Consider the following 55,865-nt stretch of genomic DNA (forward strand, 5'->3'; position numbering starts at 1 on the left):
AAAAAAAAAACCTCAAACAAGGCCTCTCATACCTTCAAAAAAACCGCCTTTTTCTATCAAAGCGGGTGCAAATATAGAAAGCTTTTTTACGTTTGACAAAAAAGTTGCGAAAAATCGACAAATAATTTTTAACAATTTGAATTTCAATTGTTTACAACTTCACTTTATTCAGAAAATGTTGTCAACGCTCTCAGAGTCAATGTTTGAGCCATTTTTTACCCTTATTCGAAAAATGCCGCAATCCTTTGCCCCCCTACTTCAAGCGTCTATCTTTGCGCCCATAATATAGATGGAGTACCTATGATACAGATTACCCTTCCCGATGGAGCCATAAAGGAGATGCCCGAAGGCACTACTCCTTTTCAAGTGGCACAAGACATCAGCGAAGGCTTGGCGAGACAAGTCATTTCAGCAAGCTACAACGGAACAACTGTCGAAACCCACACTCCATTGACCACGGATGGTCAGCTCACTTTATATACGTGGAAGAACGACGAAGGAAAAAAAGCCTTTTGGCACTCTTCTTCTCACGTGTTGGCCCAGGCCTTGGAAGAACTATACCCTGGGATCAACCTGACCATTGGTCCAGCCATTGACAACGGCTTCTATTACGATGTTGATTTTGGAGAGCACACCGTTACCGATAAGGACTTTAAAACCATCGAGCATAGGGCCCTCGATATCGCTCGCGGCAAACACGATTTTAAAATGCGCTCTGTTTCGAAAGCGGACGCTCTTTCCTATTATAAAGAACAAGGCAACCCATTCAAGGTTGAATTGATCGAGAATCTCGAAGACGGAGACATCACCTTCTGCGATCACAGCTCTTTTACAGACCTGTGTAGAGGAGGTCACATACCCAACACCGGTATCATAAAGGCCTTCAAGGTGCTCAGTGTTGCTGGTGCCTACTGGAGAGGAGACGAGAATAAACCACAATTGACCCGGGTCTATGGAATCTCTTTCCCCAAACAAAAAGAATTAACCGAATACCTCACTCTGCTGGAGGAGGCCAAAAAGCGCGATCACCGCAAATTGGGGAAAGAGCTACAACTCTTTACCTTTTCTCAAAAAGTAGGTCAAGGGCTTCCTCTTTGGTTGCCGAAAGGTGCTGCCTTGCGCGAACGCTTGGAACAATTCCTCAAGAAAGCACAGCGCAAAGCCGGTTACGAAATGGTGGTGACTCCCCATATCGGTCAGAAAGAGCTTTACGTGACTTCAGGGCACTATGCGAAATACGGGGAAGATAGCTTTCAGCCCATCCAAACCCCGAAAGAAGATGAGGAGTTCCTACTCAAACCTATGAACTGCCCTCACCACTGTGAGATTTACAACACCAGTCCTTTCAGCTACAAGGACCTACCGAAACGCTATGCAGAATTCGGAACGGTCTACCGCTACGAACAGAGTGGTGAACTCCATGGACTTACCCGTGTACGAGGTTTTACTCAAGACGACGCCCATATTTTCTGTACGTCGGACCAACTCTTGGACGAGTTCAAAGGAGTTATCGACCTCACCTTATATGTATTGGGATCTCTTGGGTTCGAAAACTTTACTGCTCAAGTCTCGGTTCGCGATCCAGAAAATCCAGATAAATATATCGGAGAGGTTGCCAACTGGGAAAAAGCGGAATCAGCCATCATTCAGGCCGCAGAAGAAAAAGGTCTTCCTTTTGTCATAGAAGAAGGAGAAGCGGCTTTCTATGGTCCAAAACTGGACTTTATGATTAAAGATGCGCTGGGACGCAGCTGGCAATTGGGTACCATTCAGGTCGACTACAACCTACCAGAGCGTTTTGACCTCACCTATAAAGGGAGTGACAACGAACTGCACCGTCCGGTTATGATTCATCGCGCTCCTTTTGGAAGTCTCGAGCGTTTTGTGGCTTTGTTGCTGGAACACACCGGAGGAAACTTCCCCTTGTGGCTGATCCCCACACAGGCTATCATCTTGCCTATCAGTGAGAAACACGAAAAATACGCCGAAAAAGTTTTAAATTCTCTTGAAAATAACGAAATTCGCGCGCTCATTGACGCTCGGAACGAAACCGTCGGCAAGAAAATCAGGGAAGCAGAAATGCAAAAAATTCCTTTTATGATTATCGTCGGAGAGCAAGAGGAGTCGTCTAATACGCTTTCAGTCCGCAAACACGGTGGAGACGATTTGGGAACTTTAAGCGTTGAAGAATTTAGTGACTTGATCGAAAAAGAAATTAGTAGTATTTTAAAGACGTTCTGAGTCGAAAAATTAAGTGTAACTAAAACAGTAGTACCATAGCAATACGAAGAAGATTTAAACCTCAACCGCGGAGAGAGAATAAAAATCCGCACAACATCAACGACAAAATCACAGCTCGTGAAGTTCGATTGGTGGGAGATAATGTTGAGATGGGGGTGTACCCTATTGCCAAAGCAATGGCAAAAGCACGTGAACTGGAATTGGATCTGGTTGAAATTTCTCCAAAAGCTGATCCACCAGTGTGTAAGATTATTGATTACAAGAAATTCCTCTACGAGCAGAAGAAACGCGACAAAGCCATCAAGGCCAAAGCAAGCAAAGTGGTCGTTAAGGAGATTCGTTTCGGTCCACAAACCGATGACCACGATTACGACTTTAAAAAGCGTCATGCCGAAAAGTTCCTGAAAGACGGAGCAAAACTGAAAGCGTATGTTTTCTTTAAAGGTCGTTCGATCGTCTATAAAGACCAAGGAGAGATCTTGTTGCTCAAATTGGCCCAGGAACTAGAAGAATGGGGTAAAGTGGAACAGATGCCGAAACTCGAAGGGAAGCGTATGACCATGTTCATCGCTCCCAAAACAGTAAAGAAATAAACCGGCCTTAAAGCCGGCTTTGAAAATAACGCGGAGGTAATTTAAGAAAGCTAGACATGCCGAAAATGAAGACCAAATCCAGCGCCAAGAAACGTTTTACGATTACGGGTTCTGGTAAAATCAAAAGAAAGCACGCTTACAAGAGTCACATCTTGACCAAAAAGTCGAAAAAGCGTAAGCTTAAATTGACGCATTCCACCCTAGTCCATGACTCGGATGTGAACAGCATCAAAGAACAACTTCGGTTGAAATAAGAAAAACCGGTACATTATTAACCCTGGAGTCAGGCTTCAAAAGTGTTGTTTCAACCGCCTGCTACAAAAAAATGAAAACAAATGCCAAGATCAGTTAATGCAGTGGCCTCAAGGGCCAGAAGAAAAAAAGTAATGAAGCAGGCCAAAGGATACTTTGGTCGTCGTAAAAACGTGTGGACGGTAGCGAAAAACGCTGTTGAAAAAGCGATGCAATACGCTTACCGCGACCGCCGTAACAAAAAGAGAACCTTCCGTGCTCTTTGGATCACCCGTATCAACGCTGGTGCTCGTCTACACGGACTATCTTACTCTCAATTTATGGGTAAGGTGAAGGCAAACAATATCGAATTAAACCGTAAGGTTTTGGCTGATTTGGCCATGAACCACCCGGAAGCATTCAAGGCGATTGTCGAGAAAGTAAAATAAATTAGGAACCTTCCTTCGCAAAAATCCCGCCCTTTCGGCGGGATTTTTACTTTATCCCTAGTTCAACGATAGATTTTGGTCAATAACAGGACAAAATCGACCATTTATACAAATCAGGAAGTGGATTGGCTTTACTGCGTGTATTTTACACTAACCATTAAACTCATCCCACATGAAAAGCAAAGTTTCTGTAGAAGCCATTTCGGCCATAGCCTTGTTGTGCTATGTATCCTGCCTACTCCTATTGGCATTCATTACGAATTAAGCTTTTTTGCCCCAAGCAGTGAGGAGTAGTCGTCGACCACCACCGTGGTTGCGATGCTCACCCAAGTAAACCCCTTGCCATGTACCCAAATGCAATCGCCCATTCCGAATAGGCAGTTGCACATCATACCCTAATAGAGCTGCCTTTAAATGAGCAGGCATATCATCGCTACCCTCGTAGATGTGTGTAAAATAAGTCGCGTTTTCCGGTACGGTACGGTTAAAAAAAGATTCAAAATCTACCCGAACACTGGGATCAGCATTTTAGCTCAGACTCAGAGAGGCAGAGGTATGCTTGATAAATACTTGTAACTGACCACAAGCCCAATCTCGTATCTCCGGCACCTCTTCATTGAGAATCTCCGTAATCAAATGAAAACCTCTTGGGTATGGTCGAAGCTGAATTTCTTTCTGTATCCATTCCATAGCTCAAAACTAGCCATTATTTAACCTTGACTTCCCTCCTGCTCTTCCGAAATCCTCTACTTTCGCAGAAAACCTGCATATGCCTTCTTCTTCGATTAAAATGGTGGTCACCGATATGGACGGGACCCTGCTGAATTCTAATCACCAGGTGAGTGACCGCTTTTTTGAACTCTTCAGCGAACTGAATCAAAAAGGCATTCAATTTGTCGCCGCCAGTGGTCGGCAATACGGCAGTATGCTGAGCAAACTGCACAGTATTCAGAAAGACCTCATTATCATCGCAGAAAATGGGGCCTATGTGCGTCAACAAGAAGATGAACTCCTCCTGACCCCAATCGGGCAAGAGAATATCCATAAAATACTGGATCAAACCCTTCCGCTCTCCGGAGCCAACCCTGTGCTGTGCAGCAAGACCAATGCCTATGTTCAGTCGGACGACACCCATTTCATCAATCTTTTAAAGGAGTATTATTCGGGTTACGAACTGGTTCCCAGCGCTTATGAGGTCACGGACGAAATTCTCAAAGTAGCGGTGCATCACTTTGAAGATTCAGAAAAGCACATCTACCCGGCCGTTGAGCAGTTTGAACCAGGCATGAAGGTGAAGGTCTCCGGAAACCATTGGGTGGATATTTCGCATCCCGATGCCAATAAAGGCTACGCTTTGGATTTTGTGATCCGAAAAATGGGGATTCAACGAGAAGAACTGCTGATCTTCGGAGACTACAATAACGACCTGGAAATGCTGGAAATGGCGCACTACAGCTATGCCATGGCCAATGCCCACCCTAACGTAAAAAAGGTGGCTAATTTCGGTACTTTAAGCAATGATGAACAAGGGGTGGAAAAAGTACTGGAATCCCTCTTAGCCGAGCTTTCCTAAGGGAACTACACCTAAATCCCTTATCTTCCATAAAAATCTTCGAATGGCTTTTCCTTATGTAATCATGGCGGTGGTCTTCTTAGCCATGGCTCTAAGCAATATCATTGTGCCTGGAAGTGTTCTGGGAATGAGAAGAAACCAAGACCTTTTCAAAACAAATCCCTTGGCCAAAAAGTACCTGCAGCGGTGTAATCTACTGCTCCTGATTTCGTCAGGGCTCTATATTGCAACCTACGTCTTTTTTGTACAAAGGTTCAATTTTAAAACACTGACCGTCCCTCTTCTTTTTCTGGTACTGGTGGTGAGCGTTTCACCCATTCGAAAGTACAGTGCTCGTTTAAAGCAATTGGCCAGTGAACAAGAAGCTCGTTCTTAGGTCTTTTGCTTCTTTTTTCGTGCGGCCGGAAAGAGTACGTTATTCAGGATCAAACGGTAACCTGGTGATGTTGGATGTAAGTCCAATTCTGTCTTAGGGTCTCCAACACGATGCTGGTAGTCTTCTGGATCGTGCCCGCCATAAAACGTAAAAAATCCTTTTCCTTTAATTCCATGAATATAGCGAGCCTCTCCATTGCCCCTATTCTCACCCAATACAATAACCGTCGGTTTGATTTCACCTCGGACAAAAGCAGTGGTCTGCCCCATAAAACCCTTGACTAAGGCGGTGTGGTTTTGGGTTAGCATCGTTGGTACGGGATCCCACTTGGCGGAGAATTCCATCAAAGCAAAATAATCCGTGTCCTTAGGGACCCCTCTCTTGGACGTCATATCAATAGAAGAAAACTCATAACGCAATGGAGATCGCTCCAAGGTAAAATCCGTAAAGGCAAAGGTTCGGTCATAATCCAAGAGCGATTGGTAGTTGGCCTGAGAAGGGTCACCGTCGAACATGGGTTCACAAATATCCACACCATTGGCCGCCAAAGCGATATCAAAACTATCGGTGGCCGAGCACATGGCGAACATAAATCCACCTCCGATCACATAACGACGTATCTTTTCGGCTACCGCTCCCTTTTGCTCCGAAACCTTGTCATAGCCCAATTTGCGAGCACGCTGTTCAGCCAGTCGCTTGCCCTCAATATACCAGGGCGCTGCGCGATAAGCTCCATAAAACTTTCCGAATTGCCCGGTAAAATCTTCGTGGTGTAAATGTAACCAATCGTAAATGGCGAGGCCGTCAGAGAGTACCTCCTCGTCGTATATGGTGACATATGGGATCTCAGCATAAGTGAGCACCATGGTTACGGCGTCGTCCCAGGGCTGTTTGTCCTTTGGCGAATACACCGCAATCCGAGGAGCTTTTTCTAAAATAACCGCCTCCTGATTCTGAGATGGACTAGCGATGGCTTCTAACAAGCCCGCTGCTTCGCCATCCGACAGCACTTCAAAGGAAACACCGCGAATCTGGCATTCCTTGCGGGTTTCTTCCAAATCAGGCAATAGAAAAGCACCGCCACGGTAGTTCAATAACCACTGAACCTTCTGTTGCTTTTGAAGCACCCAATAGGTTATACCATAGGCCTTCAGATGGTTCTTCTGGCCTTCAAAATCCATGGGAATCAAAAGCTGAGAACCCAAAACACTCTGTAGGCTACCTAAGTAGAACAAAAAAAGTACTAAGCTACGGCCCAAAGGCTTAAAAAGGGACATCTCCGTCTGGGGACGGAAATGCCTGATCGGCAGAAGGGAAAGAATCTGGTGAAATGCGGTTCTCCTCATCATCATTCATTTTTGACTCAAATTGGTAAGGGAAGTCAAAGTCCTCTAAGTTATCGAATTTACCCAGCTGCCCGATGAACTTTAACCGTATATTATCAAGTCCACCATTTCTGTGCTTGGCCACGATAAACTCTGCCTGCCCTTCTGTAGGAGAACGTTCTTCATCGTCCCATTCGTCTATTTTGTAATATTCCGGACGGTAAATAAAGGAAACGATATCCGCATCCTGCTCAATAGCACCCGATTCCCTCAAATCCGAAAGGATTGGACGCTTGCTTCCCCCCCTGGTCTCTACGGCACGTGAGAGCTGTGATAGTGCAATAACCGGCACATTGAGTTCCTTTGCCAACGCTTTGAGGTTTCGAGAAATAGTCGAGATTTCCTGTTCCCTATTTCCTCCTTTTTGACTCGTTCCTGCGGTCATCAACTGCAAGTAATCGATGATGATCATTTTAATCTTGTGCTGAGAAGCCAATCGACGTGCTTTTGCCCGTAAATCGAAAATAGAAAGCGAGGGTGTATCATCGATGAACAAAGGAGCCTTCTCCAAGTCCTTTACCTTCACATTGAGTTGCTCCCACTCGTGCTTTTCGAGCTTTCCGGTTCTCAGTTTCTCAGAAGACAGACCAGTTTCTGAAGAAATTAGTCGGGTGATCAGCTGAACCGACGACATCTCTAGCGAAAAGAAAGCCACCGGAATGTTAGAGTTGACGGTCATATTACGGGCCATGGATAAGGTCAAAGCCGTTTTACCCATACCCGGACGTGCCGCAACAATGATTAAATCACTGGGCTGCCAACCCGAAGTCAACTTATCGAGTTTATCAAAACCTGTCGGAATTCCACTAAGTCCCTCCTGGTTGGAGATTTCTTCAATCTTTTTCTTGGCCTGAATCACCAAGTTCTGAGCCGTTTCTGCCGAGCGCTTGAGGTTTCCTTGGGTTACCTCGTACAATTTCGCTTCGGAGTGATCCAACAGATCAAAAACATCGGTGCCTTCATCATAGGCACGCTCAATAATGTCACTACTGATGTGTATAAGGCTTCTTTGAATGTACTTCTGAAGAATGATCCGAGCATGAAATTCAATGTGGGCTGAAGAACTGACCTTTTTGGTCAAATTAATCAGGTTGAAGTCCCCTCCTGCTGCTTCGAGTTTGCCCATTTTTTTGAGCTGGGCCGAAACCGTTAATAAGTCCACCGGTTCTGCCGATTCGAACAAAACGAAGATGGCTTCAAAAATGTGGCGGTGGGCTTCCAAGTAGAAAGCATCGGGATGCAAAATATCGATGACCTCATCGACTCCTTTGCGGTCAATCATCATCGCACCAAGCACAACCTCTTCTAAATCAGTAGCTTGAGGCGGTATTTTACCTTGCTCCAAGGGAACAACCACTGGTTTGCCTACGGTTCGGCTTGCTTTGGGGCGAATTTCGTTCATGAAGGCTAAAGTAAAAATTTAGTTTTGGGTTACACCATGCAAAGACGTACCCGATATCCACTTTCAGGAAAGTGAGTTGTGTATAAACCGGTGATAACCGGTTAATAAGTCAAGGTCAAAAATGGGCTATCCCGAATATACTCCCATTTGGGAATATTTCTCCATGCGTTGCTTAACCAATTCCTTTGGGGATAACTTATCCAAAGCCTCAAAGTGCTCCAAAATCTTGGCCTGAACACTGGCAAAAGTTTCTTCTCGGTCGGTATGAGCACCTCCAGCGGGCTCTTTGATGATCTCATCTACCAATCCGAGACCCTTCATGTCTTCAGCGGTCAATTTAAGCGCTGAAGCCGCCTGTTCTTTGTATTCCCAACTTCTCCATAAAATAGAGGAACAGGATTCTGGAGAGATCACAGAGTACCAGGTATTCTCCAACATAAGAACCTTGTCACCAACACCAATACCCAATGCCCCACCAGAAGCACCTTCTCCGATAATCAAAACGATTACGGGTACCTTCAAGCGGGTCATCTCCAAGATGTTTCGAGCAATGGCTTCACCTTGGCCACGCTCCTCTGCTTCAATACCAGGATAGGCTCCGGGAGTATCGACAAAAGAAACGACTGGAATACCAAATTTCTCCGCAGATTTCATCAAGCGCAAAGCCTTGCGATATCCCTCTGGGTTCGCCATACCAAAATTGCGGTACTGACGGGTCTTGGTATTGAAACCCTTCTGTTGTCCAACAAACATGAAGGTTTGATCCCCAATTTTTCCGAGTCCACCGATCATGGCCTTATCATCCTTTACCGTACGGTCTCCGTGTAATTCCAAAAAGGAATCCCCACAAAGGGCTCGGATGTAATCCAGGGTGTAAGGACGGTTGGGGTGACGGGACATTTGAACGCGCTGCCAAGCACTGAGGTTCCCATAAATTTCAGAACGGGTTTCCGCTAACTTTTTCTCGATCTGTAGACAGGTTTCGGTGACATCTACATCACTCTCTTCCCCGATCACACGGCACTTCTGCAGTTGCTCTTCCAGCTCCTTAATGGGCAATTCAAAATCCAGGTACTCCATACTTCAATTTTGGGGGGTTGGGTTTTTTGTAAAGGCAAATATAGAACTTTCTCTTACTCTGCGAGCCTATCTTTTGGCCTTCATCAACATAAAATATCCGAGGGTCCCAAACAGTACATTGGGAATGATCACAGCCAACAAAGGGTTAAACCCAGACTGCTCCGCCAAGGTACCGAATACCTTGTCAAAAAAGATGTAAATAAAGGCTACACCAATCCCGAAGGCGAGGTTGACTCCCATTCCCCCTCTGCGCTTAACAGAAGACACGGCGACCGCCGTAATCGTCAGAATAAAAGCGGCGATCGGCATGGCCCATCGTTTGTACTTCACCAAAACATAGGTATTGATATTGGACGCCCCTCGACGACGTTGATCAGCGATAAACTGATTGAGTTCAAAAAGGTTTTTGGTATCGGCTACATACGATACTTGGGTCAGGTCGTTGATCTCGAAGGCAAAGAGGGTATCGAGACGGCGCTGGGTCAACACGCGTTCCCGCCCTTCTCGTAGACTCCGCTTTGTGTAAGTGGTCAGACGGTAGAGTGAATCTTTCTCCATCCAGCGAATCGTCGCTGCAGAGATCTTGTATTCCAACTGTTTGTTTTCATCAAAATGCTCATAGGTGAAGTTGTATCCGATTTGCCTGTTCGGATCGAGTCGACTCACATAGATATAATCATTCTCGCTGAGCTGATTGAAAATATTCGTGGTTTGACGGTCTTGCCTACCCCGGTGAAAATAATTGTATTCAAACTGGCTGTACCCAACACTTGCTTTGGGAACAATGAACTGCCCCAAAACAAAAATCATGACTGCGACTAAAGAGGCACCGATCATGTAGGGACGCAAGAATCTCCAATAAGAAACACCCGAACTTAGAATCGCCACAATCTCCGTCTTACTGGCCATTCGGGAGGTAAAGAAAATAATGGATAGAAAAAGAAAAACAGGAAGGAGCAGATTTCCAATCACCAGCGTAAAGTTCCCGTAGTACTCGATCACCTCTTGTAAAGGCGCTTCATTATCGATGATTTTACCGATTTTCTCGGCCAGACTGGCCATGATCCCAATGGGGATAAAAAGCAGAATCATCCCTGTTAAGGTCAGGAGATAACGTTTTAAGATGTACCGATCGATAATGGTTAACATCAGCGTCTTCGGTTTAGTTTCTGAACGAGTTCATCTTTCCAATCATAGAAATCTCCTGCTAAAATACGGGCTCTCGCCGTCCTGACCAACCAGAGGTAAAAACCGAGGTTGTGCAAAGTGGCAATTTGCTTTCCTAAGAATTCATTGGCGGCAAATAAATGACGTAAATAGGCCTTGGTGTAAAGGGTATCCACATAACTGTAACCATTCTCATCCAGTGGAGAAAAATCGTTTTCCCACTTTTTATTCTTGATATTGATGGTGCCTTCCGCTGTGAACAACATCCCATTACGGGCATTCCGTGTCGGCATCACACAGTCGAACATGTCGATACCCCGCGCAATATTCTCGAGTAGATTGGCCGGAGTTCCCACCCCCATGAGGTAGCGAGGCTTCTCTTCCGGTAAAATGGCACAGACGACTTCGGTCATGGCATACATTTCTTCGGCAGGCTCTCCAACTGAAAGGCCTCCAATCGCATTACCAGGGGCATCTAGATCCGCGATAAATCGAGCGGACCGCTCTCGCAAATCAGGGTAAACCGATCCTTGAACGATCGGGAAGAAAGCTTGCTCGAAGCCGTATCGGACGGGGCTCTTTTCGAGTCCTTCAATACAGCGATGCGCCCAGCGATGGGTCATTTCCATGGATTTTTCGGCATAGTCCCAATCACAGGGATAAGGGGTACACTCATCAAATGCCATGATAATATCGGCTCCGATACGGCGCTGAATATCCATGACGGATTCCGGTGTAAAGAAGTGGGTTGACCCGTCTATATGAGATTTAAACTTGACTCCCTCCTCCGTAATCTTGCGGTTGTCGGCCAGGGAATACACCTGATAGCCTCCACTATCAGTGAGAATATTCGAAGACCAGCTCATGAACTGATGCAGACCACCCGCTTGTTCAAGAATTTCCATTCCTGGTCTCAAATAGAGGTGGTAGGTGTTCCCTAAAATGATAGGAGCCTTGGTATCTTCCTCGAGCTCAGATTGGTGAACTCCTTTGACGGAAGCCACCGTTCCAACAGGCATAAATATGGGTGTGGGTATACTGCCGTGGGCGGTTTGGATTTCACCGGCCCGGGCTTTTCCTTCTTTTCCCTCTATGGTAAATTTCAAGATACAGGCTTTAAGCCTTCAAAGATAAGAAGGTTAATCCGGAGGAAGAGGACTAAATCCTTGTTGGTAATTAAGACCGGAGCACCTTGCTTGCAGCAGCGGAAGGCCTTATTTTTACAAGACAAAATAGTACAATACCTATGGCCGATTTAACCGCTTTAGAGCAGCTAGTCCCACAAGTAAGAAGGGATATTCTGCGAATGGTACACCAAGTGAATTCCGGGCACCCAGGAGGATCGCTGGGGTGTACTGAGTTTTTTGCCGTTCTCTACAACCACATGATGGAGATCAATGAGGGTTTCAATATGGACGGTGTTGGAGAAGATCTTTTCTTCCTTTCGAACGGGCACATCTCTCCGGTATATTACAGCATTCTTGCCCGTAGAGGCTACTTTCCGGTAGAAGAATTGGCCACCTTCCGTAAAATCGACTCCCGATTGCAAGGTCACCCAACCACGCACGAAGAATTACCTGGAGTCCGAATCGCCTCAGGTTCCTTAGGTCAAGGGATGTCCGTTGCCATTGGAGCCGCCCTCGCTAAAAAACTCAACAAGGATTCTCACTTGATTTATAGCCTGCATGGAGATGGCGAACTACAAGAAGGCCAAAATTGGGAAGCCATCATGTACGCCGCCGGAAATAAAGTCGACAATTTAATCGCCACCATCGATTGGAATGGGCAGCAAATCGACGGAGCGACCGAAGACGTGCTCCCTTTAGGAGACATCGGAGAGAAATTCCGTGTGTTTGGCTGGGATACCGTAGAAATCAAAAACGGAAATGACCTGGCCTCTGTAGTGGGGGGATTGGAAGAAGCCAAAAGCCGAACAGGCAAAGGAAAACCTGTTGCCGTCATGCTAAAAACCGTCATGGGGAATGGTGTGGACTTTATGATGTATACCCACGCTTGGCACGGAAAAGCGCCAAATGATGAACAATTGGCCACGGCCCTCGAACAAAACCCAGCAACTTTAGGAGACTACTAAGATGATGAAATACACAGATCAAGGTAAACAAGATACCCGAAGCGGCTACGGAGCCGGAATGACAGAACTGGGCAGAACCAACCCTAAAGTAGTCGCCCTTTGTGCGGACCTGGTTGGCTCATTGAAAATCCAAACCTTTATTGACGAAAATCCCGAACGATTTTTTCAGGTGGGTATCGCTGAAGCCAATATGATGGGAATCGCTGCAGGCTTGACCATCGGTGGCTACATCCCCTTTACAGGAACTTTCGCCAACTTTTCTACAGGTCGGGTATACGATCAGATTCGACAATCCATCGCCTATTCCGACAAAAACGTGAAAATTTGCGCCTCCCACGCCGGAATTACCTTGGGAGAAGATGGTGCGACACACCAAATACTGGAAGACATCGGCTTGATGAAGATGTTGCCTGGGATGACCGTGATCAACCCTTGTGACTTCAACCAAACCAAGGCCGCTACCCTGGCCATTGCAGATTGGCACGGACCGGTATACTTGCGTTTCGGAAGACCAAAAGTGGCTAACTTTACCGCTCCTGATCAGATCTTTGAAATCGGTAAAGCCTTGACCATGCAAGATGGGACTGATGTGACTCTGGTAGCCACAGGACACCTGGTCTGGGAAGCACTAATTGCAGCTGAGAACCTGGCGAATCAAGGAATTTCGGCCGAAGTAATTAATATCCATACGATAAAACCTCTCGACGAGGAGGCTCTTGTTCGATCAGCTCGTAAGACAGGATGTGTTGTAAGTTGCGAAGAACACAACTTCTTAGGGGGTCTTGGAGAAAGTGTGTCTCGCACTTTAGCACAGCATTTGCCGACTCCTCAGGAGTTTGTCGCTACGAAGGATACCTTTGGTGAAAGTGGTACCCCCGCCCAACTGATGGAGAAATACGGCCTAAATAATAAATCTATTGAGGCTGCCGTTCTCAAGGTAATCAAGCGTAAAGCTCAATAATGTTCAACCGACCAACACGGTCACAAATAGAGAATCTATGTTACGAAAATCAATCTTATCGCTGGCCTTCGTGCTAGTGGCCTCATTTACCATGGCCCAATCCGGAACGGGATGGGGAATCAAGGGAGGTTTAAACTACAATGGAAATGGTAATTTCTTCTCGGACGCCACAGCGGCCGCTGAGGATCCTGATCGCGCTGTAGGGTATCACTTGGGTATTTATGGTAAATTGGGTAACCGCATTTACCTTCGCCCAGAGCTGGTGTATACCCGGATTAGCTCTACATACGATGAAGGAGATCTGAAGATTAGCAAACTGGATATTCCTGTTTTGTTAGGGATAAAAGTATTTGGCCCATTACACGCCTTTGCTGGACCTTCATTTCAATACATCATTAATGGTGAGATTCAGGACGTAAGCGTATCGGATGTCGAAAAGGACTTCACCGTAGGTGCTAACTTAGGCTTAGGTGTAAACCTTGGACGTTTAGGTTTGGAAGTGCGTTACGAAAGAGGATTCACAGAAAATGAAGTGAACTTTATCAATTCTAATATTCTGGATACCTCAGGACGTGTAGACACCCGACCTAATCAGGTCATTTTTAGTTTGTCTTACCGCTTGAAGCCAGGCAACTAAGACGTCCTATTTTGATATAAAAAAGCCCGCAATTGCGGGCTTTTTAGTTGGTGTCCGGATCGAGGTGATCAAAAACCCCGTCGCCATCGGTATCCCTAAACACGGGATTACCCTCCCCATCGAAGTCAATCTCATCACGTGTAGGAGTACCATCATTATCGTCATCGAAGTCGAGGAAATTCGAAATTCGCAGCGTATTCGTCTCTTCGTCTTCGTCTGTGTTATCGTCGTACAGAAAGCCATTACCATTCAGATCCTCCATAATCGATGGAATCCCGTCTCCGTCGTGATCGGTCTGGTTATAGGCGAATAGTTCTACTGTAAAGATAAGCGGCGCATACTGCGGGATCCCACCGAAAAAGCTATTGAATGAGCCCAAACCGGAAGGAAAGATGAACATCCCTACCCCATAATCCTCAACAGAAAAGGTACCATCAGGATTAATGATGGGTGCTCCTCCTGTTCTAAAGTGTTGCATCCCCACAGAGAATCCACGGAATCCCTCCAAAGGTGCCTGAATCTGGGCTAAATCAAACCATATCGCTGTTTCCGTAGCTCCATCAAAGACGCGCCTATCTAAGGTAATTCCTTGGTAGCGAACAAAAGTAGAATCTGCCTCAGAGGGATAAGCCCCTACTCCTTCGCGAGCCACTAAATAATAATAGGTGTGGGGAATATCCTCTTCCCCGTCTTCCAAAGCAAATTCAGTCGCTGAAACAGTAACCGTAGCGCTGCTAACTTGCTCTAAAAGGGGAATTTTATCACTGTTCTCCCCGGCAATGGTATCAATTACAATACGAAAGTCAAATCCAGCGGGGGGATTCTGAAATTCCTCGTAATTGTAAAAGTGGGTAGACAAAAATTCCTGAATTTCGTCATCGTTTTCGGGAGCAACCTCAGACAATAACCTTGGTGGTACTGTTACAATACCATTGTCGTCATTTCCGCAGGAAACAGCGATCAAAGCCAATCCGACTAGTATGAGCACTCTCTTTATTACCATAGTATCTGCAATCTATACAAGGGCGCAAGATACAATTTTAGCCTATTTTTGTGAGGTGTTTAACAAAGATTTGTAGCCCGTGCGCATTGATAAATTTTTGTGGTGTACCCGCTACTTCAAAACCCGAAATCAAGCGACAACCGCTTGTAAAAAAGGGCTCATCAAAGTGAATGAGCAAGTGGTCAAACCTTCGCGTGAAATTTTCCCGCAAGACAAGATTGAATTGCGGAAAGATCAGGTGGAAATGAGTTTGACGGTTTTGGAAATTCCAGCAAGTCGTGTTTCCGCAAAGCAAACCGGTCTCTACCGGCTGGACACCACCTCTGCTGAGGCCTTCCAGCACCGCGAAATTCAGTTGTTAGCCAGGGAACACTACCGAAAAAAAGGGATGGGACGTCCTACCAAAAAGGACCGCAGAGATATAGACGAATACCTGGAAGAAGGAGAACCAAATACCGAACGGGAGCACTAAGAACTACCTATGAAAAATCAAATACTACAGCACGCCGAAGTAGAGCATAAGATTCGACGCATAGCCTATCAAATTTATGAGGCCAACGTGAATGAGAAAGTACTTGTTATTGCTGGTATAACTGGAGGAGGTCAATTGTTCGCCAAGAAGCTTCAATATCTATTAGCAGAAATCACGGATGCCGAAATTCTGGCCTGTGAAGTGCTCATCAACAAAGAAAACCCCCTGGCTGCTCCGATAACGACTAGTCTATCGGCGGAACAAATCAAAGGGAAGTCAGTCGTGCTGGTCGATGATGTTTTGAATTCAGGAACCACCTTAATTTATGGGGTACTTCACTTTCTGCAAATTCCGGTAAAACAATTAAAAACAGCTGTGATGGTGAATCGCAACCACAAAAAATACCCGGTTAAGGCTGATTTCAAAGGCATCTCACTATCAACCTCACTACAAGAACACGTGCAAGTCGATCTAAAAGGAAAAAAGTTTGGCGTCTATTTAGAGTAAAGACATGCACGCGCAACACGCTCCACCGCCTGCTCCACGGTCAAACCATCCACATCCACCACATAGGACGCCTGGTTGTAATAAAACTGACGCTCAAAAAGGTGTTTGCGAATAAACTCTTCCAGTTGTTCTTCGGTCAAATGAGCGATCAAGGGCCGTTTTGCCCGCCCTCTTTTTAAGCGTTCCAACAGACTTACTAAGGACAACTTTAAATAAACGGTTTTCACTCCGGCCGCATGCAAGATATCGAGGTTTTGTCCGTAGCAAGGTGTTCCTCCACCTAAGGCCAGTACCTGTCCCTGCTCTCTTTGTACTTCTGTGGTCAATACTTGGGTTTCTAATTTGCGAAACGCAATTTCACCCCCTGAAGCAAACAGTTCTTTTATGCTGGTTCCCGCATGGGCTTCAATCTGGTCATCCAAATCCCGAAAAGGCAATTTCAGGCTGGTAGCCAAGGCTTTACCGAGGGTCGATTTTCCGGATCCCATATATCCCAAAAGGGCAATGATTTCTGACATTACACGGCTTTTATTTCAATTTTCAAATTTATTGCTTTACTCCCTTGATTAATCAATTTAAGGCTTTATATTTGCACCCTCTTAAAGGAGATTTGGTATTCTTAAAGGCCAAATTTTGACCTGATAGCTCAGTTGGTAGAGCATCTCCCTTTTAAGGAGAGGGTCCTGGGTTCGAGCCCCAGTCAGGTCACTTCAAGAATCATTGGTTAAAGTCTGTAAATCCTTTTACAGACTTTTTTGTTTGTATTGATTAAAGCTCTTTTTAAGATTCCTGAAAACGTATGGAGTTCTTCTTTTATCAATGCTTGCAAATTTTCAGTTATAACAATGACTCTTTTAATTCTGATCAAACCTGATCTGTAATTGTCCTGGTTAAGTCATAGAATGCCTTTAGCACCTTTCTCTTCTGCAAAGGCGATATAGTCCTTAACAACGAGATAATTCCTGTATTTAAAATCCAGTCCCTTGGATTTCGCCACTTCATAAGCCTTGGTCAGGGGTTGAAAACAATCCAATTTAACAACATTCCTTAGCCAGTATTTAAGACTGTCCTGCTCCCTTGGACTCCAATGACTCCCTAAAATCTTTTGGGTAGAATTTACCGCGGCATCAAAGTTGGAGGAGACATCCTTCAAGGTTAATTAGTCTTTGATCAAGTGTGCACTCAACTGTTCTAAAATTTCTTTTTTAAAGGCCTTATTTTTCTCGTACTCATTCCTCTTATTAATTTGAAGAGCGATCAATATGCCGATGACCACCAAAACAATCTCCCCTAAAGCATAAAGCAGGAATTTACTGAAATGGTTTTCACTCAGTAATTTTTGACGGATTCGTCGGAAAAATTTTAACATGCTCTAATTGGCTTGATTTTCCTAAAGTTAGGACTGTAGGAATCTTTATTTTCAGGCGGATCCCCTGCCTAGATTATTTGTGGAATTGATTCACTTTGTTTTATCTTCGCGGCTCCAAAAATCCGTTTGGTTTTATTTACACTACTAGAGTGTGGTTCCTCAAAAAATCAAAACGGTATTTAATGATCTTCAGGCCCACGTGGCGGAATTGGTAGACGCGCTACCTTGAGGGGGTAGTGTTCGCAAGGACGTGCTGGTTCGACTCCAGTCGTGGGCACTTAGATCATTCCACAAAACCCCATTGTAACACACAGATTTTCAACGAAAAAGCAAATTTTAACGCTTGTTTGGGACCCCTAACTGTTTTATATTGTAAATTTGTTTAACTCTTTGACGCAAAGAATGAACAATGTAAAGAAGAATTTCAGCATAAGAGACCTGGAAAACCTTTCAGGAATCAAGGCGCATACCATCCGTATTTGGGAGAAGCGCTACAATCTTCTTTCGCCTGAACGAACCAGTACCAACATTCGAACCTACAGCTTGCAGAGCTTACAGAAGCTGTTGAATGTTACCCTGCTTTACAACAACGGATACAAGATTTCCAAGATTGCCAAAATCCCGGAAAGCGAAATCCCGGTTATTGTTCACGAGATCATTTCGAAAAACAGCGAAAAGAACCACGCCATTAATGCCTTTAAACTGGCGATGGTCAATTTTGACTCCACCCAATTCTACAACACCTACAATAGCTTACTGGCAGAGCGGTCTTTCCGCGAAATTTTCACCGAAGTCTTTGTTCCCTTGCTGAATGAGCTCGGATTGCTTTGGCAAACCGACACTATCAGTCCATCCCACGAACACTTCATCACTCACCTGATCAAACAAAAAATATTTATCCATACCGAGAAGCTGCAAATGTTGGAGCCCTCCAAAAAGGATAGAGTATTTGCCCTCTACCTCCCTGAAAACGAGATTCACGAAATCGGTTTGCTCTTTGTAAACTACGAAATCGCTTTACGGGGATACAAGACCATTTATCTTGGACAATCCATGCCCATGGAAAGTCTAGTGGATCTTATGAAATACTACGACAATATCTGTTTTGTAAGCTACTTTACAGTGAGCCCAACCAAAGACGGTATTGTGGAATACATGCAGGACTTCAAAAAGTACTTCTTCTCTTCCGGCAATAGTGAATTGTGGATACTGGGGTACCAAATCCAGCATCTCGCTGGTCAATCCTTACCTGAAGAAATTCGAACCTTCAACTCCATCGAGCAGCTGGCCGATGCCTTGTAACTTTTATGGCACAAATTGGAATTATAGGATCAGGGTTTTCCTCGCTTTCGGCGGCTTGTCACTTAGCTAAAGCGGGGCATTCTGTTCAAGTTTTTGAGAAAAACCCAACCCTTGGAGGTCGAGCTCGTCAGTTCAAAAAAGAAGGATTCACATTCGACATGGGCCCCAGCTGGTACTGGATGCCAGACATTTTCGATAAGTTCTTCGGCCAATTTGGGAAGAAGGTTTCGGATTACTACATCTTAGACAAACTGGATCCGGCCTACAAGATCTTTTTCTCTGATGACACCATCACCATTGGTGATACCATGAACAAAATCGCCAAAGAATTTGATCGCATTGAACCGGGCAGTTCCATTCCTTTACGCAAATTCATTGCGAAGGCTCAAGAGAATTACGATATCGCCATCAACAAGGTGGTACTCAGACCGGGACTCTCTCCCTTGGAATTGGTAACTCCCGAAACGGTTGCCCGTGTTGACCAGTTTTTCAAGACCATTAGCGACGAAGTCCGCAAAAACTTCAAGAACCCTAAATTGATTTCGACCCTGGAGTTCCCAGTACTCTTCTTAGGGGCTAAACCCAACAAAACACCTTCCTTCTACAGCTTTATGAACTACGCCGATTTTGGCCTAGGTACCTGGCATCCGAGAGGGGGCATGTACGAAATCATTAAAGGCATGGTACGTTTGGCGGAAGAGTTAGGCGTGAGTTTTCATACCAGAGCCGGTGTAGAAGAAATTCTTGTAGATAAGGGCAGAACCAATGGGCTACGGTTAGAAGATCAGCGTGAGTTCACTTTCGATATTGTGATCAGCGGAGCTGATTACCAGCACTCCGAAAGTCTCTTGTCTGAAAACTACCGCCAGTACTCCCAAAAATACTGGGAGTCCAAAACCTATGCTCCATCATCCCTCCTGTTCTATGTGGGCTTCAACAAAAAATTCAAAGGTATTGAGCACCACAACCTGTTCTTTGATACCGATTTCGGAAAACATGCAGAAGAAATTTACGACCACCCCCAGTGGCCTTCTTCTCCTTTGTTTTACGTGAACTTTCCTTCTGTTACCGATAAGACCATGGCACCAGAAGGCAAGGAAGCTGGATTCTTCCTTATCCCGATTGCCCCTGGATTAGAGGATACTCCCGAGCTTAGAGCCCAGTACTTCGATATTATTATTGAACGGCTGGAGCGCATTACAGACCAATCGGTAAAAGAGCATATTCTTTTTCAGGAGAGCTTTTGTGTAAATGACTTCATTTCTGAATACAACTCTTTTAAGGGGAATGCTTACGGCATGGCCAACACCCTAAGACAAACCGCCTTCTTGCGTCCTAACCTGAAAAGCAGCAAAGTCAAAAACCTTTATTTCACCGGTCAGCTGACCGTACCGGGACCCGGCGTTCCTCCGTCACTTATTTCAGGAAAGCTGGTTTCGGATCTCATCCAAAAAAAATCAATTGTCCAATGAAATCTATCTTTGACACGGTCTCTTACCAATGCAGCAAGGTAGTGACCACTTCCTATAGCACTTCCTTTTCTATGGCGACCAGAATGCTTTCAGGCAGCATTCGCAGCCATATCTACAATATTTATGGCTTCGTGAGATTTGCTGACGAAATCGTCGATTCATTTCACGATTACGACAAACCAGATTTGTTTGATCGCTTCGAAAAAGAATTGCACATGGCCATCGAAAACAAAATCAGTCTCAACCCTATTCTAAATTCTTTTCAGCACACCTACCATACTTACGGAATTACTCCAGACTTGGTCGATGCTTTCATGAAAAGTATGCGCATGGACTTGAGCAAAAAAGATTACAAAACCCAAGAAGAGTATAAAGAATATATCTACGGTTCTGCCGATGTGGTGGGCCTCATGTGTCTGCGCGTTTTTGTCAAAGGAGACGATGCAGCTTATGAGCGTTTAAAAGACTCCGCCATGGCTCTTGGCTCTGCCTTTCAGAAGGTTAATTTTTTACGAGACCTCAAAGCGGATTTCGAGGTGCTTGAAAGGACATACTTCCCTGATACCAATCTCATGGAACTGGACGAGGCTTCCAAGGTGCGCATTATTGAAGAAATCAACGCCGACTTTGCAAAAGGGTACGAGGGCATCAAGGAGTTGCCTGTAGAATGTAAATTTGGAGTCTACACCGCTTACCGCTACTACAGCCGTTTACTTCAAAAATTGAAGAGCACACCTCCCATGGAAATCCAGCATACGAGAATTCGCGTTCCGGATTACGAAAAATTTGGGCTCTTGGCCAAGTCTTACGTAAATTACAAACTACAACTGTTTTAGACTCATGACCATATTTATCGGGATCCTCATCTTTTTGGCCACCTTCGCCGTTATGGAAGGGATGGCTTGGTTTACCCACAAGTACATTATGCACGGCTTTTTGTGGTCGCTGCATAAAGATCACCACCGAAAAGATCACGATTCTTGGTTTGAACGCAACGATGCCTTCTTCATTTTTTATGCCGTATTGAGTATGTCTTTGATCATGATCGCTGACAATACTTCCTTTTGGTACGGTTGGCCTTTAGGACTGGGTATTTTGGCCTATGGAATAGCGTACTTCTTTGTTCACGACATCTTTATTCACCAGCGATTCAAGATGTTCCGCAATGCGAACAATTGGTATGCCCGAGGGGTACGTCGCGCTCATAAAATGCACCACAAGCATTTAGGTAAAGAGGATGGTGAATGCTTTGGGATGCTTTGGGTTCCTTTAAAATACTTTAAGCGTTAATGCCACGGGCGGTGGTGATCGGCGCAGGTGTTGCTGGTCTGGCTACGGCTATCCGTTTACAAATTAAGGGCTATCAGGTTGACGTTTATGAAGCCAACGCCTATCCCGGAGGAAAACTACATCAGCAGACCCAAGACGGTTATCGCTTTGATTTAGGCCCTTCCCTTTTCACTTTACCTCATCTGGTTAACGAACTCTTTGAACTGGCCGGAGAATCTCCGGAAGATCATTTTCGGTACACCCAAAAAGAAACGGTATGCCATTATTTTTGGGAAGACGGTACGCGCTTTCAAGCTCCCGCTCAGGTCGATCAATTTGTTTTGGAAGCAAGCCATGCTTTCTCGGTAAAACCAGAAAATTTAAGGGCTTACCTAAAACGCAATAAATCCAAGTACGAGCTGACCAAGTCTCTGTTTTTGGAGAAGTCACTGCACAAATGGACTACCTACCTGAGCAGAAATACCCTGAAAGCCTTGGCCAACCTGGCGCAATTTGATTTGACCAAAACCTTGGACCAAAGCAACAGGGCTTATTGGAAATCCGAAAAGCTGAACCAACTCTTTAACCGTTACGCAACTTACAACGGATCCTCTCCCTACAAAACACCCGGTATCATGTCCCTAATTCCGTATCTGGAAATGGAATTGGGAACTATTCCCCGGTGGGAGGGATGCACTCTATAACCTATAGCCTTTGGAAATTGGCACAAAGACTCGGCGTTCTATTTCATTTTGAACAAAAAGCTGAACGCATCCTTGTAGAAAAGGGTATTGCCGTCGGAATCCAAGTAAACGGGATCAAGGTGGAAGCCGATAAAATAGTGTCCAATATGGATGTCTTTCCTTCTTATCGCCAACTGATGCCTGATCAAAAAGCACCAGAAAAAACACTGGCACAGGAACGTTCAAGTTCTGCCTTAATCTTTTACTGGGGCATAAAGAAGAGTTTTCAGGAATTGGACCTCCACAACATCCTCTTCAGTGATGATTATCCAGGCGAATTTAAAGCCCTATTTGAGGAGAAAACTCTGCATCCTGATCCAACGGTCTACATCAATATAACCTCCAAGGAAGAGGCCTCTGATGCACCACTTGGGTGTGAAAATTGGTTCGTGATGATCAATGCTCCCGGAGATTACGGACAAAATTGGGAAGAGCTCAAGCAACAAGCCAGAAAAAATATTCTGGAAAAGCTTAGCCGTGTTTTGGGTTGCGATATTGAACCGCTCATACAAACAGAGTTTACCCTTGACCCACCGGGTATTCAAGACGCGACCTCCTCTTACCGCGGAGCACTCTATGGAGCAGCGAGCAACGACCGAATGGCGGCCTTCTTACGGCATCCGAACTTCAGCTCCAAAATCAGAAATCTGCATTTTTGTGGAGGCTCTGTCCATCCCGGCGGAGGAATTCCTCTGTGCTTACTATCAGCCAGAATCACCGCAGACCTCATCCCAACTCCCAATCCGATAAGCGCCTAATTGCCATGAGTACAACCTACACTGAAAAAACTTGGATCGGGATCGGAATCCTCTGGTTATTCCACCTCTCTGGTGTCATCGGAATAGGCTTGGGACATACCGATTGGTTTATCGAAAAGACACCTCTTAATCTAAGCGTAAGCCTGGCCGTATTTTTATGGCTATACCCTGTACAGAAAAAACAATCCATCCTGGTCTTTTTATTGATCGCTTGTCTAGGAATGGCTGCGGAATGGATGGGTGTTCACTGGGGATGGTTCTTTGGGGACTACAGCTACGGATCGAATTTTGGTCCAAAGTTTCAGGGCGTGCCCTATCTCATCGGTCTATATTGGGCCCTATTGACCTTGGCCACTTCGGCCATGGCAAAACCATGGTTAAAAAGCAACTGGGCACAATGGGCTTTGGGAGCGGCACTTATGGTGGTCTTGGATTTTCTGCTGGAACAGTGGGCACCCCTCTTTGATTTCTGGACCTTCGACCCTCACCCACCAGCAAAGAATTATATCAGTTGGTTCGTACTCGGTTTCGGTTTGCAAGTGCTATGGGATAAAGCGGGCAACAGAGGATCTTACCCCATCTCCTTACACCTCTATTTGGCACAGGTCTTCTTTTTCGGAACCTTATTCCTGGTTTATTAATGCTTTCAACTCGAGGGTTTCTGGCCAATTGCCTTCCGTATCGTAAGGCTGAAAACGACTAAACAGTTCCTCTTTATACCAATTGAGTTCTCGCGTCAGCTTTATCGCAGACACGTGATTCTTCTGTTGGTAAGCGAAAGCGTTAAGTCCATCAACGGACTCCCAAACAGAAAAGGTGGCCATTTGGGTAAAGGGAATCTCTCCTATCCCCTTGGTGTACCTCAGCTCTTTGTACTGATCCATTCCCTCCTGCGAATAGGGAACATGTTTCCAAAAACGCCGCAGTAAACTGAGCTTGATGGTGGCACGGGTGATGACCGTCAAAAGCGGATTGTTCTCGTCAAGGCTGGAGCTCTTCTCAAAAGGATTCTTCTTATCCCAAAGGCCTCGACTGATTACATTCTTCATATACAAAGTCCAGGTGCCATCGCATTTGCGGATATAGCGATTGGCGATCTCCGCCTGGGCATGAAAACGTCGGGCATCCTCATCGGAGTCCCAAACCTGTAATAAGGCGTAAGTGGTATAATCCGGCCAGGGATTAAAGGCTTGTTTACCGCTGCCCATGAGTTTATAGAACTGTTGACCTTGTACTTTTTTTAAGGGGCGGTGCGCGAATTGCATCATCCCAAAAGCCCACCACTTGGCCCAGCCAGAAAAGCGAAAAAAACGGAGTGTTGTAACCTGCTTACTCACCAGAAGTCGTTGCCAACAGAGTATCGATATCCTTAAAAAAAGCATCAGAATTCCACTTGGCGATGCCTTCGGTGTGCACTACGATTTCTCCCTCAGGACTGATGAGATAAGAAGAAGGAACTTTTGCCTCCCCCTCCTCAATCGGTCGAGGATCCCCTATAATCAGATAGGTTACCGGAAAATCGTATTCGTGCCGCTCCATGAATTCCTCAACAGGCGGCCGCTCTTCGTTGGTTATGATATAGAAGTCAATCTGGGAGCCATACTTTTCGTAGAACTCCGCAATACCATTCATTTCGGCTTCCGAGGGCAACTTCCAGCTTGCCCAGAAGTTGATGAAAATCCACTTCCCTTCAGAACGCTGAAAGCTGAATATATCCCAGGACTCGTCTTTTAATCGCCAGTTATAATCTGCTATCTTCTCTCTGCTATTGGCCTGGATAATCTCCGGGCTGGAAGCAAAGGCTCTATTGGCCATGATCTTAAAAAAGTAGCCCACTCCGAGTTGAGGAATAAAGAATACCGCGATCAGGAGGATCAACAGCAGATTAAGTAGCGTCTTTTTACGCATTTTCCTTCTTGATCACATTCAAGGCTGACCCTTCTTTGAACCAATTGATCTGCGCTTCATTGTAGGTGTGATTGACCTCAATGGTATCAACAGATCCATCAGCATGTGTGAATCGAATGTGAAGGGGTTTCCCAGGAGTAAAGTCTTGGATATCGACGAAGTCGATCGTATCGTCTTCTTGGATCAAATCGTAATCCGCTTCATTGGCAAAAGTCAAGCCCAACATCCCTTGCTTCTTCAAGTTGGTTTCGTGTATACGGGCAAAAGACTTCACCAGCACTGCCGCTACACCCAAGTGACGAGGCTGCATTGCAGCGTGCTCACGTGATGAACCTTCGCCGTAGTTGTGATCTCCAACAACCAAGGTCTTGATACCCGCAGCTTTGTATTCGCGCTGGGTATCAGGCACTCCACCATACTCTCCTGTTAATTGGTTTTTGACGAAGTTGGTTTTTTGGTTGAAGGCATTAACCGCTCCGATCAAGGTATTGTTGGCAATGTTGTCCAGGTGACCACGGTAGCGCAACCAAGGTCCGGCCATAGAGATGTGGTCGGTGGTACATTTGCCGTAGGCTTTAATAAGCAATTTCATCCCCTGCAAGCTATCTGGAGCAATTGGAATGAATGGATCCAACAATTGCAAACGTTCTGAACTGGGAGAGACAACAACTTGTACACCACTTCCATCTTCCATCGGGGCGATAAAACCAGCATCCTCCACGGCAAATCCTTCTGGTGGTAATTCATAGCCTCGTGGCTCATCCAATTTCACTTCTTCTCCTGCTTCGTTGATCAGGGTATCCGTTTGAGGGTTAAAATCAAGTCGTCCAGCAATGGCAATGGCAGTAACTAATTCAGGTGATCCGACAAAGGCCAGGGTATTGGGGTTTCCGTCAGCACGTTTAGCAAAGTTTCGGTTAAACGAGTGAACAATCGTATTGCGAGGTCCGTCGGCCGCTTTGTCTCCGTAGCGATCCCACATTCCGATACAAGGTCCACAAGCATTCGCAAATACCGTTGCGCCAATCTTGTCAAAGGTGTCAATAAGACCGTCTCTTTCGATAGTGTAACGCACCTGCTCTGAACCCGGAGTAATCGTAAATTTTGATTTTGTTATCAGGTTCTTATCTGCAACCTGCTTGGCCAAACTGGCCGCACGAGAGATATCTTCGTAGGAAGAGTTGGTACAAGAACCGATTAGTCCGACCTCTACTTGCAAAGGCCAGTCGTTATTCTTTGCCGCTTCCGACATTTTAGAGATGGGTGTCGCTAAGTCCGGAGTAAAAGGTCCGTTTAAATGCGGCTCCAGGGTCGATAGGTCAATTTCAATGACTTGATCGAAATACTGCTCAGGATTGGCGTAAACTTCCGCATCTCCGGTCAGGTGTTCCTTCACTTGATTGGCAGCATCAGCAACATCCGCACGGTCAGTAGCTCGAAGGTAGCGATCCATAGACTCATCGTACCCGAAAGTAGACGTGGTCGCTCCCACTTCTGCACCCATATTACAGATGGTTCCTTTTCCAGTACAAGACATGGACAGGGCTCCTTCGCCAAAATATTCAATAATGGCTCCAGTTCCTCCCTTTACAGTTAGGATTTCAGCCACTTTAAGAATAACGTCTTTAGGAGCAGTCCATCCAGAAAGGCTTCCGGTTAATTTCACTCCAATGAGTTTTGGGAATTTAAGCTCCCAAGGCATCCCAGCCATTACATCTACAGCGTCAGCACCACCAACACCGATGGCAATCATTCCTAATCCTCCGGCATTCACGGTATGGGAATCCGTACCAATCATCATCCCTCCAGGGAAGGCGTAATTTTCTAGAACAACCTGGTGGATGATACCGGCTCCCGGCTTCCAGAAGCCAATTCCGTACTTATTGGAAACCGATTCCAAGAAATCAAAAACCTCATTACTGGTTTGGTTGGCTCGTTTCAAATCCGCTTCCGCTCCAACTTTTGCCTGAATCAAGTGATCACAGTGAACGGTCGTTGGAACAGCAACTTTTGGCTTTCCGGCATGCATGAACTGCAAAAGAGCCATCTGTGCGGTTGCATCTTGACAGGCCACACGGTCCGGTGCAAAATCAACATAATCCATGGCTCGCTCAAAAACAGTATTCGGGGTTCCTCCCCAAAGGTGGCTGTAAAGAATCTTTTCAGCCAATGTGAGGGGTTTACCCACCAATTCTCTGGCGGCATTAACACGTTCTCCCATTTGAGAGTATACCTTCCGGATTACATCAATATCGAAAGCCATATGGATTTATAGTTTATTGTGGTTTTTGAATAATTGCAAAATTACGAAAATGGGGCCGAAAGACCGTTTAGACTCTTTCTCAATTAGATCCCCCTTAAGACATCAATTCCTCTACTATACGGGCATCGGTAATTCCTTCCGCTTCGGCCTTATAGTTTTTGAGGATACGGTGTCTTAATATTCCTAGTGCAACAGCCCTTACGTCCTCCGCATCCGGTGAAAACTTACCATTGATGAGCGAGTGCGCTTTGGCGCCGAGGATCAGGTTTTGGGAGGCTCTGGGTCCGGCACCCCAGTCCAAATAGTCCCGAACAAAAGGGCTGGCAGAAGACAATCCCGGACGGGAACGACTCACCAGTCGAACAGCAAACTCTACAACATTATCGGCTACCGGAATACGGCGAACCAACTGCTGAATTTCTTGGATTTCCTGAGCTGTAAAAATAGCCTTGACCTCATTGTTCTGCTCCTTTGTTGTGGCTTTAACCACTTCAATTTCTTCTTCCACCGAAGGGTAATCCAATTCGATGGCGAACATAAAGCGATCTAATTGTGCTTCCGGCAAAGGATAAGTACCCTCCTGCTCAATCGGGTTTTGAGTAGCCAACACAAAGTATGGATTGGGCAAAGTATGGGTCTGGCCCGCAATGGTTACCGCCTTTTCCTGCATAGCTTCCAAAAGGGCCGCTTGGGTTTTGGGTGGAGTTCTGTTGATCTCATCCGCCAAAATAATATTGGCAAACACAGGGCCTTTAATGAACTTGAAATTACGATCGTTGTCAAGCACTTCGCTTCCGACTATATCGGAAGGCATAAGATCCGGAGTAAACTGAATCCGTTTAAAATTCAACCCCAGTGTCTGGGCAATGGTGTTTACCATCAAGGTCTTCGCCAATCCAGGGACCCCAATGAGTAAGGAGTGTCCTCCAGCGTAGATAGAAAGGAGTATTTGCTCGATCACGGCTTCTTGTCCGATGATCACCTTCCCGATTTCTTGTCGTAATGCTTTGTGTTTATCGCCGAGTCTAACTACTGCTTCTTTCTCTGACATAAGCCTACTCCTTTACCCACTTGTTGGCAAAATCACAGTCTTTAAACTCCTTATTTACCTGTACGTAGGAGTCTTCAATAGTCTTAGCGATCCATTTACTGATCACCCTGACCTGCTTCTCCCTCAAAGCCAGCTCCTGGATTTTCAAATAATCCTGGGCAAAATCAGCCTTGTGCTCGTCAAAGCGGTTGGTGATCTGCATGATCTTGAATTGTGGCGGCCCTCCTCGAGGGTCTTCCTGGGTTAGGGGGTAGCTGATTTCGTTGTCTTTTAAATTTCGGACCTGATTATAGAGTTTCGGGTCCATATTGGTCAACTCGAAGCGATCGGAAAAATCTATTGGGTTACGCAATTGACCTCCATCACCACTGGTTTCCTTCTCGTCTGAGTACTTTCGGGCGGCTTCCTGGAAATCGAGTTTTCCGTCCAGGATTTGCTGGCGAATAGAATCCAATTCCATTTTGGCTTCGCGAATAACATCGTCCGGCACATCTGGACGAATCAAGATATGGCGCACATCTCTTTCTTGACCTCGGATCTTGTCTACTGTCAAGATGTGGTAGCCATAAATCGTTTCAAAGGGCTCACTGACCTCTCCTTCTTTTATACTGAAAGCGACATCCTTAAACTCCTTTAGGAAGGGGGTTTCTCGGGTGATCCCTGCATACAAGCCCCCGTTGTCTTTGGACCCCTCGTCATCTGAATTCAATACCGCTTTAATACTAAAGCTGGAACCCAATTCCTCAATATCCTGCTTAATCTTTAAAAGGCGATTGATCACCTTCTGCTTTTCTTCTTCCGGTGGTTGAGGAGATTTGACAATTTGAGCAATAGAAAGTGCAGCGCCAAAAACAGGGCGCTCCTCCTCCGGAATACCATAGAAAAACTCGCGCACCTCCTCTGGAGTAACCTCAAGTTCTTCGATAATATTCTGCTTCATATTGTCAGAGAGCAAACGCAAACGGTTGATTTCATTGAGCTCTTCTTTAAGACTAACCAAATCGGGTTTTTGGTAGAACTTCAGGACCTTTTCTAAGGAGCCTACCTGAGAAATCAATTGTTGTACCTGACGATCACTGGTCCCGTACACCTGCGCATCAGAAACCAAAAGGCTATCCTGAATGGCCTGGTGAGCATACAAACGATCTTCCATGAGTTTACCAAGCAACTGGCAGGTTGTAATGTCTTGTGTAGAACCTCCCTGGTTCTCGATATCAGCAAGCAGCTTATCAATATCAGAATTGAGGATAACGTAATCTCCAACAACTGCCGCTACCCCATCAACTTTGGTACGCATGATGCGTGCCGTTGTGGTGTCGGCCGGCAGGGCGGCGCTTTTTTGCATAATGGACTGGGCTAAAGCAAGGGAGTCTTTACTCACCGGAGTTGTTGCTGTGGAATCTGCTGGGGAGTTCTCTTGTGCATAACCTGCAAGCAGGCTGAACAACAATAAAGTACCGCTTAGTACCTTACTCTTGTTTCTCTTGATAATTCTCAAATTCATTCTTTTTGGTGGCCTCAGAAAGAATGTCTGCTTCGATTTGCCGGACGTAGTCCAGTCGTCTTCTGTTCAAGATAATCTCCTTTAAATCAGGGATTACATAGGTGAACGGAGCTTGATCGTTGACATCCATAGAGGCCATTACACGGCCGAAATATACACCCGTACTGTCCTTGATTTCAAAGAATTTTGATTTTTTTAAGTAAGAATCTTGATTCTTGTAGTTCAACGGGGGTATTTCCATCATCAATTGGGAAGCGCTCACCCAAATACTGTCATTGAAATGCGCTTTTTTAAAGTGGACAGAAATAGAATCCAGGTATCGGGCGTCTTCCTGTTCAAAACGCTTCATTCTATCCTCAACCAAGTCGGGGTTAAGGAAGGTGGGTGGTAAACCAATGAAGCGTAATTGATAAATTTTCTCGTTCAGCTTAAAGTTCTCTTTCTGCGCATTGTAGAATTTCAATAATTCTTTGGTGGTCACCGCGGAATCATTCATCTGCCGGGTCAACTCATCCACATAAGCACGCGTGTAAAGCTCAGCACGGTAATCCGCCACCAAACGATCGAATTCGTTCAGGGTCTCATCAGGTAGGTTGATCTTGGAACGAGTGAGTAAGAGCTCCTTAGATGCCCATCTATTAATGTAGTCCGTAATAAAGGCTGCGCTATCTGCCGAGCTCATGACCGTTGGAATAGCCAACTCTACCTCATTTTTATAGAGATAAGCATTTCCTACTCTGGCTAGAGGAACTTGTTCGAACTCCTCTTTAAAAAACGAATCACAGCTGGGTACTGTCAGTAGCACCATCAGCCAAAAAACGACAAAGAGATTTCGATCCGAAAGCATTAAGCAAAAATAGGAATAAGTCTGGGCCACGCAAGGCCTGAGGCCGCCCTTAACAGATTTTTTATAGCCGCTCATCTAATAATTTATATCTTGCTTTCAAATGCCAACGGAATGAAATACACCACTCAAGTAATTATCGATTTACCGCTGGAAGAATGCATCGCTAAATTGGACAACCCCGAAAACATGAAACACTGGCAAGAAGGGTTGGAATCTTATGAGCATCTTCAAGGAGCTGCTGGGCAGGAAGGCGCCCAAATGAACCTGCACTACAAGATGGGGAGACGCAAAATCGATATGGTCGAAACCATTATTAAAAAACAATTGCCCAACGAGTTCCATAGTACTTATGAAGCCAAAGGGGTTCACAATATCCAGAAGAATTACTTCACCACGGTAGAAGGAAACAAAACCCAATGGACTTCTGTGAGTGAATTCAAATTTGATAAACCTGGACTTCGCTTGATGAGCTGGCTAGTACCTAATGTATTTAGAAAGCAATCGCAGAAGTACCTGGAGGATTTCAAGTCTTTCGCTGAGAACAACTAGAGCCTCCCATGTCAAAGAAGCTAAAAGTGATCTGGGATTTTAGGGGACCGGCCTCTCAAAAAACGGCCGAACACTTTGTGATTCACTTAGAGGAGTATCTGAAAGGAAACACACTTAAGTCGCACGGTCATGGGTCTGAAATTCGATCCGATATGATCGCCATCGCTTTCCTGATTATCGGCACCGAGGATTTAGAACAAGTGAAAAACGAGCTGAAGCCCCATCGAGCGGAATGGGTCGAAACACCATCGGCATGAAAAGAGCATCTCTACAATCTATTCTCCTACTTGCGGTTTTGCTTATTGGAGGAGCTTGTCAACAAGAAGAACAAGCCCAAACCATTCTGGAAAAGGCCTTAAGTTCAGATGATCCTGCGATCGCCAGGGTCATGGCAAATCCCGAAAAATATGAGCTTCAAATTCGATTGAGTCAAACCATCAAAGCGGGAGAACAGGTTCGATTTGAAGATATCGATTATCAGGTTGATGATTCCGTCTACTTTTACCCGGCCAGCACAGTCAAATTCGCGGTAGCCGTGGCTGCTCTCGAAAAATTAAATCAACAGGACATCGATATACATCAACGCTATTACATAGAAGGAGACAGTTTGGAGGCGAGCTTTGCCGATGATATCCGCGCTGTTTTCGCAATCAGCGATAACCACGCCAATAACAGGCTCTTTGAATACGTAGGTCAGGATGGCATCAATGCCCAACTTAGGGAACGTGGAGTAAGTCCCATCCGGATTGCTCACCGCCTATCGACCGCCCTGGCCGACACGCTGATCACACGCCCACTTCTCCTGTTGGGACAAAATGAAGAGAGTACGGCAACAAGAGCGATAGAAAATAGCCCGATTGAAGCCTTAAAACTAAAAGGAATGACCAAAGGCATTGGGTTTATGACCGGTAGTGAAAAAATCGACGAGGCGTTTGATTTTAGCCGTAAAAACTACTTCCCGATTTCGGCACAGAACGCTTTACTTAAACGAGTCATTTTTCCAGAGGCCTTTGAAGAAAAGGACCGCTTACAAATCAGCGAAAGTCAAAGGGAGTACCTACTCCATACGATGAGCAAATTGCCTCGAGAGCAAGGCTATGATCCGGAGGAATTCTACGACGGCTACGTGAAATTCTTTCTCTTTGGAGACTCAGAAGACGTGATTCCAACAGACTTCAAGATCTACAATAAAGTGGCTACGCCTACGGAACCTTGACGGACACCGCCTATATCGTCAACCAAAAGGAAGGTGTAGCCTTTCTGCTTCACGCCACCATCTTGGTCAACAAAGATGGTGTTTTTAATGACGATCAATATGAGTACGACGAAATTGGAATTCCTTTTTTAGCGGCACTAGGTCGCGAGCTGTACCGATTGCAAAAAGAAGAGGGTAATAAGTAAGAATTTACCTATTTTTTATGGTGAAATCTTATTTTCATGAAAGCGGTTCTTTACCTCAGTCGAGCAACACAAAAATTTGAAAAAGAGAAACTCCAACAAATTGAAGAAAAGTCTTTGGCCAATAACACTAAGTTGGGCATTAGCGGCTAGTTGTATTTTGATGGCAATCACTTTTTGCGATACCTCGAAGGGGAAGCCGAATTGGTCGACCCACTTCTAGAGATTATGCGTGACGACCCGCGCCCTGACTTTTTGTGCGCAACACAGGAGCAAATCGATGAAAAACGCTTTCCGGAATGGAGTATGAAAAATATCCAAAGTATTCTGCTCGAGATGAATCTGGTCGAAAAAACCATTATTCAAATCCTAAGCCTTTTCGGGGATAAAGGCTACAGTATCAACGCTGGTATGAGCAAGGATCTCTTTAAACTAATGGACCACCTCAAAGCCGTGGTCTATTAAAAAAAGCCACCCCCTTTCGGAAGTGGCTTTCTTCAAATCCTCATTCATCTAACATTAGTTGGGCATTACCACATCTTCGATGATGTGAATTACACCATTAGATGCCATCACGTCCGTTTTGGCAATCTTGCTGTAATTGCCCTTGCTGTCTTTCAAGTAGATTCCTCCATCCTTTTGAACAGCGGTCAGTCGCGCTCCATTGAGGGTTGTCAGACTTGCACTCCCTTTTCCTTTTTTCAAAGCAGCAACAACATCGGTAGCGGTTACTTTTCCGGCCACAACGTGGTAGGTCAAGATTCCGGCTAGTGCGCTTTTGTTTTTAGGTTGCAAAAGGCTATTTAGGGTCTTGGAATCAATTTTTGCAAAGCCGCTATTGACTGGAGCAAATACGGTAAATGGTCCGTCTCCTTGCAAAGCAGGAACGAGATCAGCAGCTTTTAGAGCGGTTACTAAAGTGGAAAAGTCGTCAACAGATACCGCGATGTCTACAATGGATTTTGCTTTCTGAGCCTGTGTTGTTTGAACACTCATCATTAGGGCTACTGCACTTAGAATAAAAACTATTTTTTTCATGTCTTGATTTCTTTTTAAGATTTAAAATGTTTTAGAATTAAAATTTGCGCGCTTACCCTATTTACCCCGACATCTCCCCTTTGGATGAAGCCTGATCTTTTTTATCATATCTTTAACAGAGCGGATGAAAGCAGACACTAACGATAAAGCACTCATTATCGGCGTTCAGCAAAGGGACCAAAAAGCCCTCTACGCCTTATACGAGAAGTACTCAGGAGCCCTTTACGGGGTCATCATTCGCATGTGCAAGGATTCGGGTCTGGCGGAAGAGCTCCTCCAAGAGAGTTTCCTTAAGATCTGGAATAAAATAGACCAGTACCATCCTGATAAGGGCCGTTTTTATACCTGGGCCTATCGAATTGCACGAAATACCACCTTAAATGCCATGAGAAAAGAGTCCTTGCTCATCCAAAGCGAGGATTTAAGTGTATATAAGGATAGAAAAGAAGAGGAAGAGCCATGGGATGTCCAGCGTTTAAACGGCCAAATCAACAGCCTGGAACCCCATCACCGACAAGCGATTTCTCTGGTATACTTTCAAGGATTTACCCACCGAGAGGCCCACGAAGAAATGGGCGTACCGCTGGGAACCTTCAAATCGTATATCAGACAGGCGCTTAAGCAATTGCGGGAAGGTTATAAGATAACCGGATGCGCACTGTTATTTATGAACCATTGGTTAGGGCTATGACGAAAGAAGAAGCAATAGAACAAGGGTATTTGGAAGCCTATCTTCTCGGAGAACTCGATTCCGAAAAGATGGAGGCCTTGGAATCCCTCTTGTCCAGAGACCTGGGCTTGCGCAATACATTGAACACCCTGGAAGCGGATTTTGAAAAAATGGCCATGGATAATGCCATTGAACCTCCCGCTCATATTAGAGAGAATTTAAAGAAAGCCATTGAACAACCTAAGGTACGCCTTCCCTATAGGCCAGATCTTTGGGCTGCAGCGTCGCTGGCTTTGCTTTTCGCCATCACCGCCTTTAGTCTCTTTTTACGGTGGCAAAGTACCCAAGAAGAACTCGAAATTCTACAGCAAGACAACCTCTTTGTCCGATCCGAATTGGAAGAAATACGCTCTAAGAACTTAGAGCAAGAAGTGATCCTGGAACGAGTCGCTTCCCCGGAAGTTGTACCCGTATTTTTGCGTGGAAACCAACGCCTCACTTCCTTTAAAATCGTCGCCTACCTCGATGAAGCCAGCGGACAGGTGTGGATCAATACCGCTGACATTCCTTCTCCACCGGAAGGCCGTAGTTACCAAATGTGGGGCGACGTAGATGACCACATGGTCTCGATGGGTGTTGTCAAGCCTGAGGGAGACTGGCAAGCCATGACGTATTTGCCCGAGGCAAGTTCCTTGAATGTCACCTTAGAACCCGAAGGAGGTAGTGAAGAGGCCAGTGTGGATCAGCTGCTAGCGCAGACCATTATTCCCTAAGCTCAATCTACAGGCTCCGCCTGTAAGTCAAAATCAGTTGCTGATATAATTTTCAAATCGACGAAAGATCCGATGCGCAAAAAGTGTTGGGTGGCGTCAACAAGGACTTCATTATCCACTTCAGGAGAATCGTACTCCGTACGACCAATAAAATAATTCCCTTCCTTTCTGTCGATCAGGCAGCGGTAAGTCTTGCCGATGTGTTGTTGGTTTGATTCCCAAGAAATACCGGCTTGCAATTCCATGATGGCATTGGCTCGCTCCAATTTGACCTCTTCAGGCACATCATCCTCCAGAGAATAGGCATGGGTTTGCTCCTCGTGGCTGTAGGTAAAACAACCCAGTCGCTCGAACTTCATCTCTTTTACCCAATCGTACAAGGTCTGAAAATCCTCCTCGGTTTCGCCAGGATAACCCACAATGAGGGTCGTACGAATAGCCATGTCGGGAACCGCCGCTCTAAACTCCTCCAAAAGCTTAGTGGTTTTGGCCTTGGTCGTTCCTCGCCTCATACTTTTTAGAATAGGGTCAGCGATGTGTTGAAGCGGAATATCAATGTAGTTACAAATCTTGGGTTCTCTTTTCATGACCTCTAGGACTTCCATAGGAAATCCAGTCGGAAAGGCATAATGCAGACGTATCCACTCAATGCCTTCTACATTCACCAAAGCTTCCAGTAGTTCCGCCAAGGCTCTTTTCTTGTACAAATCAAGACCATAATAGGTCAAATCCTGTGCGATTAGGATCAACTCCTTTACCCCTTTTGAAGCTAATTTCTGGGCTTCCGTAACCAGATCTTCTATAGGTGTACTTCTGTGTTTTCCTCGCATCAACGGGATAGCACAAAAAGAACAGGGTCGATCGCAGCCTTCAGCAATCTTGAGATAAGCGTAATGAGCGGGAGTGGCCGTCTTGCGTTCTCCGATGAGCTCGTGTTTGTAATCTGCCCCTAAGGCCTGAAGGAGCTGAGGCAAATCACGGGTCCCAAAAAAGGCATCTACTTCATCGATTTCTTTTTCAAGGTCTGGTTTGTATCGCTCACTGAGACATCCGGTAACAAAAAGTTGTTCTATGCGTCCTTCCTCCTTTTGGCGAGCGTACTCCAAGATGGTGTTGACGCTTTCTTCTTTGGCATTGGCAATAAAGCCACAGGTATTCACCACAACAACATCTCCCTCCCCTTCGTGAACGACTTCCTTGCCATTGGCTTCCAATTGACCAACCAAGACTTCGGAGTCATAGGTGTTTTTGCTGCAACCCAGTGTCACAACATTAATTCGCTTGGGATGAAGGGATTTTGTTCGCATAGGGGGCAAAAATACAATCCCAGGTGCACTTCATCGATTGTTTTGCATAAAATTCTATCCCTCAGCGTTAAACCATTGTGGGCGGACAGGATCATAGAGCTAATCTGAACAACATGAATCGACTGTCTTTTTACCGTTTATTGGTGCGTATCGGCTTCGCACTCCTTATTCTCCTAATTAATTTCGCGTGTACCAATCCGGAAGGCTCCGAGGGTATTGAGGTTTTAGACCCGACCGAAGAAAATGAAGAGAGCTCAGACACCCCCGAAGGTCTCTACTTTCCTCCTTCCCAATCTCCTGAATGGGAAACCCTATCCCCTGCCATGTTGGCCTGGGACAGCAACGGCGAACAAGCCCTTGAAGAATATCTTTTGAGCAAAGACACCAAAGCATTTATTGTCCTGAAAGAGGGTAAAATAGTGGTCGAATGGTACTTTGGAGATCATACCCAAAACACCAGTTGGTACTGGGCTTCAGCCGGAAAAACCCTGACCAGTTATACCCTCGGAATTGCTCAGGAAGAAGGCCTCTTATCACTGGACGATACCTCTTCAGATTACCTTGGTGTGGGCTGGACCTCTGCAACGGCTGAACAAGAAAGTGCTATTACCGTACGGCATCAACTCACCATGACCTCCGGCCTGGACGACACAGCGTTTGACTGTGTAAGCCCGGAGTGCTTAACCTTTTTGGCGGAGGCAGGAAGTCGATGGGCTTATCACAATGGCCCCTATACCCTCTTACAACAAGTGATTAGCTCCGCGAGTAGTTCCTCTTTTGAAGACTATTTTAATTCCCGCATTCGCAACCGAATTGGAATGGATGGGTTCTGGTTTTCGACCAGTGGAACCAATAACGTTTTTTTTAGCTCCGCCCGTAGCATGGCTCGTTTTGGCCTTCTGAACCTGGCCAATGGTCAATGGAATGGTCAAAGCATCCTGGGTGACACAGCCTATTTAAATGATCTCAAGTCTCCTTCCCAAGAGCTCAATTCATCCTATGGTTACCTCTATTGGCTCAACGGACAAGATGATTTTAGACTTCCAGGCTTGCAAGCGCTTTTTAACGGACAATTAATTCCCAATGCGCCAGCCGATACCTTTGCCGGTCTGGGAGCAAATGACCAAAAGCTCTTCATCGTGCCTTCACAAAATCTGGTGATCGTCCGCATGGGTGAAGATGCTGGTACGAGTCAGCTCGGTCCTTCGAGTTTTGATACCGAACTCTGGGACCTCCTTAATGCCTGGATCGTTTACGACTAAAGGTTTCCGATAGCCGGGGGATGTAAAGGCGAATACGAGAACATCAATCTGTATATCCTTCCGGCGTTTTTCGGGCCTGTAACAAGGATTCAATTGGAGCACCTAAACGGTATAGTTTGCCCTCCTGAAACTGCTTCCCGATCAGGGTTAAACTACGAGGCTCTCCTTCTGCCGTATACCCCATAGGTATGGTCAGGGCAGGATATTTAGCTACCGCTGCAAAACCCGCATGGGCATTGTTCAAAGAGAGGACCGCATCCAATTGATTCTCGTTCATCAACTGATTGAAGTAAAGTCGTCCGTTGGTCTGCAATTGCTTTTTAATCGCTTCTAAAGACTCCTGCGAAGTGGTATCCGCAACGATTCCTTCCAACAGCTGCATCCCGTAGGGGACCGTGGTCAAGGTATCCTGCAGATTAAACTCGACTACATCAGCAACTGAGCGAACTTTAACGGCTTCGGTATCTTTTGGCTGTGTGCTCAAATAAGAAACCAGATCGACTTTCATATCGATATTCAAGAGGGTAATAAAACCGGGCAAACCAATCTCGGGAGAATCCATACGCACAATTTTGGCTCCTGCTCGCTCTAGCTTCTCTACCGTTGCTTTGTAGACACTATCTCTTTCTACCAATTGGTTAAAGACACCAAATCGCTTCCCCTTTACCGCATCAGCCTCGGTCGTCTGATACCACCCAGCGGGCCAGTCTGCCTTTACGGAATCATCATCTCCTATATCAAAACCTCTCATGGCATCCATGACTATTGCATTGTCAATGACAGAACGAGTCATCGGGCCAGGGGTATCCAGCGTGCTCGAAATAGGAACAATTCCCGTTCGGCTCAACAGTCCAATGGTAGGTTTCATACCGACTACGGAGTTCTGGCTCGAAGGAGAAAGGATGGATCCTGAGGTTTCGGTTCCCACTGCAGCAACAGCGTAGTTGGCTGCCATCGAAGTTCCACTTCCGGAACTACTCCCTCCGGATTCAAAAATCTTACGCCCATAGGGGTTTAGGGTTTGCCCGCCTACCGCACTGTAACCAACAGGGCAACCTGTACACATAAAATAGGCCCATTCACTCAGATTGACCTTTCCTAAAATAATCGCTCCCTTCTTCTTGAGTTGCTCTACGATAAAAGCGTCCTCCGTCTGGTTCTCCATAAGTGCGATCGCTCCAGCGGTGGTCTTCATCTCTTGGGTACCGATATTGTCTTTAAGTAAAATAGGCATGCCATAAACCGGATGCTCCCCATCAGCATTGGCTTTAAGGGCTCTCGCTTCCTCTAGAACCTTTGGATTTAAGGCCATGATGGTATACAAGGTCGTTTCTGGATTCAATTCATACCGATAAATACGCTTGAGGTAAAAAAGAACCAATTCCTCGTATGTAAAAGCACCGCTCTTAACAGAAGCCTGAATTGCCGGAATGGATTGTTCTAAAACAAGGGGACGGAGTTCTTCGTAGCGAGCGTCCGAAAAGGCCATGACCTCCTGGTAAAAACCTTTAAAAATGGCATCCCGATCCTGCACCTTGGACTGAATCAATTTATACCGCATACGACCAAAAGGGTGGTCGGCATTGGCGGCGACTTCAGCCGAATCATTATAGGTTGAAGGCCAGAGCTCTTCTGGGGTATCTACTTCAGCTTCTTTGGTATTATCAAAAATACAAGAGGAAAAAAGGCAAGCCACTAAGGCCACCTGAAACAAGCGGATTGGGAATTTCATAAAGTCGGATTTAGTCCGACTACAAGTTAAAAAAAGAATCTACAAATTCGTGCTTGTCAAAGGACTGTAAATCCTCGATACCCTCTCCTACTCCGATGTATTTGACTGGAATTTGGAATTGATCTGAAATCCCAATGACAACGCCTCCTTTGGCCGTTCCGTCCAGCTTGGTTACGGCTAGAGAAGTCACTTCTGTTGCCTTGGTAAATTGCTTGGCCTGCTCAAAGGCATTCTGACCTGTTGAACCATCCAAAACCAACATCACCTCGTGAGGGGCATCCGGAATTACCTTTTGCATAACCCGCTTGATCTTGCTGAGCTCGTTCATCAAGTTCACCTTGTTGTGCAATCGCCCGGCCGTATCGATGAGTACTACATCAGCGCCTTGCGTTTGGGCGGCCTGAACCGTATCAAAGGCTACAGAGGCAGGATCACTGCCCATTTGCTGTTTGATCAAAGGCACATTCACTCGTTCTGACCATACTTCCAATTGATCAATCGCTGCTGCTCGAAAGGTATCGGCAGCTCCTAAAACGACTTTTAATCCTTGTCCGGTGAATTGATGCGCAAGTTTACCAATGGTTGTGGTCTTTCCAACTCCATTAACCCCGACAACCATAATGACATAAGGTCCATCGGCCTTTTCTTCCGAAGCGGCAGCATTAGATTCCGTTTCTGCCAGGAGCCCTGCAATCTCTTCCCGCAGAATAACATTGAGCTCTTCCGTACCCATAAACTTATCACGGGCAACACGGGCCTCAATGCGCTCAATAATTTTTAGGGTGGTGTCTACTCCGACGTCTGAGGTAACCAGCACCTCTTCCAGATTATCCAGGACATCATCGTCTACCTTTGACTTTCCGGCAACCGCCTTACTCAGCTTATCGAAAAAGCTGGTCTTACTTTTTTCGAGCCCCTTATCCAGGGATTCCTTTTTTTCGGAACTGAAAATCTTCTTAAAAAGACCCATAAGTGGAAAGCGTATAAAAGATGAAAGGTATAGAGATAAAAAAGTCGCTTAAAAAGCGACTTGGTCATTCTTCAAACAAAAACCCTGCGAGAAGCAGGGAAAGCGTTTGTCTTATTTCTTGTTCAACCAGTCGTTGACTAGCTCCGGAGCCATAACAGACTCTACAAAAGTATAGGCTCCTGTTTTAGGAGATTTTACCATCTTGATCGCCTTAGTCAACCTTTTTGAAGATGACTGTAGTGTTGCTACTGTTTTCTTTGCCATGGCTTACTTACTTGATTTCTTTATGAACAGTCATACGCTTGAGAATAGGGTTGAATTTTTTCAACTCCATACGATCTGGCGTATTCTTTTTATTCTTGGTTGTGATATACCGTGAAGTTCCAGGCATACCTGATTCTTTGTGCTCCGTGCACTCCAGAATCACTTGAATTCGATTTCCTTTCTTGGCCATCTCCTACCTAATTTTATTTCAAGTATCCTTTCGCACGGGCCTCTTTCAAGACGGCGGTGATACCTTTTTTATTGATTTCTTTGACTCCTTTTGAAGAAACGTTTAGAGTAATCCAACGATCTTCTTCAGGGATATAGAATCTCTTTTTAGAAATATTGATGTCAAAACGACGTTTTGGTTTTGTTGATCGAAAACGACACGTTGTTTCCAAACATCACTTTTTTTCCTGTTACTTCACAAATCTTAGACATCGTCTGCTGCTTTAGCTGATTTTTTCGAGTGTGCAAATGTAATAGAATAAAATGGGTCGCACAACAATCTATTTTAGAAATTTAATATTTCCTGATAGATCATTTCTAAGGCCTTATTGACGGACTTTTGAGTGATGCGTTCGCGGTTAGCTCCCATCTGAAATGACTGGGCAAAAACCTTGTTTGGCGTTGCTATGGCAATAAAGACCTTACCGACCTCTTCCTTGGAGTCCCCCTTGTCTGGACCGGCATTCCCGGTTGTGGCAATGGCGAAGTCACTGCTCATTTGCCGTCGCACATTCTGCACCATGGCAATTGCCACGGCCTCACTGACTACCGAGTGGGTATTTACCAAGTCTTTAGGCACCTCCAATACCGTTTCTTTAATCTCGGTGGCATAAGCGACTATGCCTCCTCGAAAATAGGCCGAAGCTCCAGGTAGCGCAACCAACTGGCGTGCGATCTGTCCACCGGTAAAGCTTTCTGCAACGGCTAGGGTTTGTTCCTTCCCTTTAAATTGATGGGCTATACCCGCTTCTATTCCCCCTTCTTGTTCTTCTCCGTAATAAATATCGGCAACCAGTGAGCGCAGCGTTTTTACGTAACCCTCTACATAATCGATGAGGGTTTGTTTGTCATTACCGGTAGCGGATAAGCGAAGGCGCACCCTTCCAAGACTGGGTAAATAGGCCAACTTGATATCGTCCGGCAAGCCCAATTCGAAGTCTTGTATTCGCTCTGCAATCGCACTCTCTCCCATTCCATAGGTAATCAAGGTTCGGTGCTCAATAGCGGGCAATTCAAATCTCTGCTGCACCCGGGGGATGACCTTTTCTCGCATGAGATGCTTCATTTCATAAGGGACTCCCGGTAGGGAAACCACCGCCTTCTTACCGTTTTGAAACCACATTCCAGGAGCAGTTCCGTTCACATTAAAGAGGACTTCGGCTTTGGAAGGCAATTGGGCCTGACTCCGATTCATCTCTGAAATAGGAGTAGTGATGTACTTGCGAAAAAGATGTTCGATGTGTTCAAGAACCTCTTGATTCAATACCAATTCATCTTCAAAATATTCGGTCAGGGTTTGTTTAGTCTTATCGTCACGAGTAGGTCCAAGACCTCCACTGAATATCAAAAGATCAGAACGCTCCAGTCCCGTATCCAAGGCTGAAATAATAGCTTTGGACTCATCTGGTATCGTGCTCTTCCAATGGACAGCAATACCTGCCCTTGTGAGCACCTCAGCCATGAACACAGCGTTGGTATCCACAATCTGACCAATGAGGATCTCGTCCCCGATGGTGATAATTTCAGCTTTCATAAAAAGGGAAGACTTAGAGCGAAAAGTCCTTTTTGAGTTCCTGGATGGCTTGCTCAATGTCCTTCTTTAATAGAGGGAATTTAGGTCGGATCTCCTCAAGGGGTTGATTTTGCTTCCCCATGGTTTCGATTTCCAAAGCAAGTGCCCGGGCAGGTTCCATGCCCATCAGGTCCAAATTGGGCTTCAATTTGTGTGCGAGCTTGTAGATCTGCTCAATATTTCCGCTTTCTAATTCGGATTCCAGGGCCTGTAAGTCAACAGGAACTTCTTCTAAAAAAACAGAAATAACAGACATCACAAAGTCTTGATCTCCTTCTGCCAGCTCCTGAATTTTATCGAGGGTATATATCATTAGCGAACGTGTATAGAGAAGAATTCCTCTCCTTCAATCTCCCCCCTAAGATAGTCATTGGGGGCGACTCGTCCAACCCCAGCAGGGGTTCCGGTAAAGATGATATCTCCTTTTTTGAGCATGAAATAGGTCGAAACATGGGCGATGAGCTCATCGATCTTCCACAGCATCAGGGAAGTATTTCCATCCTGCACCTTGGTTTCGTTCTGGAACAACCCAAAGGACAAATTGTTCAGGTCCTGGTATTGGGTCTTGGAGACCCACTTCCCGATAACAGCAGCACCGTCAAATCCTTTGGCCTTTTCCCAAGGCAAGCCTTTTTCTTTGAGTTGTGATTGCAAGTCCCTGGCGGTGAAATCAATACCCAAACTTATCTCGTCATAGTACTTGTGGGCGAATTCGGGCGCAATGTGTTTCCCTACCTTGTGAATTTTAACCAATACTTCCACTTCGTAATGGATCTGGTCCGAAAACTCCGGGATATAAAAGTCCTGTTCTTTGGGCAATACAGCAGAATCCGGCTTGATAAAAACCACAGGTTCTGTGGGCCGGGCATTGTTCAATTCCTCAATATGTGCTGCGTAATTACGCCCAATACAAACAAGCTTCATAATCAGGAATTAAAATTCTGTAGTTTGATCTGAGTCAGTACTTTTTTGGTGTAAAGCGGAAAATCTGCGTTGAGCATCCAGCCAAAGTAACCGGGTTCTTTTTCCAATACCTGACTAACCTCTACCCCTTTGTATTTGCCAAATGAAAAAATGGGCTTACCATCCTCGTTCTCCAAAATAAAACCGGCAAAGTCAATGGATTTACGTTGGGTACTGAACTCGGCCAGCTTCTTCATGTCATTTTCCAATTCCGGGTAGCGATCGAGTTGGGCCTTCAGCACTTCGTAAGTAGCCAAAGTATCGGCTTCGGCACTGTGCGCGTCTTCCAGGTTCTTATCGCAATAGAATTGATAGGCTGCACCCAAAGTACGCTTTTCCATTTTGTGAAAGATAGACTGCACATCGACCGAGACCGTATTCTTCATTTCGAAGTCATAACCAGCCCTCAGCATTTCTTCAGCCAACAAGGGAATGTCAAACCGGTTTGAATTGTAGCCGCCCAAATCAGATCCTTTGAGCATCTGCTGAATTTGAGGCGCCAACTCCTTAAAAGTGGGCTCATTGGCCACCTGTTCATTGGTAATTCCATGAACCGCTATAACCTCGGCTGGAATGATTTGCTCAGGATTGACCAGCCATCTTCGACTTTCCTGATTCCCGTTCGGGTATATTTTAAGGATTGCAATCTCAACAATGCGATCTTTAGCGACCTGGGTCCCTGTAGTTTCCAGATCAAAAAAGCAAATAGGACGCGTGAGTTTTAACTCCATACTAAAATTCTCGATCCAAATCCCAGGCCTCCAAATAGTCCGCTACCGCTTTGACAAACTGCCCCCCAATGCACCATTGACCACACGGTGATCGTAACTATGCGATAGGTACATTTTGCTGCGGATTCCAATAAAATCCCCTTCCGGTGTTTCGATAACAGAAGGAAGCTTGCGAATGGCTCCGAGGGCTAGAATCCCGACTTGAGGCTGGTTGATAATAGGAGTTCCGAAAATGCTTCCGAAAGAACCAACATTAGTTACCGTGTAGGTTCCGTCTTTCACCTCGTCCGGTTTGAGTTCATTATTCCGTGAACGACGGGCCAGGTCATTGACCGTTTTGGCCATTCCAACCAGGTTCAATTGATCGGCATTCTTAATGACGGGTACAATGAGATTACCGTCTGGCAAAGCTGCTGCCATCCCGAGGTTAATTCGTTTCTTTTTGATGACACTGTCCCCTTCTAAAGAAATGTTCATCATTGGAAATTTGCGGAGTGCTACCGCTATTGCTTCCATGAAGATGGGTGTAAAGGTCAGCTTTTCTCCTTCGCGTTGTTCAAAGGCCTTTTTGACCTTGTTTCTCCACAAAACAACATTGGTCACATCCACTTCCACAAAACTCTGGACATGAGCAGAAGTCTGAATGCTCTCCCTCATGTGGTGGGCGATCAACTTGCCCATTCGGCTAAGCGGAATGATTTCATCTCCATGAGACAGACTAGCCAAGGAAGTCCCCGCTGCTACAGGAGCAGGTGCAGCCTTCGCAGGAGTTGGTGCAGCCGCAGTTGCTTCACGACGGGATTCAGCAGGTGTAGATACCGAACCGTTTTGAGTGGCTGCCGTTGAGCCCCCTCTTGAATTGATATAGGCCAACATATCTTCTTTAGTCACTCGGCCTTCACTACCCGAACCTATAATCGAGTTGAGTTCTGTTTCCGAGATTCCTTCCTCACGGGCCATATTTCGCACCAGAGGAGAGTAAAACCGATCACTGGATCCTGTATGGGCATAGGCAGGGGCGCTAACGGTTTCCTTGACCGCCTCCATTTCTTTTTCTATTTGAGCCGTTTCCACCTGAGCTACTTCAGGTTCGGCAACCGGCTCAGGCGTCTCGGCGGGAGCAGGCTCTTGCTGCGGAGCGCTTGGGGCAATTTCCACACCTCCTTCGGTTTCAATGACAGCGATAACTTCGCCAACCTGAATAACATCGTCCACCTCAAAACGTTTCTCCAAAAGTACCCCTTCTACTTCACTGGGCACTTCAGAATCGACTTTATCCGTGGCGATTTCAACAACGGCTTCATCGAGTTCGATGCGATCTCCTACTTCCTTTAACCAAGAGGTCAAAGTGGCTTCTGCCACACTTTCTCCCATTTGGGGCAACCTCAGCTCAAATTTTGACATATCTTTATTTTATTGGCTCTTTCAATCAATTTCGTTGCAAAAATATTAAATCATATGCCGTTCTATCGCATATTCAGCAAAAAATAACGCAAGCTAGCGAAGGCTAACTGGATTTTAAGGCCTCCTCAAAGGGGATACGTTGAAGAATACTTCTACCCAGGGTTACTTCGTCAGCATATTGCAATTCATCTCCAATAGGAACTCCTCTCGCGATGGTAGTCAATTGAACTTCCATTCCTTCGAGCTGTCGGTAAATGTAGAAATTCGTGGTATCGCCTTCCAAAGTCGCACTCAGCGCCAGGATCACTTCCTTCACCTCTCCCTGCCTTACTTTTTCGATTAAGGAAGGAATCTTAAGATCTTGTGGCCCTATTCCTTCTAATGGAGAAATACGCCCTCCGAGTACATGATACAGCCCTTGAAACTGGGCCGTATTCTCGATGGCCATTACATCACGTAAATCTTCAACAACACAGATCTGTCCGTTATGGCGACTAGGGTTGCTGCAAATTTCACAGATTTCGCTATCCGAGAGGGTATGACAACTGCCACAGTATTGGATCTTTTCTGTGAGGTCCATCAAAGCTTCGGCCAGACGCTTGGTATGCTCTTTTTCTTGCTTGAGCAAATGCAGGGCCAAACGCAGAGCCGTTCGCTTGCCGATACCCGGTAAAAGGGAAATCTGGTCTACCGCTTCTTCCAACAATTTTGACGAAAACTCCATGAGGATAAATCAGACCCTAAAAGTACAATTTTACCGGCAGTACCGGACTCCTTGAATGTTTTGTAATTTCGATCGACAAAGAGCGTTACTAGCCTATGACCGCAACACAACTCCTACTGCTGACCGGCGGGTATTTTTTACTCCTTTTGGTCATCGCCTATTTCACAGGTAAAAACGATTCGAACGAAGACTTTTTTTCGGCCGCCAAGCAATCCCCCTGGTATGTCGTCGCCTTTGGTATGGTCGGGGCTTCCTTATCAGGAGTCACCTTTATTTCAGTACCCGGTTGGGTCGAAGCCTCACAATTCAGTTACCTGCAGGTCGTCTTGGGTTACTTTTTGGGCTATTTCGTGGTCGCTTTTCTGTTGCTACCCCTTTATTATCGTCTGGGATTAACCTCTATTTATCAGTACCTGGGAGAGCGGTTTGGACCCCAAAGTCATTTGACCGGAGCCTTTTTCTTTTTTGTCTCCAGGGTCCTGGGCGCAGCTTTTCGTCTGTATCTGGTCGCCATAGTGCTGCAATATTTCATTTTTGACCAATGGAACTTTCCTTTTGAGGGAACAGTTTTGATCTCCATCTTATTGATCTGGATCTATACCTTTCGAGGCGGTATCAAGACTATTGTTTGGACTGATACACTGCAAACTCTTTTCATGATTGTCGCTGTGGTCCTTTCAATCCACTTTATTTTGGATCACCTCAACATGGGCTTCATCGAGTTCTTGGGCTCTTCTTCCTTTGAACCCTATAAATCGGTCTGGGTAACGGATTCCTTTTTGGCCCGAAACTATTGGCTGAAGTCCTTCCTTGGTGGTGCATTTATTACCATATGCATGACAGGGCTCGATCAAGATATGATGCAAAAAAACCTGAGCTGCAAAAACCTAAAAGAGGCTCAAAAAAATATGGTAAGCTTCAGTATTGTCTTAGTTCTGGTGACGGTTCTTTTTATGATTCTGGGTGCCCTTCTCTTTGAGTATTCTAAGCTGCAAGGTATTAGTATGCCCGTCATGGACGGAAAAGCGAAAACAGACTTACTGTTTCCAGAAGTAGCTTTAAATGGGGAATTAGGGTCTATTTTGAGCATTACCTTTATGTTGGGGCTACTGGCGGCCGCCTACTCCAGTGCCGACAGCGCATTGACTTCTTTAACCACTTCCTTTTGTATTGACTTTCTAAAAAACTCGGACCCTAGCAAGCGTTTAAGACGCAGCGTACATGTGGGCATGAGTTTGGTTCTTGTAGTGGTGATCATCGCTTTTAAATATGTTTTAAGCAGCAATGTGATCGACAGTCTACTCACAGTGGCCGGATACACCTATGGGCCGCTTCTCGGGCTCTTTGCCTTTGGCATGTTCACCTCCTGGAAAATAAAAGACCGCTATGTGCTTTGGGTTTGCATTGCCATTGTGACAGGGATCGCCTTTTTAGGCAGTATAAAGGCGGAGGACTTAGGCGGCTACCAATTAGGCTATGAACTGCTTCCTCTCAATGGTTTATTGACCTTTATCGGCCTATGGTTTATCCGCAATGGGAAGCCTTATACTGATTCGTAGAAAGTAAGACCAAGTGACAAGCCTCTTCGACTTCAATACCCACCTGCCGGAGAACCAGATAGATCGCTGGGTTCTCGGTTCCCGGATTAAACAACATATGTTTAGGCATCAATTCCAACCAGAGAGGTAAATACGTCTTCTGATGTTGAGCTGAGAGATACGAAGTTAGGATGTCGATATTTGGAATCATTCTAAAATAGGATGGGTCATTTTTCACAACTACCCCTCCAATTTCACCTTACCTAAGACCAAAGGCGAGGGTAAAAACCCCTTTAGCTACAAGGCGTAAAACCACTTGATGGTTGTATCTGTTGCATTTTAAGGAAGCACCCCTACTATGCTGGTTTTCATGTACCTTTAGTCGCTATATTTATGTTAATATGACATTTTATTGTAACTTTCTTATACCTTTGGAGTCTATTAGGAGTAACTCATCTTAGTAGATATACGATCTTCATTGGTAAGACTGTATTTTTTTATAGTTAATGGTTAGTGTTTAGTATAGCTTATCAATGTATAGCCCCGCTTCCGCCGGGGCTTCTTCGTTTTTAACACTTATTATTTTGTTTTTGCAGTAACAGGATTCGTTTTTGATCGTCCTATTTATAACATCAATCAATCAAAAACGAACTCATGAAACGCTTGTCACGCTGCCTTTGGGCCAGCATGCTCCTGCTGTATCTCTTTGGAGCCCTAACCAGTTTACATGCCAACACAAATTACTCCCTGGAACTAAGGCCCGGAACCGTTAAAGGTCAGGTCATGGATGAAGCCACCAACAGCCCAATCCCCTTTGCCAGTGTGGTCATCAAAACCTCTGATGGCTCTACCATGATCACGGGAGGAATCACGGACGAAAACGGAAAGTTTAAAGTCGAAGACATTCCACTGGGTGGAATTCTTTTCGAAGTTCAATTCATCGGATTTAAAAATTTTCGAAAAGAGTTGACCATTAGCTCGAAGAATAAAAGTCTCGATGTGGGGGTCATTATGCTGCAAGAAAGCACGGAAGAATTAGAAGAAGTCGAAGTGGTTGCTGAACGAACAACCATAGAACAAAAAGTGGACCGCAAGGTAATCAACGTAGGGAAAGACCTCACTACGGCTGGAGCAACCGCTTCAGACATCATGAATAACATTCCTTCTGTCAACGTGGATTCTCAAACAGGGGATATCACCTTAAGAGGAAATTCCAACGTCCGTGTTATGGTGGACGGTAAACTCTCGAATGTTCCTGTAGCTCAACTACTGAGACAAATCCCCTCTTCGTCTATTAAATCCATAGAACTGATCACAAATCCTTCTGCTAAATACAATCCGGAAGGGATGAGCGGGCTGATCAATATTATCCTCCACAAGAATGCCAACATTGGTTTTAATGGAAGCATTACCAGTGGGGTCACCATTGCCATTGAGGAGAAGTACAACAACTCGGTCGACTTGAATTATCGCAATGGCAAATTCAACCTCTATGGGAATTACGGTAACAACATCGGCAAGTATGTTAACGACGGCTTTCTTTTTCGAGAAGACGAAAATTCCCGTCAGGATTTTGACTTTTTCAATGACAACGAATCTCACCTGTTCAAAGCAGGATTGGATTTTTACCTCAACGATAAGAACACCCTTTCTTTCTTTACCAACCAGAATTACTTCAATGGTTCTGGACGAGGCACAACACTTGTGAGCTATTTTGATCAACCGGATCGGGATCTGCAACAGATCTTCGCTAATGACTCGAAAAATCACTCGGAGCAGTACAACTTCAATTACAAAATCGACTTTGCTAAACAAGGACACTCCTTAGAATTGGAGGCAGATCACAGTTTATTTACAAATGACGAAGACGCGAACTTCAGTTCTTCCGGAGCTGTTCTCTTTCCAGACTATATGGACTTTGTCGATACGGATCGAAGCCAAACCATCGTAAACTTAGATTATGTGAATCCCCTGGACTCCATCAGCAAATTGGAACTGGGGCTGGAGGCCCGTCTCTTCGAAACGAAGGTGGGGTATTCTTCTACCGGACTAACCTTCAATTCCTCCGGCAACCTGGTCCCTACCCCCTCGACTGATTTCATTTATGGGATGGATATTTATTCGGCCTATGCAACCTTCGGGCAATCCCGAAAAAAGTGGTCTTATCAAATTGGTGCACGGATAGAAGATGTCAAGGTTAAAGCGGATACGAATCAGGTACGAGCTTTTCGGGATACTACGTCCAAATCTACCCTCGGCCTTTTTGACATACCAGCTGTCTGGAAAATCACAATTACAAGCCAGTTTTAGTCGCCGTGTTGATCGACCAGGCCTGCAACAGGTAAATCCAATTCGAGAGTGGGCAACCCCCTTGATATCTTCTTTCGGGAATCCTCAACTCTTCCCTCAATTCACCAATTCTTATGAATTAAACTACACCAAACGCTTTAAATCCGGAAGTTTTACTGCAGGTGTATTTTACAGAAGTATAGAAGACGAAATCAACCGTGCCGTCTTTGTGGACCGACTGGACTTCAATAAAATCATCTTAACCTTTGACAATTTTGCCAATACAGAGGCTTATGGATTCGAAATATCAAGTAGTCTGCGCCCGACCAAGTGGTGGTCCATCAACAGCAGTTTCGATTTGTTTTCTCAAACCCAAAGAGGAAGTACAGAGCGATTAAATGGCCCACAAGAAGGAGCAACCGAGGATGATATTGTAGTCGAAAATGTCAACGTCGACAATACCGCCTGGAATTTCCGCACCAATCACAGTATTGCCTTGAGTAAAAAACTGAACTGGCAAATCTTTGGATTTTACCGTGGCGCTAACCGCAACTTACAGTTTGAGGTAGACCCCATGTATTTTCTTAATACTGGCTTACGCTACAGTTTTGATGAAAGTCGAGGCACATTTAGTCTGAACTTCAGTGACGTCTTTAACACCATGAGGTTTGGGGTAAATGGAGATCGTCCTTTTACACAAAACGGGATTTTCAATTGGGAAAGCCAAAACCTGTATATCGGTTTCTCTTACCGTTTTGGAGGGGGCAAGTACCGAGCCAAAAAGAGAAGAAACAGAGACGACAACACCAAGAAATCCAGTGGTGGAATCTTTTAAGTGTGGATGCAGCCCCTTATGGTTTGGGGGCAAAAAAAAGAGGGAGGTCGCTGTGACCTCCCTCTTTTACTTTTATTAGTCCTTCGGATTACCAGCGAATAATTACGCTTCCCCAGGTAAATCCACTACCAAAGGCAGCAAGAACCACCAAATCACCAGACTTGATCTTACCTTGTTGGTAAGCCTCGGACAAAGCAATCGGAATTGATGCTGCAGTTGTATTTCCGTATTTCATGATGTTGTTGTGAACCTGATCATCCTTCAACTTAAATTTTCCTTGAATAAATTGAGAAATTCGAAGATTGGCTTGGTGAGGGATTAACATATCGATATCCTCAGGACTCAACCCATTGGTTTTTAAACCTTCCATAATAACCTCACTAAATCGAACAACTGCATTTTTAAAGACAAACTGCCCGTTCATATAAGGATAATAGGACGTTTCTTCCGGGTCAGCATCCTGAATGATGTCGGTAATCCAACGTTTACCCATCCCTGGAGCAATCAACGAAAGTTCTTCCGCGTGCTGTCCTTCGGAATGCAAGTGAGTAGAAAGGATTCCTTTACCCTCTTCGGTTTCTCTGCTGACGATAGCAGCCCCTGCCCCATCTCCAAAAATCACAGATACTCCTCTTCCACGGGTACTCATGTCAAGCCCAGTTGAATGCACTTCCGAGCCAATCACCAGGACGTTTTTATACATCCCACTTTTGACGTATTGATCGGCGATGGAAATTCCATAAACAAAACCTGAACACTGGTTTCGAATATCCAATGCGCCTACCGTATCAATCCCGAGATCTCGTTGAACCAAGACTCCAGGACCGGGAAAATAGTAGTCCGGACTCAGGGTAGCGAATACGATAAAGTCAATATCTTCTTTGGTAATTCCAGCGTTTTCAATGGCTTTTTGTGCCGCCTTAACGCCCATGGTTGCGGTGGTGTCTGTCCCCTTAATGACATGACGACGCTCTTTGATTCCAGTTCTTTCCTGGATCCATTCGTCGTTGGTATCCATGACCTTAGAAAGGTCGTCATTAGATACCACGTTCTCGGGCACAAAAAATCCCAAACCGCTAATTTTTGATTGAAACATAATCTTGGGTTCTTCCTCGTAAATGTAAGTGATAATTTAATAAGGCCCTGTTTTACTTTCAGATTGCTACTTCCACGGCGGGCTCCAAGTATTGACGGAACCGATTGACCTCTACCCGAGCATTGAGGTCATATAACAAATTATAAAGACCAAAGAAGGTTCGGTTCATGTACAAGAAGTGTTTAGAACCTCTGTTACCGTTCATTTTCTTGAGCTGATCATCCTGAGAATAACGCTGGCTTAAGTCGGCAATTTGAGCCCAGAAATGTTCATCTCCAAAATAGAATTCCTCGGATTGAAAAGGCGAGGTGAATAAACTCAGCATTTCGTGGAACAAGGCCTTGAAGTACTCTCGTTCTTTCGGACTATCTGACGGAACCAGAATTTCGAGTTCCTCCAATTTACGGGTAAAGAACTCTTCATCTTCCAAGCTTTCTTTACGCGCCAATTCAAAATAGGGCTCGTAAAATTCATTTGGAATCACTTTGATACACCCGAAATCAATCGCGATCAGTTCTTCCTCAGGACTCACCAAGAAATTTCCGGGATGCGGATCGGCATGAACCTTGCGTAAGCCGTGAATTTGGTACATATAAAAATCCCAAAGTGACTGTCCTAAACGGTTACCTACTTCCTCAGAAAAACCCTCCTCACTAAATTCAGACAAGTGCTGTCCGGTCATCCAATCCATCGTCAGAATTCGTTCACTCGAAAGATCTTCGTAGTACTTCGGAAACGATAGGCCAGGAATTATCGAACACGCCTCGGTAATCTCTTTGCTTTGCGCCAGCTCCAAAAGATAATTGGTTTCTTCGGTCAGCTTGTGCTCAACTTCCTTGAAGTACTTGTCGGAATCCTTGGCGTTCAGGTTAAACATCTTGAGTGCGATGGGCTTAACCAAAGCCAAATCACTTCCAATACTTTCGGCCACGCCGGGGTACTGTATTTTCACTGCAAGAGATTTCCCGTCGAGTTGGGCCCTGTGTACTTGGCCGATACTAGCAGCGTTGATGGAGTCTTTCTCAAATTCGTCAAAAATATCTTCCGGGTATTTCCCTAAGTACTTTCTGAAAGTTTTGCGTACCAAGGGTGCAGAAAGTGGCGGTACGGAAAACTGGGATAGGCTGAATTTTTCGACATAGGCTCTGGGCAGGAGATTGCGCTCCATGCTCAGCATTTGAGCTACTTTTAAAGCACTTCCTTTTAAACTCTTTAAGCCATCGTAGATGTCCGCTGCATTGTCCTCGTTGAGCTCTTCTTTATCCAAGTCGGGGTTGACCAATTTCTTTCCGTAGTACTTGGCGTAGTTCCCCCCTATTTTTACCCCAGTTTTAACCAGCTTGCTGGCGCGTTCCAGTTTGGAGGTCGGTATTTTATCGAGCGACTTCAATAGGAGATCGGATTAAGCTTTAAATTCTTTGAATAGAAATTTCCCCAGGTCAAACAGACTATCAAGAGGAGTGGAATCAAATACATCAAAGACGGTATTAACCGACTTTTCGATGGCCATATCGGTTTTCTCGAAGGCCGGCGAGTTGTCCTTCATCCAAAATTTCAATAAAAGGACCCACTGGACCCAAACGGCTTCCGCAACGATTTGCGGTCTGGCTTTACTCAATCGGCTCAACTTCTCTTCATTGTTCTCTTCTGCCAAGTCGGTTGCAAAATCCTTGACATCTTGGCGCAGACCACTTAGTTGTTTCATGTTCTCAATGGGTGAACTGTGCTCATCCAACACAAAAAGGACATAAGAACGGTTGAGGTTCAAATTCTCAAAGAAGGTATAGTAGAAGGTTAGCAGTCGCTCTCGGGCAGAGTAATTCTTGTAAGACTTGTCTTTTTGTAATAGCGACATGGTGTGGCTGTAGAACATCTTCCATATTTCTCTTTGCAAACCTTCAAAAGACCCAAAAAAGCGATAAAATTCCTCCTCCTTGATCTTGTTGGTCTTACAGAACTTAAATACCGACTTGGGAATCACTTCGTGCTCCAAAACGGTATTCATAAAAAGTTCAACAATCTTTTCTCGACTCACTTTTGGGGACGCTGTCTTGGTAGCCATACCTCTTCTATTTTGTTAAATCAAATTTACGACACAATCGACATTTTTTACAGAAAAACCGGCCAATTGTTTGCTAAAAAATAGAAAACGCACCTCTGTAAGAAGCGCGTTTTCAACAACCTAACCAATAAATAAACAAACTCGTATAAAAATCGCAATTCAAAGAGCGATGCGATTTATTCAAGTTATACAAAGATAACACTGTTTAATTAATCTCAAAATTTCCTAAACAAAAAAATGTGTTAAAAATTCCCAATTCACGGAAGAGATGTCAGTTTGTCAGCACTTGAGCTCTGGTCTGCTTTTTGCTCTTTAGATGAAAAACAAAATAACATTATGGCCACAGGTAAGATTAATGTATCGGTTGATAACATTTTTCCTTTGATCAAAAAGTTTCTGTACAGCGATCACGAGATATTCTTACGCGAATTGATCTCTAACGCAACAGATGCTACCCTTAAACTAAAACACCTCACTTCCATTGGTGAGGCCAAGGTTGAATACGGAAACCCTCAAATAGAGGTTCGTATAGACAAAGACAACAAGACCCTTCACATCCTGGACCAGGGATTGGGTATGAGCGAAGAGGAGGTCAAAAAGTACATCAACGAAGTGGCCTTTTCCGGAGCGGAAGAGTTCTTGGACAAATACAAGGATGCAGGCAAAGAAGCAGGAATCATCGGTCATTTTGGTCTCGGTTTTTACTCGGCCTTTATGGTGGCTGACAAGGTAGAAATCATCACCAAAACCTTCCGTGATGAACCCGCCGTTCACTGGAGTTGCGAAGGATCTCCGGAATTCGACATGCAAAGTGCTGAGCGCAGCGAAAGAGGAACAGAAATCATTCTTCACATTGCAGAGGACTCCACCGAGTTTTTGGAAGAAAACCGTATTCAGGAGCTCTTAAGCAAATACAACAAGTTCATGCCGATTCCGATTAAATTCGGAACGCGCACCGAAACCCTTCCCAAGCCGGAAGGTGCTGCCGAGGAAGATCCGGCTCCAACTGAGGAGGTAGACAATATCATCAACAACCCCAACCCCGCCTGGACTAAAGCACCTGCGGACTTGGAAGAAGATGATTACAAAGGCTTTTACCGGGAGTTGTACCCCATGCAATTTGAGGAACCCCTATTCAACATTCACCTGAACGTAGATTACCCTTTCAACCTCACTGGGATTCTCTACTTCCCTAAATTGACCCAAGACCTCAATACACAAAAGGACCGCATACAGCTGTACCAAAACCAGGTTTTTGTCACCGACAATGTCGAAGGGATCGTTCCTGAATTCCTGACCATGCTTCGTGGGGTTATCGATTCTCCGGATATCCCCTTGAACGTATCGCGTTCCTATTTGCAAGCCGATGGAAACGTCAAGAAGATTTCTTCCTACATCTCGCGAAAAGTAGCGGATAAGCTGCAGTCTCTATTCAAAAACAATCGGGAAGATTTCGAACAAAAATGGAACGACATCAAGGTGGTCATCGAATACGGGATGTTAACCGAAGAGAAGTTCTTTGACAAGGCGGAAGGCTTCGCCCTTTACCCTGCGGTCGATGGAGCGTATTATACCTATCAAGAATTGGTCGAAAAAACCAAAGATGCCCAAACCGATAAAGACGGGAAGCAGATTTTCTTGTACGCCTCTGATCCGGTTGCACAGCATAGCTACATTGAAGCAGCCAAAGCGAAAGGCTATGAGGTACTGCACTTGGATTCACCAATCGTCCCTCACTTGATTCAAAAGCTGGAAAGCAGCAAAGAAAACATCAGCTTTACCCGTGTTGACGGCGATCACATCG

General features: G+C 45.2%; 62 protein-coding genes, 2 tRNA genes and 3 pseudogenes (1 of these 67 cut by a window edge). 33 read left to right on the forward strand and 34 right to left on the reverse strand.

Going from position 1 to position 55,865, the window contains the following annotated elements:
* The 5 genes from BST99_RS14455 to rplT all read left to right on the forward strand — a co-directional run.
* Window positions 1-289: hypothetical protein (locus tag BST99_RS14455; RefSeq protein ID WP_219843820.1), on the forward strand; the 289-nt coding region annotated here is incomplete at its 5' end.
* 11 nt (window positions 290-300) lie between these two features.
* Complete coding sequence (thrS, locus tag BST99_RS06800) at window positions 301-2,241, forward strand: threonine--tRNA ligase (RefSeq protein WP_105001136.1); 1,941 nt, start codon at window positions 301-303, stop codon at window positions 2,239-2,241.
* 95 nt (window positions 2,242-2,336) lie between these two features.
* The gene (gene infC / locus BST99_RS06805) at window positions 2,337-2,834 is read left to right on the forward strand and encodes a translation initiation factor IF-3 (protein ID WP_219843855.1); all 498 of its coding nucleotides are present in this window, start codon (window positions 2,337-2,339) and stop codon (window positions 2,832-2,834) included.
* Window positions 2,835-2,890: 56 nt separating this feature from the next.
* Window positions 2,891-3,088, forward strand: a complete 198-nt coding sequence (rpmI, locus tag BST99_RS06810; RefSeq protein WP_105001138.1) for a 50S ribosomal protein L35 — start codon at window positions 2,891-2,893, stop codon at window positions 3,086-3,088.
* A gap of 81 nt (window positions 3,089-3,169) precedes the next feature.
* On the forward strand, window positions 3,170-3,514 hold the full coding sequence (rplT, locus tag BST99_RS06815) for a 50S ribosomal protein L20 (protein WP_105001139.1): 345 nt from the start codon (window positions 3,170-3,172) through the stop codon (window positions 3,512-3,514).
* 261 nt (window positions 3,515-3,775) lie between these two features.
* On the opposite strand, the pseudogene BST99_RS14905 reads toward rplT, so the two are convergent.
* Window positions 3,776-4,030 (reverse strand): annotated as a pseudogene (locus BST99_RS14905) (secondary thiamine-phosphate synthase enzyme YjbQ); the annotation flags it as partial.
* A gap of 12 nt (window positions 4,031-4,042) precedes the next feature.
* Window positions 4,043-4,204, reverse strand: coding sequence for a YjbQ family protein (locus BST99_RS14910; RefSeq protein WP_317046125.1), 162 nt, complete (start codon window positions 4,202-4,204; stop codon window positions 4,043-4,045).
* 79 nt (window positions 4,205-4,283) lie between these two features.
* Here BST99_RS14910 and BST99_RS06825 point away from each other — a divergent pair, with 79 nt between their 5' ends.
* Both BST99_RS06825 and BST99_RS06830 read left to right on the forward strand, forming a co-directional pair.
* Window positions 4,284-5,087: an HAD family hydrolase gene (locus BST99_RS06825; RefSeq protein ID WP_105001140.1), complete on the forward strand. Its 804-nt coding sequence runs from the start codon at window positions 4,284-4,286 to the stop codon at window positions 5,085-5,087.
* 43 nt (window positions 5,088-5,130) lie between these two features.
* Window positions 5,131-5,463 (forward strand): hypothetical protein, encoded by a 333-nt coding sequence (locus BST99_RS06830; protein WP_105001141.1) that lies wholly within the window; start codon window positions 5,131-5,133, stop codon window positions 5,461-5,463.
* Here BST99_RS06830 and BST99_RS06835 read toward each other — a convergent pair.
* The 5 genes from BST99_RS06835 to tgt all read right to left on the reverse strand — a co-directional run bounded on the left by BST99_RS06835 (window position 5,460) and on the right by tgt (window position 11,603).
* Window positions 5,460-6,644 (reverse strand): asparagine synthetase B, encoded by a 1,185-nt coding sequence (locus BST99_RS06835; protein WP_245916290.1) that lies wholly within the window; start codon window positions 6,642-6,644, stop codon window positions 5,460-5,462. The genes BST99_RS06830 and BST99_RS06835 overlap by 4 nt on opposite strands.
* An 82-nt stretch (window positions 6,645-6,726) precedes the next feature.
* A complete protein-coding gene (gene dnaB, locus BST99_RS06840) occupies window positions 6,727-8,250 on the reverse strand; it encodes a replicative DNA helicase (protein WP_105001143.1) in 1,524 nt (507 codons plus the stop codon).
* Window positions 8,251-8,376: 126 nt separating this feature from the next.
* Window positions 8,377-9,330 carry an acetyl-CoA carboxylase carboxyltransferase subunit alpha gene (locus BST99_RS06845; protein ID WP_105001144.1) on the reverse strand — a complete coding sequence of 318 codons (954 nt, stop codon included), beginning with the start codon at window positions 9,328-9,330 and terminating at the stop codon, window positions 8,377-8,379.
* A 66-nt stretch (window positions 9,331-9,396) separates the two neighbouring features.
* Complete coding sequence (locus BST99_RS06850) at window positions 9,397-10,479, reverse strand: LptF/LptG family permease (protein ID WP_105001145.1); 1,083 nt, start codon at window positions 10,477-10,479, stop codon at window positions 9,397-9,399.
* Window positions 10,479-11,603, reverse strand: coding sequence for a tRNA guanosine(34) transglycosylase Tgt (gene tgt, locus BST99_RS06855; protein ID WP_105001146.1), 1,125 nt, complete (start codon window positions 11,601-11,603; stop codon window positions 10,479-10,481). Before tgt ends, BST99_RS06850 begins: the two co-directional genes overlap by 1 nt.
* Before the next feature lie 140 nt (window positions 11,604-11,743).
* On the opposite strand from tgt, the gene BST99_RS06860 reads away from it, so the two are divergent.
* Genes BST99_RS06860 through BST99_RS06870 form a run of 3 tightly spaced genes read left to right on the forward strand, consistent with a single transcriptional unit; the run spans window position 11,744 to window position 14,187 of the window.
* Window positions 11,744-12,589: a transketolase gene (locus BST99_RS06860; RefSeq protein ID WP_105001147.1), complete on the forward strand. Its 846-nt coding sequence runs from the start codon at window positions 11,744-11,746 to the stop codon at window positions 12,587-12,589.
* Window position 12,590: 1 nt separating this feature from the next.
* Entirely contained in the window at window positions 12,591-13,550 is a 960-nt protein-coding gene (locus BST99_RS06865) for a transketolase family protein (protein WP_105001148.1), read from the forward strand.
* Window positions 13,551-13,587: 37 nt separating this feature from the next.
* Window positions 13,588-14,187, forward strand: coding sequence for an outer membrane beta-barrel protein (locus BST99_RS06870; protein WP_105001149.1), 600 nt, complete (start codon window positions 13,588-13,590; stop codon window positions 14,185-14,187).
* 43 nt (window positions 14,188-14,230) lie between these two features.
* Here the strand turns inward: BST99_RS06870 and BST99_RS06875 are convergent, their stop codons facing one another.
* The gene (locus tag BST99_RS06875) at window positions 14,231-15,175 is read right to left on the reverse strand and encodes an FKBP-type peptidyl-prolyl cis-trans isomerase (protein WP_219843821.1); all 945 of its coding nucleotides are present in this window, start codon (window positions 15,173-15,175) and stop codon (window positions 14,231-14,233) included.
* Between the two features lie 94 nt (window positions 15,176-15,269).
* On the opposite strand from BST99_RS06875, the gene BST99_RS06880 reads away from it, so the two are divergent.
* Both BST99_RS06880 and BST99_RS06885 read left to right on the forward strand, forming a co-directional pair.
* Window positions 15,270-15,662 (forward strand): RNA-binding S4 domain-containing protein, encoded by a 393-nt coding sequence (locus BST99_RS06880; RefSeq protein WP_105001151.1) that lies wholly within the window; start codon window positions 15,270-15,272, stop codon window positions 15,660-15,662.
* 9 nt (window positions 15,663-15,671) lie between these two features.
* The gene (locus BST99_RS06885; protein ID WP_105001152.1) at window positions 15,672-16,169 is read left to right on the forward strand and encodes a phosphoribosyltransferase family protein; all 498 of its coding nucleotides are present in this window, start codon (window positions 15,672-15,674) and stop codon (window positions 16,167-16,169) included.
* On the opposite strand, the gene BST99_RS06890 is transcribed toward BST99_RS06885, so the two are convergent.
* Window positions 16,157-16,687, reverse strand: coding sequence for a shikimate kinase (locus tag BST99_RS06890; protein ID WP_105001153.1), 531 nt, complete (start codon window positions 16,685-16,687; stop codon window positions 16,157-16,159). The genes BST99_RS06885 and BST99_RS06890 overlap by 13 nt on opposite strands.
* Before the next feature lie 117 nt (window positions 16,688-16,804).
* Here BST99_RS06890 and BST99_RS06895 point away from each other — a divergent pair.
* Window positions 16,805-16,877 (forward strand) — tRNA-Lys (locus BST99_RS06895).
* A 187-nt stretch (window positions 16,878-17,064) separates the two neighbouring features.
* Here the strand turns inward: BST99_RS06895 and BST99_RS06900 are convergent.
* Window positions 17,065-17,322, reverse strand: a complete 258-nt coding sequence (locus tag BST99_RS06900; protein WP_105001154.1) for a hypothetical protein — start codon at window positions 17,320-17,322, stop codon at window positions 17,065-17,067.
* Between the two features lie 6 nt (window positions 17,323-17,328).
* The gene (locus tag BST99_RS06905; protein ID WP_105001155.1) at window positions 17,329-17,538 is read right to left on the reverse strand and encodes a DUF6090 family protein; all 210 of its coding nucleotides are present in this window, start codon (window positions 17,536-17,538) and stop codon (window positions 17,329-17,331) included.
* 193 nt (window positions 17,539-17,731) lie between these two features.
* On the opposite strand from BST99_RS06905, the gene BST99_RS06910 reads away from it, so the two are divergent.
* The 8 genes from BST99_RS06910 to BST99_RS06940 all read left to right on the forward strand — a co-directional run bounded on the left by BST99_RS06910 (window position 17,732) and on the right by BST99_RS06940 (window position 23,723).
* Window positions 17,732-17,815, forward strand: a tRNA-Leu gene (locus BST99_RS06910).
* Window positions 17,816-17,940: 125 nt separating this feature from the next.
* Entirely contained in the window at window positions 17,941-18,840 is a 900-nt protein-coding gene (locus BST99_RS06915) for a MerR family transcriptional regulator (protein ID WP_105001156.1), read from the forward strand.
* Between the two features lie 5 nt (window positions 18,841-18,845).
* Window positions 18,846-20,312 (forward strand): phytoene desaturase family protein, encoded by a 1,467-nt coding sequence (locus tag BST99_RS06920; RefSeq protein WP_105001157.1) that lies wholly within the window; start codon window positions 18,846-18,848, stop codon window positions 20,310-20,312.
* On the forward strand, window positions 20,309-21,148 hold the full coding sequence (locus tag BST99_RS06925; RefSeq protein ID WP_105001158.1) for a phytoene/squalene synthase family protein: 840 nt from the start codon (window positions 20,309-20,311) through the stop codon (window positions 21,146-21,148). Before BST99_RS06920 ends, BST99_RS06925 begins: the two co-directional genes overlap by 4 nt.
* Window positions 21,149-21,152: 4 nt before the next feature.
* Complete coding sequence (locus BST99_RS06930) at window positions 21,153-21,602, forward strand: sterol desaturase family protein (RefSeq protein WP_105001159.1); 450 nt, start codon at window positions 21,153-21,155, stop codon at window positions 21,600-21,602.
* On the forward strand, window positions 21,602-22,285 hold the full coding sequence (locus BST99_RS14615; RefSeq protein WP_245916205.1) for a phytoene desaturase family protein: 684 nt from the start codon (window positions 21,602-21,604) through the stop codon (window positions 22,283-22,285). The genes BST99_RS06930 and BST99_RS14615 overlap by 1 nt, the downstream gene beginning before the upstream one ends.
* Window positions 22,273-23,082: a phytoene desaturase family protein gene (locus BST99_RS14620; RefSeq protein WP_394335606.1), complete on the forward strand. Its 810-nt coding sequence runs from the start codon at window positions 22,273-22,275 to the stop codon at window positions 23,080-23,082. Before BST99_RS14615 ends, BST99_RS14620 begins: the two co-directional genes overlap by 13 nt.
* A gap of 5 nt (window positions 23,083-23,087) precedes the next feature.
* Entirely contained in the window at window positions 23,088-23,723 is a 636-nt protein-coding gene (locus tag BST99_RS06940) for a carotenoid biosynthesis protein (RefSeq protein WP_105001160.1), read from the forward strand.
* On the opposite strand, the gene BST99_RS06945 is transcribed toward BST99_RS06940, so the two are convergent.
* The 6 genes from BST99_RS06945 to BST99_RS06970 all read right to left on the reverse strand — a co-directional run bounded on the left by BST99_RS06945 (window position 23,706) and on the right by BST99_RS06970 (window position 30,655).
* Window positions 23,706-24,419, reverse strand: coding sequence for a DUF3291 domain-containing protein (locus BST99_RS06945; RefSeq protein ID WP_105001161.1), 714 nt, complete (start codon window positions 24,417-24,419; stop codon window positions 23,706-23,708). The two genes, BST99_RS06940 and BST99_RS06945, sit on opposite strands and share 18 nt — an antisense overlap.
* Window positions 24,412-24,990 (reverse strand): TlpA family protein disulfide reductase, encoded by a 579-nt coding sequence (locus tag BST99_RS06950; RefSeq protein ID WP_105001162.1) that lies wholly within the window; start codon window positions 24,988-24,990, stop codon window positions 24,412-24,414. Before BST99_RS06950 ends, BST99_RS06945 begins: the two co-directional genes overlap by 8 nt.
* Window positions 24,983-27,253 carry an aconitate hydratase gene (locus tag BST99_RS06955; protein WP_105001163.1) on the reverse strand — a complete coding sequence of 757 codons (2,271 nt, stop codon included), beginning with the start codon at window positions 27,251-27,253 and terminating at the stop codon, window positions 24,983-24,985. The genes BST99_RS06950 and BST99_RS06955 overlap by 8 nt, the downstream gene beginning before the upstream one ends.
* Window positions 27,254-27,347: 94 nt before the next feature.
* On the reverse strand, window positions 27,348-28,304 hold the full coding sequence (locus BST99_RS06960; protein ID WP_105001164.1) for an AAA family ATPase: 957 nt from the start codon (window positions 28,302-28,304) through the stop codon (window positions 27,348-27,350).
* 4 nt (window positions 28,305-28,308) lie between these two features.
* Window positions 28,309-29,808, reverse strand: a complete 1,500-nt coding sequence (locus tag BST99_RS06965) for a peptidylprolyl isomerase (protein WP_105001165.1) — start codon at window positions 29,806-29,808, stop codon at window positions 28,309-28,311.
* Window positions 29,774-30,655, reverse strand: coding sequence for a peptidylprolyl isomerase (locus BST99_RS06970; protein ID WP_105001166.1), 882 nt, complete (start codon window positions 30,653-30,655; stop codon window positions 29,774-29,776). The genes BST99_RS06965 and BST99_RS06970 overlap by 35 nt, the downstream gene beginning before the upstream one ends.
* Window positions 30,656-30,766: 111 nt before the next feature.
* On the opposite strand from BST99_RS06970, the gene BST99_RS06975 reads away from it, so the two are divergent.
* The 5 genes and pseudogenes from BST99_RS06975 (at window position 30,767) to BST99_RS06995 (ending at window position 33,067) form a co-directional block, all read left to right on the forward strand.
* Window positions 30,767-31,204 carry an SRPBCC family protein gene (locus tag BST99_RS06975; RefSeq protein WP_105002455.1) on the forward strand — a complete coding sequence of 146 codons (438 nt, stop codon included), beginning with the start codon at window positions 30,767-30,769 and terminating at the stop codon, window positions 31,202-31,204.
* Between the two features lie 8 nt (window positions 31,205-31,212).
* Window positions 31,213-31,461, forward strand: a complete 249-nt coding sequence (locus BST99_RS06980) for a hypothetical protein (RefSeq protein ID WP_105001167.1) — start codon at window positions 31,213-31,215, stop codon at window positions 31,459-31,461.
* Window positions 31,458-32,420, forward strand: coding sequence for a serine hydrolase (locus BST99_RS06985; protein WP_181044175.1), 963 nt, complete (start codon window positions 31,458-31,460; stop codon window positions 32,418-32,420). The genes BST99_RS06980 and BST99_RS06985 overlap by 4 nt, the downstream gene beginning before the upstream one ends.
* Entirely contained in the window at window positions 32,417-32,605 is a 189-nt protein-coding gene (locus BST99_RS06990; RefSeq protein ID WP_105001169.1) for a hypothetical protein, read from the forward strand. Before BST99_RS06985 ends, BST99_RS06990 begins: the two co-directional genes overlap by 4 nt.
* 36 nt (window positions 32,606-32,641) lie before the next feature.
* Window positions 32,642-33,067: pseudogene (locus BST99_RS06995) on the forward strand (BLUF domain-containing protein).
* Window positions 33,068-33,121: 54 nt separating this feature from the next.
* Here the strand turns inward: BST99_RS06995 and BST99_RS07000 are convergent.
* Window positions 33,122-33,640, reverse strand: coding sequence for a fasciclin domain-containing protein (locus BST99_RS07000; protein WP_105001171.1), 519 nt, complete (start codon window positions 33,638-33,640; stop codon window positions 33,122-33,124).
* 124 nt (window positions 33,641-33,764) lie between these two features.
* Here BST99_RS07000 and BST99_RS07005 point away from each other — a divergent pair, with 124 nt between their 5' ends.
* Together BST99_RS07005 and BST99_RS07010 are read left to right on the forward strand one after the other, a co-directional pair.
* A complete protein-coding gene (locus tag BST99_RS07005) occupies window positions 33,765-34,331 on the forward strand; it encodes an RNA polymerase sigma factor (protein WP_105001172.1) in 567 nt (188 codons plus the stop codon).
* Window positions 34,328-35,083, forward strand: coding sequence for an anti-sigma factor domain-containing protein (locus tag BST99_RS07010; protein ID WP_181044177.1), 756 nt, complete (start codon window positions 34,328-34,330; stop codon window positions 35,081-35,083). The genes BST99_RS07005 and BST99_RS07010 overlap by 4 nt, the downstream gene beginning before the upstream one ends.
* 2 nt (window positions 35,084-35,085) lie before the next feature.
* Here the strand turns inward: BST99_RS07010 and rimO are convergent, their stop codons facing one another.
* On the reverse strand, window positions 35,086-36,390 hold the full coding sequence (rimO, locus tag BST99_RS07015) for a 30S ribosomal protein S12 methylthiotransferase RimO (protein WP_105001174.1): 1,305 nt from the start codon (window positions 36,388-36,390) through the stop codon (window positions 35,086-35,088).
* A gap of 113 nt (window positions 36,391-36,503) precedes the next feature.
* Between rimO and BST99_RS07020 the strand changes: the two genes are divergently transcribed.
* Entirely contained in the window at window positions 36,504-37,652 is a 1,149-nt protein-coding gene (locus BST99_RS07020) for a serine hydrolase domain-containing protein (RefSeq protein WP_105002456.1), read from the forward strand.
* Between the two features lie 43 nt (window positions 37,653-37,695).
* Here the strand turns inward: BST99_RS07020 and BST99_RS07025 are convergent, their stop codons facing one another.
* The 11 genes and pseudogenes from BST99_RS07025 to recR form a co-directional block, all read right to left on the reverse strand.
* Window positions 37,696-39,384 (reverse strand): amidase family protein, encoded by a 1,689-nt coding sequence (locus BST99_RS07025; RefSeq protein ID WP_105001175.1) that lies wholly within the window; start codon window positions 39,382-39,384, stop codon window positions 37,696-37,698.
* Window positions 39,385-39,403: 19 nt separating this feature from the next.
* Window positions 39,404-40,354, reverse strand: coding sequence for a signal recognition particle-docking protein FtsY (gene ftsY, locus BST99_RS07030; protein WP_105001176.1), 951 nt, complete (start codon window positions 40,352-40,354; stop codon window positions 39,404-39,406).
* 111 nt (window positions 40,355-40,465) lie between these two features.
* Window positions 40,466-40,618 (reverse strand): DUF4295 domain-containing protein, encoded by a 153-nt coding sequence (locus BST99_RS07035; RefSeq protein WP_073181591.1) that lies wholly within the window; start codon window positions 40,616-40,618, stop codon window positions 40,466-40,468.
* Between the two features lie 7 nt (window positions 40,619-40,625).
* Window positions 40,626-40,808 carry a 50S ribosomal protein L33 gene (rpmG, locus tag BST99_RS07040; protein WP_105001177.1) on the reverse strand — a complete coding sequence of 61 codons (183 nt, stop codon included), beginning with the start codon at window positions 40,806-40,808 and terminating at the stop codon, window positions 40,626-40,628.
* 13 nt (window positions 40,809-40,821) lie between these two features.
* A pseudogene (gene rpmB, locus BST99_RS07045) lies at window positions 40,822-41,059 on the reverse strand (50S ribosomal protein L28).
* Window positions 41,060-41,132: 73 nt separating this feature from the next.
* Entirely contained in the window at window positions 41,133-42,380 is a 1,248-nt protein-coding gene (locus BST99_RS07050; protein ID WP_105001178.1) for a competence/damage-inducible protein A, read from the reverse strand.
* A 13-nt stretch (window positions 42,381-42,393) separates the two neighbouring features.
* Complete coding sequence (locus BST99_RS07055) at window positions 42,394-42,732, reverse strand: Hpt domain-containing protein (RefSeq protein ID WP_105001179.1); 339 nt, start codon at window positions 42,730-42,732, stop codon at window positions 42,394-42,396.
* Window positions 42,732-43,343 (reverse strand): fumarylacetoacetate hydrolase family protein, encoded by a 612-nt coding sequence (locus tag BST99_RS07060; RefSeq protein WP_105001180.1) that lies wholly within the window; start codon window positions 43,341-43,343, stop codon window positions 42,732-42,734. The genes BST99_RS07055 and BST99_RS07060 overlap by 1 nt, the downstream gene beginning before the upstream one ends.
* Before the next feature lie 2 nt (window positions 43,344-43,345).
* A complete protein-coding gene (locus BST99_RS07065) occupies window positions 43,346-44,113 on the reverse strand; it encodes a 3'-5' exonuclease (RefSeq protein ID WP_105001181.1) in 768 nt (255 codons plus the stop codon).
* Window positions 44,114-44,155: 42 nt separating this feature from the next.
* Window positions 44,156-45,517 (reverse strand): dihydrolipoamide acetyltransferase family protein, encoded by a 1,362-nt coding sequence (locus tag BST99_RS07070; RefSeq protein WP_394335607.1) that lies wholly within the window; start codon window positions 45,515-45,517, stop codon window positions 44,156-44,158.
* A gap of 103 nt (window positions 45,518-45,620) precedes the next feature.
* Window positions 45,621-46,241, reverse strand: a complete 621-nt coding sequence (gene recR, locus BST99_RS07075; protein WP_105001182.1) for a recombination mediator RecR — start codon at window positions 46,239-46,241, stop codon at window positions 45,621-45,623.
* 95 nt (window positions 46,242-46,336) lie between these two features.
* On the opposite strand from recR, the gene BST99_RS07080 reads away from it, so the two are divergent.
* Window positions 46,337-47,800 carry a sodium:solute symporter gene (locus BST99_RS07080; RefSeq protein WP_105001183.1) on the forward strand — a complete coding sequence of 488 codons (1,464 nt, stop codon included), beginning with the start codon at window positions 46,337-46,339 and terminating at the stop codon, window positions 47,798-47,800.
* On the opposite strand, the gene BST99_RS15105 is transcribed toward BST99_RS07080, so the two are convergent.
* The gene (locus tag BST99_RS15105) at window positions 47,766-47,990 is read right to left on the reverse strand and encodes a hypothetical protein (RefSeq protein WP_394335608.1); all 225 of its coding nucleotides are present in this window, start codon (window positions 47,988-47,990) and stop codon (window positions 47,766-47,768) included. The two genes, BST99_RS07080 and BST99_RS15105, sit on opposite strands and share 35 nt — an antisense overlap.
* Before the next feature lie 443 nt (window positions 47,991-48,433).
* On the opposite strand from BST99_RS15105, the gene BST99_RS14915 reads away from it, so the two are divergent.
* The gene (locus tag BST99_RS14915) at window positions 48,434-50,089 is read left to right on the forward strand and encodes a TonB-dependent receptor (RefSeq protein ID WP_317046126.1); all 1,656 of its coding nucleotides are present in this window, start codon (window positions 48,434-48,436) and stop codon (window positions 50,087-50,089) included.
* Window positions 50,043-50,903, forward strand: a complete 861-nt coding sequence (locus tag BST99_RS14920) for an outer membrane beta-barrel family protein (RefSeq protein ID WP_317046127.1) — start codon at window positions 50,043-50,045, stop codon at window positions 50,901-50,903. Before BST99_RS14915 ends, BST99_RS14920 begins: the two co-directional genes overlap by 47 nt.
* 88 nt (window positions 50,904-50,991) lie before the next feature.
* On the opposite strand, the gene BST99_RS07090 is transcribed toward BST99_RS14920, so the two are convergent.
* Genes BST99_RS07090 through BST99_RS07100 form a run of 3 tightly spaced genes read right to left on the reverse strand, consistent with a single transcriptional unit; the run spans window position 50,992 to window position 54,061 of the window.
* Window positions 50,992-51,999, reverse strand: a complete 1,008-nt coding sequence (locus tag BST99_RS07090; RefSeq protein WP_105001184.1) for a 3-oxoacyl-ACP synthase III family protein — start codon at window positions 51,997-51,999, stop codon at window positions 50,992-50,994.
* Window positions 52,000-52,057: 58 nt separating this feature from the next.
* Window positions 52,058-53,389 carry an ABC1 kinase family protein gene (locus tag BST99_RS07095; protein ID WP_105001185.1) on the reverse strand — a complete coding sequence of 444 codons (1,332 nt, stop codon included), beginning with the start codon at window positions 53,387-53,389 and terminating at the stop codon, window positions 52,058-52,060.
* A gap of 12 nt (window positions 53,390-53,401) precedes the next feature.
* Window positions 53,402-54,061 carry a TetR family transcriptional regulator C-terminal domain-containing protein gene (locus BST99_RS07100; protein WP_105001186.1) on the reverse strand — a complete coding sequence of 220 codons (660 nt, stop codon included), beginning with the start codon at window positions 54,059-54,061 and terminating at the stop codon, window positions 53,402-53,404.
* Between the two features lie 336 nt (window positions 54,062-54,397).
* Between BST99_RS07100 and htpG the strand changes: the two genes are divergently transcribed.
* Window positions 54,398-55,865: the 5' portion of a molecular chaperone HtpG gene (gene htpG, locus BST99_RS07105; protein ID WP_105001187.1), read on the forward strand. 419 nt of this gene lie beyond the right edge of the window; only the first 1,468 of its 1,887 coding nucleotides appear in the window; its start codon is at window positions 54,398-54,400; the stop codon falls past the right edge of the window.

This window comes from Aureicoccus marinus (assembly GCF_002954325.1).
In the GTDB taxonomy this organism is placed as follows: Bacteria; Bacteroidota; Bacteroidia; order Flavobacteriales; family Flavobacteriaceae; genus Aureicoccus; species Aureicoccus marinus.

Coding starts and splice junctions, on each gene's coding strand:
- thrS (WP_105001136.1), top strand. CDS start 301: ATGATACAGATTACCCTTCCCGATGGAGCCATAAAGGAGATGCCCGAA.
- rpmI (WP_105001138.1), top strand. CDS start 2,891: ATGCCGAAAATGAAGACCAAATCCAGCGCCAAGAAACGTTTTACGATT.
- rplT (WP_105001139.1), top strand. CDS start 3,170: ATGCCAAGATCAGTTAATGCAGTGGCCTCAAGGGCCAGAAGAAAAAAA.
- BST99_RS14910 (WP_317046125.1), bottom strand. CDS start 4,204: ATGGAATGGATACAGAAAGAAATTCAGCTTCGACCATACCCAAGAGGT.
- BST99_RS06825 (WP_105001140.1), top strand. CDS start 4,284: ATGCCTTCTTCTTCGATTAAAATGGTGGTCACCGATATGGACGGGACC.
- BST99_RS06830 (WP_105001141.1), top strand. CDS start 5,131: ATGGCTTTTCCTTATGTAATCATGGCGGTGGTCTTCTTAGCCATGGCT.
- BST99_RS06835 (WP_245916290.1), bottom strand. CDS start 6,644: ATGGATTTTGAAGGCCAGAAGAACCATCTGAAGGCCTATGGTATAACC.
- dnaB (WP_105001143.1), bottom strand. CDS start 8,250: ATGAACGAAATTCGCCCCAAAGCAAGCCGAACCGTAGGCAAACCAGTG.
- BST99_RS06845 (WP_105001144.1), bottom strand. CDS start 9,330: ATGGAGTACCTGGATTTTGAATTGCCCATTAAGGAGCTGGAAGAGCAA.
- BST99_RS06850 (WP_105001145.1), bottom strand. CDS start 10,479: ATGTTAACCATTATCGATCGGTACATCTTAAAACGTTATCTCCTGACC.
- BST99_RS06860 (WP_105001147.1), top strand. CDS start 11,744: ATGGCCGATTTAACCGCTTTAGAGCAGCTAGTCCCACAAGTAAGAAGG.
- BST99_RS06865 (WP_105001148.1), top strand. CDS start 12,591: ATGATGAAATACACAGATCAAGGTAAACAAGATACCCGAAGCGGCTAC.
- BST99_RS06870 (WP_105001149.1), top strand. CDS start 13,588: ATGTTACGAAAATCAATCTTATCGCTGGCCTTCGTGCTAGTGGCCTCA.
- BST99_RS06885 (WP_105001152.1), top strand. CDS start 15,672: ATGAAAAATCAAATACTACAGCACGCCGAAGTAGAGCATAAGATTCGA.
- BST99_RS06890 (WP_105001153.1), bottom strand. CDS start 16,687: ATGTCAGAAATCATTGCCCTTTTGGGATATATGGGATCCGGAAAATCG.
- BST99_RS06905 (WP_105001155.1), bottom strand. CDS start 17,538: ATGTTAAAATTTTTCCGACGAATCCGTCAAAAATTACTGAGTGAAAAC.
- BST99_RS06915 (WP_105001156.1), top strand. CDS start 17,941: ATGAACAATGTAAAGAAGAATTTCAGCATAAGAGACCTGGAAAACCTT.
- BST99_RS06920 (WP_105001157.1), top strand. CDS start 18,846: ATGGCACAAATTGGAATTATAGGATCAGGGTTTTCCTCGCTTTCGGCG.
- BST99_RS06925 (WP_105001158.1), top strand. CDS start 20,309: ATGAAATCTATCTTTGACACGGTCTCTTACCAATGCAGCAAGGTAGTG.
- BST99_RS06930 (WP_105001159.1), top strand. CDS start 21,153: ATGACCATATTTATCGGGATCCTCATCTTTTTGGCCACCTTCGCCGTT.
- BST99_RS14615 (WP_245916205.1), top strand. CDS start 21,602: ATGCCACGGGCGGTGGTGATCGGCGCAGGTGTTGCTGGTCTGGCTACG.
- BST99_RS14620 (WP_394335606.1), top strand. CDS start 22,273: ATGCACTCTATAACCTATAGCCTTTGGAAATTGGCACAAAGACTCGGC.
- BST99_RS06940 (WP_105001160.1), top strand. CDS start 23,088: ATGAGTACAACCTACACTGAAAAAACTTGGATCGGGATCGGAATCCTC.
- BST99_RS06950 (WP_105001162.1), bottom strand. CDS start 24,990: ATGCGTAAAAAGACGCTACTTAATCTGCTGTTGATCCTCCTGATCGCG.
- BST99_RS06955 (WP_105001163.1), bottom strand. CDS start 27,253: ATGGCTTTCGATATTGATGTAATCCGGAAGGTATACTCTCAAATGGGA.
- BST99_RS06960 (WP_105001164.1), bottom strand. CDS start 28,304: ATGTCAGAGAAAGAAGCAGTAGTTAGACTCGGCGATAAACACAAAGCA.
- BST99_RS06965 (WP_105001165.1), bottom strand. CDS start 29,808: ATGAATTTGAGAATTATCAAGAGAAACAAGAGTAAGGTACTAAGCGGT.
- BST99_RS06970 (WP_105001166.1), bottom strand. CDS start 30,655: ATGCTTTCGGATCGAAATCTCTTTGTCGTTTTTTGGCTGATGGTGCTA.
- BST99_RS06975 (WP_105002455.1), top strand. CDS start 30,767: ATGAAATACACCACTCAAGTAATTATCGATTTACCGCTGGAAGAATGC.
- BST99_RS06980 (WP_105001167.1), top strand. CDS start 31,213: ATGTCAAAGAAGCTAAAAGTGATCTGGGATTTTAGGGGACCGGCCTCT.
- BST99_RS06985 (WP_181044175.1), top strand. CDS start 31,458: ATGAAAAGAGCATCTCTACAATCTATTCTCCTACTTGCGGTTTTGCTT.
- BST99_RS07000 (WP_105001171.1), bottom strand. CDS start 33,640: ATGAAAAAAATAGTTTTTATTCTAAGTGCAGTAGCCCTAATGATGAGT.
- BST99_RS07005 (WP_105001172.1), top strand. CDS start 33,765: ATGAAAGCAGACACTAACGATAAAGCACTCATTATCGGCGTTCAGCAA.
- BST99_RS07010 (WP_181044177.1), top strand. CDS start 34,328: ATGACGAAAGAAGAAGCAATAGAACAAGGGTATTTGGAAGCCTATCTT.
- rimO (WP_105001174.1), bottom strand. CDS start 36,390: ATGCGAACAAAATCCCTTCATCCCAAGCGAATTAATGTTGTGACACTG.
- BST99_RS07020 (WP_105002456.1), top strand. CDS start 36,504: ATGAATCGACTGTCTTTTTACCGTTTATTGGTGCGTATCGGCTTCGCA.
- BST99_RS07025 (WP_105001175.1), bottom strand. CDS start 39,384: ATGAAATTCCCAATCCGCTTGTTTCAGGTGGCCTTAGTGGCTTGCCTT.
- ftsY (WP_105001176.1), bottom strand. CDS start 40,354: ATGGGTCTTTTTAAGAAGATTTTCAGTTCCGAAAAAAAGGAATCCCTG.
- BST99_RS07035 (WP_073181591.1), bottom strand. CDS start 40,618: ATGGCAAAGAAAACAGTAGCAACACTACAGTCATCTTCAAAAAGGTTG.
- rpmG (WP_105001177.1), bottom strand. CDS start 40,808: ATGGCCAAGAAAGGAAATCGAATTCAAGTGATTCTGGAGTGCACGGAG.
- BST99_RS07050 (WP_105001178.1), bottom strand. CDS start 42,380: ATGAAAGCTGAAATTATCACCATCGGGGACGAGATCCTCATTGGTCAG.
- BST99_RS07055 (WP_105001179.1), bottom strand. CDS start 42,732: ATGATATATACCCTCGATAAAATTCAGGAGCTGGCAGAAGGAGATCAA.
- BST99_RS07060 (WP_105001180.1), bottom strand. CDS start 43,343: ATGAAGCTTGTTTGTATTGGGCGTAATTACGCAGCACATATTGAGGAA.
- BST99_RS07065 (WP_105001181.1), bottom strand. CDS start 44,113: ATGGAGTTAAAACTCACGCGTCCTATTTGCTTTTTTGATCTGGAAACT.
- BST99_RS07070 (WP_394335607.1), bottom strand. CDS start 45,517: ATGTCAAAATTTGAGCTGAGGTTGCCCCAAATGGGAGAAAGTGTGGCA.
- recR (WP_105001182.1), bottom strand. CDS start 46,241: ATGGAGTTTTCGTCAAAATTGTTGGAAGAAGCGGTAGACCAGATTTCC.
- BST99_RS07080 (WP_105001183.1), top strand. CDS start 46,337: ATGACCGCAACACAACTCCTACTGCTGACCGGCGGGTATTTTTTACTC.
- BST99_RS15105 (WP_394335608.1), bottom strand. CDS start 47,990: ATGATTCCAAATATCGACATCCTAACTTCGTATCTCTCAGCTCAACAT.
- BST99_RS14915 (WP_317046126.1), top strand. CDS start 48,434: ATGAAACGCTTGTCACGCTGCCTTTGGGCCAGCATGCTCCTGCTGTAT.
- BST99_RS07090 (WP_105001184.1), bottom strand. CDS start 51,999: ATGTTTCAATCAAAAATTAGCGGTTTGGGATTTTTTGTGCCCGAGAAC.
- BST99_RS07100 (WP_105001186.1), bottom strand. CDS start 54,061: ATGGCTACCAAGACAGCGTCCCCAAAAGTGAGTCGAGAAAAGATTGTT.